Below are 56768 nucleotides of genomic sequence, written 5' to 3' on the forward strand. Positions count from 1 at the left end.
TCCGGGATGCGCGCACACTTGCGAGCGAACCCGGAATCCACAATCACTCACGAGATGTCCGCGTCATGGATTCCGGGCTCGCGCTTCGCGCGCCCCGGAATGACGGCGGAGAAATGACTGCGCCGGGCTTTGGGGACGTCGCGCCTACAGCAGCAGGTCCGTCAGATGCGCGATCAGCGGAATGTCCGCCGGCGGCATCGGATAGTCGCGCAGCTTGTTGGCGCGCACCCATGCGAGTTGCTGGCCTTCGTGCGGTGTCACCGTGCCTTCCCATTTCCTGCAAATGTACAGCGGCATCAGCAGATGGAAGGTCTCATAGCTGTGGCTGGCAAAGGTCAGCGGCGCGAGGCACGGCTCCTCGACCTTGATGCCGAGTTCTTCCGCGAGTTCGCGGATCAAGGCCGGCTCCGGCCGCTCGCCGGGCTCCAGCTTGCCGCCGGGAAATTCCCACAATCCCGCAAGCGTCTTGCCTTCGGGACGCTGCGCGATCAGGACGCGGTTGTCCGCATCGATCAGCGCGCAGGCAACGACGAGGACAAGTTTGATCACGAGCGGTAGTCGCCGTTGATGGCGACATATTCCTTGGTGAGGTCGCAGGTCAGCACGCGGTCGCGGCCCTTGCCGAGGCCAAGCCCGACCTTGATCTGGATCTTCGGCTGCTTCATCAGCGCGGAGACTTCCTTCTCGTCGTAAGACGGATCGCGCGCGCCCTTGCTGGCGACGCGGATGCCGTTGAACGAAATCGACAGCTTGTCGCGGTTGGCCGGTTCGCCGGCCTTGCCGACAGCCATCACCACGCGGCCCCAGTTGGCGTCCTCGCCGGCGATGGCGGTTTTCACCAGCGGCGAGTTGGCGATCGACATCGCGATTTTCCGCGCGGATGGTTTAGAGGTCGCGCCTTCGACCACGACCTCGACCAGCTTGCGCGCGCCTTCGCCATCGCGCGCCACCTGCTCGGCGAGATCGGCCAGGATAGCGTTGAAAGCCTTGGTGAACGCTTTCAGACGCGGATCGGACGCGCGCGTGATCTTCGGCGCGCCGTTCGCGGCGGCGGCGCCGGTGGCGAACGCCAGCAACGTGTCCGAGGTCGAGGTGTCGCCGTCGATGGTCACCGCGTTGAACGTATCCTCGACGCCGGTCTTGAGCAGCGATTGCAGCACGGCCGCCGACAGCGGCGCATCGGTGAAGACGAAGGCCAGCATCGTCGCCATGTCCGGCGCGATCATGCCGGCACCCTTCGCCATGCCGTTGATGGTGACCCTGGCCTTGCCGAGCTTGACGGTGGCGGTGGCGACCTTCGGAAACGTGTCCGTGGTCATGATCGCGCGCGCGGCGTTGTCCCATCCTTCGGGCGCGGCATTGGCCGCGAGATCATCAAGCACGCCGTTGAACTTGGTCGCGTCGAGCGGTTCGCCGATCACGCCGGTGGAGGCGAGAAAGACTTTGGCTGCGCTGGTGTCAGCGGCCTTGGCGGTGATTGACGCGGTCAGCGTGGCCGCCTGCTTGCCGGTCTTGCCGGTGAAGGCGTTGGCATTGCCGGAATTGACCACCAGCGCGCGCGCCTCGCCGCCCTTGAGCTTGGCGCGGCACCAGTCCACCGCGGCGCTCGGGCACTTCGATTTCGTAAAGACGCCCGCGACCGTGGTGCCCTTGTCGAACAGCGCCAGCAGCACATCGGTGCGGTTCTTGTAGCGGATGCCGGCGGCGGCCGTCGCAAGGCGCACGCCGTCGATGTTCGGCATGTCGGGGACGTTGGTGGGGGCGAGCGGGGAGACGGCGGTGGACATGAGATCAGGGGCCCTGGGATCGAGGAGTATCGGTCGTCGTGGCCGGATTTTTTCCGGCCATTCACGTCTTACGCCTTTAACTGTGAAGGCCCCAAGACGTAAATGCCCGGGGCAAGCCCCGGGCATGACGTCAGGTTACTGAAGGTTCGGTGCGAAGTCGATTTACTTCTTCGCAGGCGCAGCCGGAGCAGCCTTTGCATCAGGCTTCGCCGCCGGCGCAGCAGCGTCCGCCGGCTTGTCCGTGCGTTCGACCTTGGCCTCCGTGCGCAGCTTGGTGACGTAATCGGCCTGTGCCTTGCGCACCACGAAGTTCTGGATCTGGCCCTTGACCTGCTCGAAGTCTGGCGGCTTGCGGTCGCGCTTTTCCTCGACCTTGATGACGTGCCAGCCGAACTGCGACTTCACAGGATCGGAAATCTTGCCGGGCTCGAGCGCGAAGGCGACGGCGGAGAATTCCGGCACCATCTGCTCCTTGGTGAAGAAGCCAAGGTCGCCGCCGTCCGCGGCGCCGGGGTCCTTGGATTTTTCCTTGGCGAGCTTGGCGAAATCGGCGCCCTTCTCGAGTTCGGCCTTGATCGCCTTCGCCTCTTCTTCGGTCGGGACCAGAATGTGCCGGGCGCGGACTTCCTTCTCGCCCGAGACCTGCTTGGTGGCATCCTCATAGACTTTCTTCATGGCCTCGTCGGTCACGGCGGCCTTGCCCTCGGTCGCGAGCAGGCTGTCCATCAGCAGGCGGTCGCGCGCGAAGGCGAGTTTCTGCTTGAACTCCGCCGAGTCGCCGACCTTCTTGGCTTCGGCGGCCTTGGCGACGATTTTCATATCGATCAGGAATGCGATCAGATTGTCGCGGCGGGTCGCGGGGTCCATCTGCTGGAGGCTCGGTCCCAGCTCTTCCTCGGCGACCGTCAGGTCGCTCTGACGGATCTCGGCCCCGTTAACCTTTGCGATCACGGCATTGGCATCCTGCGCGCGGAGCGGCTGGCCGGCGCTCAGAACGACCGTGAGACAAATTGCAGCGGCCGATGTGAGCAGTCCTAGTCGCGCGCCCAGTCCGGTATGGGAGGCTGTGCGGTTCGGAGAAACGGTCATGGAAAATCCTTATGGGTCAAAGCTGATGTCTCGTGTCCGGTATGCGCTTATGTCAGAACCGGATCACTGGGTCGTTCGGGAGGCGGGACACTCGCCCAACCTCCGCCCGGAAGCAACGCGAAAAAGCCGCCAAAATCATGAAATCCTTGAGAGGTTCGCGCGTTGACAAGGCTTTGGACGGCCCATATCTCTCCCGGCAGGCTCTCCTGGCTGCTGCGGGGCTTTGCCGCGCTCAAGCGGGTGAACCTTTAGAATTCGCTCCCGCACTCATCCTCGAGGATTCGCGCAAGGGTTTGCTCCATCAGCAATTCTGCGGACGTTTCATCCCGGTTACAGGGCTGCGGTGACTTCAGCCGCAACGCCAACTGCAAGACAGGAATTTTTCATGCTCGGCGCGCTCGCCCGCAAGTTTTTCGGCTCCGCCAACGACCGGCGGATCAAGGGATACCAGGCCCGTGTCGATGCGATTAACGCGCTGGAACCCGAGATCGCGGCTCTGTCCGACGAGGCGCTGAAGGCGCGGACCGGGGAGTTCCGCAAGCAGATCGCGGAAGGCAAGACCCTCGACGACCTTTTAGTCCCCGCCTTCGCCACCGTTCGCGAGGCCGCCAAGCGGACCCTCGGCCAGCGCCACTTCGATGTGCAGCTGATCGGCGGCATGGTGCTGCATGAAGGCGACATCGCCGAGATGAAAACCGGCGAAGGCAAGACGCTGGTGGCGACGCTGGCGGTCTATCTCAACGCGCTGGCCGGCAACGGCGTCCATGTCGTCACCGTCAACGACTACCTCGCCAAGCGCGACGCCGGGTGGATGGGAGAAATCTATTCGTTCCTCGGCATGACCACGGGCGTGATCGTTCATGGCCTGGATGACGCGGAGCGTCAGGCGGCCTACGCCTGCGACATCACCTACGGCACCAACAACGAATACGGCTTCGACTATCTGCGCGACAACATGAAGTACCGCCTCGAGGACATGGTCCAGCGCGGTCACTTCTTCGCCATCGTCGACGAAGTCGACTCGATCCTGATCGACGAAGCCCGCACGCCGCTCATCATTTCCGGCCCGCTCGACGATCGTTCGGAATTCTACAACACCATCGACACCTACATTCCGAAGCTGGAAAAGGTGACGGACTTTGAGGTCGACGAGAAGCAGCGCACCGTCACCCTGACCGAAGCCGGCATGGAGAAGATCGAGAACCTGTTGCAGGCCGCTGGCCAGCTCAAGGGCGACTCGCTCTACGACGTCGAGAACGTCTCCGTCGTCCACCACATCAATCAGGCGCTGCGCGCGCATTCGCTGTTCCAGCGCGACAAGGACTACATCGTCCGCGACGGCGAAGTGGTCATCATCGACGAATTCACCGGCCGCATGATGCCGGGCCGCCGTTATTCGGAAGGCCTGCATCAGGCGCTGGAAGCCAAGGAACATCAGCCGGTCCAGCCGGAAAACCAGACGCTGGCCTCGATTACCTTCCAGAACTATTTCCGCATGTACGGCAAGCTCGCGGGCATGACCGGTACGGCGGCGACCGAAGCGGACGAACTGTTCGACATCTACAAGCTGGAGGTCATCGAGGTCCCGACCAACGTGCCGGTCGCGCGTCTCGACGAGGACGACGAGGTCTATCGCACGGCGGATGAAAAGCATCGCGCGATTCTCGCGGAGATCGAACAGGCCAACAAGCGCATGCAGCCGGTGCTGGTCGGTACCGCGTCGATCGAGAAGTCGGAAGTGCTGGGCGAGTATCTCGCCAAGAACGGCTACAAGCAGATCGACTTCGGCAATCCGAAGGCGCTGGAGAAGCTCTATGCCGCCGCGCGCGCGGGCAAGCCGGCCAAGCTGTTCGCGGTTCTGAACGCGCGTTTCCACGAACAGGAAGCCTACATCGTCGCCGAAGCGGGCGTGCCGGGCGCGATCACCATCGCGACCAACATGGCCGGCCGCGGTACCGACATCAAACTCGGCGGTTCGCTGGAAATGCGCAGCCAGATCGAGACCGCTGGCGTTGAGGACGAAGCCGAGAAGCGGCGGATCATCGACGGCATCAAGGCCGACATCGAGAAGTTCAAGGAGATCGTGCTTAAGGCGGAGGAGACGGTCGATCTCAATCCGGACAAGCCCGGCACCAAGACGGTTCGCAAGCCGGGCGGCCTCTACATCATCGGCTCGGAACGGCACGAATCCCGGCGCATCGACAACCAGCTCCGCGGCCGCGCCGGCCGCCAGGGCGATCCCGGCCGCACCAAGTTCTATCTGTCGCTCGAAGACGATCTGATGCGCATCTTCGGATCGGACCGGCTCGACACCATGCTGACCCGCCTCGGCCTCAAGGAAGGCGAGGCGATCATCCATCCCTGGATCAACAAGGCACTGGAGAAGGCGCAGCAGAAGGTCGAGGCGCGCAACTTCGATATCCGCAAGAACCTGCTCAAGTTCGACGACGTGCAGAACGACCAGCGCAAGGCGATCTTCGACCAGCGTATCGATCTGATGCGCGACCAGAACGTGGCCGAGACCGTCTCCGACATGCGCCATGCGCTGGTGGACGATCTGGTCGCCAAGCACGTGCCCGAGCATGCCTATGCGGAGCAGTGGGATGTCGCCGGCCTCAAGGACGAATTGAAGCGCGTGCTCGATCTCGACCTGCCGGTCGATGAGTGGGCCAGGGAAGAAGGCATCGCCGACGAGGAGATGCTGGCGCGCATCGAGCAGCGCGTCGACGAACACATGGCGGCGAAGTCGGCCCAGTTCGGCCCCGACGTCATGCGCTATGTCGAGAAGTCGATCCTGCTTCAGACGCTGGATCATCTGTGGCGCGAGCATCTGGTGATGCTGGACCATCTGCGTCAGGTGATCGGTCTGCGCGGTTACGGCCAGCGCGATCCGTTGCAGGAGTACAAATCCGAGGCGTTCAATCTGTTCGAGGGCCTGATCTCGCATCTGCGCGAGGCTGTAACCGCGCAACTGGTGCGGGTCGAGATCGTGCCGCCGGACGAGCAGCCGGAACTGCCGCAGATGGAAGCGCACAAGCTCAATCCGAACACCGGCGAAGACGAGATGGCCTTTGCGCAGGCATCGCTTGCGCCGGTTTCACCCGCCGAGCGCGATCCGCAGAATCCCGCCACCTGGGGCAAGGTCGGCCGCAACGAGGATTGTCCGTGCGGCTCCGGCAAGAAGTTCAAGCATTGCCACGGCAAGTTCGCCTGAGCGGCACAACTCGTTGAATAAAAAACGCCGGTCATTCGACCGGCGTTTTTGTGAGCGCAATGCATGTTTCGCTTCACCTCTCCCGTGGGGAGAGGTTGGATCGCTGTTGCGATCCGGGTGAGGGCGTAAGCTCTCACGATAGATCGTCACCCCTGACCCCCAACCCTCACCCCACGGGAGAGGGAGTTCGATGGTGCGTGCAGCAAGGCAGGCGTTTCAAATGAGACCGATCAGCCCTAGCGGACTGTCGACCAGCGGCTGTCGAAGGAGTTTGCCTGCACCGCAGGCTGGGCTCCGGCCAGCGACTGCTGCGGTGCCGGAGCGGCGGGCGCTGCTGCGGCTGTTGTCGCAGGCGCGGCGGGTTTGGCAGGAGCCTGGGCCTGAGCCTGCTGCGGACGTTCGAGCGGGATGACGCGCGGAGGCGTGCTCCTGGCCGTCCTTACCGGCTCGGGTGATTTCGCCTTCGACTTCGTGGCCGTGGCAACGGGCTTCGCGGGTGCCGCGGGCTCGGGAGCAGAACCGCCCAGGCCGACCGAGCGGGTCAGCCTGCTGAAGAAGCTGCCCTCGGACGAGGCCGAGGAACTGGTGGACGCGGCAGGCGTCGTGCTTGTCACCGCCACCATCGGCTCGCTGTTGGACGAGGTGAAGCTGAACGACGGCGCGGCTTCCGGCGCCTTTGGAATCGTCGCATGTGCCGGAACAGTTCCGGGAGCAGGCCCGTTGGATGCGACCGCGTAATCGGTGACGTCCCGGTCGATCGCGGCTTCGCCTTCCGGCAGCTTGGAAGCGAACACCGGATGCATGCCGCCGTCGATGCCGGCGCGCGAACGCGCAGTCGCGGTGCCGCGCGAGACCAGTTGCGCGGTCTTCAATTCATCCTGACGCTGCTTGTCCTGAACGGCTTCGGCAATCTCGGGCGAAATCTGATAGGCCGGGCATTGCGCCGAGGCGTTGAAGGTCATCGGGCGGGTCGAGCCCGCGGGCTTCTCCGCGTCGAAGACATACTTCTTCTCGCAGAAATCGACCTTCGGCTCCTGCTTCGTGACCTCGAAGTGATCGTTGCCTTCCTTGATCATCTTCCAGAACGGCATGTTCGGATTGTTGCGGTGGCGCGCCATGTTCTGCGCGGTCATGCGGAACGGATAGGCCTGCACCTGAAACGCGTTCTGGCCGCCGAAGAAGGATTCGCGGCCAAGCGCGTAGATTTCCGATATCTGCTCGTCGGTCATCGCGTAGCAGCCGCGCGACGAGCAATCGCCGTGGACCATCAGCTGCGATCCGGTGCGGCCCCATGCCTTATCGTAGGCGTTCGGATAGCCCATGTTGAACGACAGGAAATACGCCGATGTCGGGTTCATCTGCGCGGGCGTGATCGAGTAGAAGCCTTCAGGCGCCTGACGGTCGCCTTCCTTGACCTTCGGTCCGAGGTCTCCCGACCAGCGGCAGATCGGATAGGTCTTCAGCAGCGCGAACTTGCCGTTGCGGTCCTGCTTCCAGACCTCTAACTCGGCTTCCTGCTTGAACAGGCGGACAAGCATCGGCGACGCCTTGTCCATGTTCTTTGTTTCGATGTCAGCGAGCAGCTTGTCGGGGATCGGGCGGTTGGCCTTCGAACTGGGCGAGAGCTGTTCGCCGTTGCATCCGGCAAGCACAAGTCCAGCCGCGAGCGCAGCCGACGTGACAAGCGCGCGAATGTGCGTGCGATCGATCAATGCAAGGCTCCGCGGCAGACCGGCAATCCCCATACTCCGGCTAGACCCAAGACCAGACCCCGGTAGCAGACCATCTTCCGGCAAAGTGGCGCGCAGGAGGCGGCCGGAAAACACTGTCCGATAAAACAGGCTGCACGTGTTTTCGTCGTAAAAGCAGCGTTCGCTTTTTGGCTAAAAACGTGCGTCAGCAATTGAGCAATTATTATCCTTAAATACCCCGTTGCCGCAAGCTGAACGGGCTTTCCCGCAGGGGCGGGAAGCGTTTTATGGTCAACGCTAAGTAAATCAAAACACAGGGGAAAAACGGCCCGACCGGGAGAGCGCCTGTCTCGAAAAAGCCACGATGTGACTTCGCAGCGCGGATCGTGCCGATCTGCGCTGAAAGACGCCCTAACCGAGCTTGCGTCCGATATCGAGAAATTTCTGCCGGCGCTGGTTGCGAACCGCCTTGGAATCCAGGCTTCGCATGTCGTTGAAAGCCTGCGCGATGGCATCGCCGGCGCGGGAGATCATGGCCGCCGGATCGCGGTGCGCGCCGCCCGGTGGCTCCTTCAGGATGGTGTCGATCACGCCGAAGCGGGCGAGATCCTGCGCGGTGATCTTCATGTTGATCGCCGCTTCCTGCGCCTTGGTCGAATCGCGCCACAGGATCGAGGCCGCGCCTTCCGGCGAGATCACGCTGTACACCGCATGCTCGAGCATCAGCACGCGGTTCGCGGTGGCAATCGCGATCGCGCCGCCAGAGCCGCCTTCGCCGATGATGACGGCGACGTTGGGCACGCCGAGATTGAGGCAGGCGTCGGTGGATCGCGCGATCGCTTCCGCCTGTCCGCGTTCCTCCGCACCGATACCGGGATAGGCGCCGGCGGTGTCAACCAGCGACAGCACGGGAATACCGAAGCGATCCGCCATTTCCATCAGCCGGACGGCCTTGCGATAGCCCTCGGGCTTGGCCATGCCGAAATTATGCTTGAGCCGGGTTTCTGTGGTCGCGCCCTTCTCCTGGCCGATCACGCAAATGCTCTCGCCTCTGAAACGGCCGAAGCCGCCGACCAGCGCTTCGTCGTCACCGAACTTGCGGTCGCCCGCGAGCGGCGTGAATTCGGTGATGAGCTGCTTGACGTAATCCAAGCAATGCGGCCGCAGCGGATGACGCGCGACCTGGGTTTTCTGCCAGGGCGTCAGATCGGAATACAGCTCGGTGAGCGCCTGCGCGGCTTTCTCTTCGATGCGCGCGACCTCTTCGCTGATGTCGCTGCCGCTGGCGGCAAGCGCGCGCAACTCGTCAACCTTGGCGTCGAGTTCGGCGACGGGCTTTTCAAAATCCAGATAACTGCGCATCAGGTCCGGCATGTGACAAATTTAAGGGGCAGGCGCGTTTTTCGGCGAGTACTTGGTTTTTCGGCGAGTACTTGGGCGAAGGGCGCGCGAATCGGTCTCTTGGCCGTTCTTTGGCCGAGGGTTGAAGTCTTTCGTGGGGTCTTTCAAGTCAAGAAGCGCTCCCAAGTCAAGCGCCGCGGTGAAAAGTGCTGATATTGCTGGATTGCGGGGCTTTCAACGGGTCATTTGTCGGCCAGCGGATGCAGGTCGCGCACCAGGCTCTTCAGTCTCTCCTCAACGATATGGGTGTAAATCTGGGTCGTGGAAATATCGGTATGGCCGAGCAGCGTCTGGACGATCCGCAAATCAGCACCGTTGTGCAGGAGATGAGATGCGAATGCGTGACGCAAGACATGTGGGCTGATCAGGCGCGGCGCAATACCCGCCGCCATCGCCAGCTCCTTGAGGTCGCGGGCGAAATGCTGCCGTGTCAGATGGCCGCTTTCGCCGGATGACGGAAACAGCCACTTCGAAGTCGCCGATGGTTTCTTCTGAGTGCTCCGCGTTTCTTCCAGTGCGGCGAGATAGTCGGCCATCGCCTGCTTCGACGTCTCGTTGAGCGGGACCAGACGTTCCTTGTTGCCCTTGCCGCGCACCACGATCATGCGCGCGTCGCGCCGCGCCGCCGACAGCGGCAGCGCCACCAGCTCCGAAACGCGAAGTCCCGTTGCGTAGAGAATTTCGAGAAGGCAGGACAGCCGCAGCGCGCGCAGGTGTTGCAGCGGCGATTGTTCGGGCGCGACCGACAGCGCCTTGGCCTGCGTCAGCAGACGATCGACATCGGCGATGGACAACACCTTCGGCAGCGCGCGTCCGCGTTTCGGGCCCGACAGGATCGCAGCCGGGTCGTCCGCGCGTACACGCTCGCTCAAAAGGAAACGAAACAGATGGCGCGTCGACGACAGCTTGCGCGCCACACTCGATGATTTGAACCCGCGGGTGTCGAGATCGGCAAGATAGTCGCGCAGCATCTGGGTGTCTGCGTTCAGGAAGGCCGATTTGCGCCGCGCGAGAAATCCGGAGAGGTCTTCAAGATCGCCGCGATAGGCGCCGAGCGTATTGTCGCCGGCGCCCTGCTCCGCCGCGAGCATGTCGAGGAACAGGCCAGTGAGCCGCGCGTCGGAGGATTTGCCGGACATGACGTTACGTTCCTCCAGCGCCTACCTCTTGAGGAATCTGTCGGGCGGAACGCTGACCGTCATTTCGCGCGGCTTGGGATTGACGAAGTTGGCGAGTGCAAAGATGCCGCCGTAGATCAGCCCGCCGATCACCGCCACGACAGTCAGGAAGCGAAACAGGCTGGGCATCTACGAGTGTCCCGTATCCGGCGTTTGGTTCATCTTGCAGCGCGTCCCTGGCAAAATCACCAGCCTCGAAATTAACCTTTGGATGCGGGCGTGTTAACCGCCGGAACACCGCGGTTCGGGCCGCCTGAACTACCAACATGTTCGCGCCGTTTCGGCAAGAGTCTCTGGCAACGGGATCGGCAGGAGTAGTATAGGTGACACATGAGCTTAGCCGCATTTGCGGCCAACCGGACCGGAGATGACCGAAACCGCAGCCAGACACCAGGACGGCATGACCCACGAGGCCGACATCGTCGCGGCTCTGGGCGGCCGCTCGGTCGTGCTTGTCGGGATGATGGGGTCGGGGAAATCGACCATCGGGCGCCGGCTCGGCGCGCGGCTTCACATCCCGTTTCTCGATGCCGATCATGAAATCGAGATCGCGCATGCGGGCATGACGGTCAGCGAAATCTTCGCGCAGCATGGCGAGCCATATTTCCGCGACGGCGAAGCGCGGGTGATCGCGCGGCTGCTGGAAACCGGTCCCTGCGTGATCGCCACCGGCGGCGGCGCGTTCCTGCGCGAGGAGACGCGCAGGCGAATTCATGACAAGGCCGTTTCGATCTGGCTTCAGGCGGACGGCGATATCATTCTCAGGCGGGTCAAGCGCCGCGCCGACCGGCCGCTGCTGCAAACCGCCGACCCCGCCGCGACCATCGCGCGTCTGATCGGTGAGCGAAGTCCGTTCTATCAGCTCGCCGATCTGGCGATCGCCTCGCGCGATGTGCCGCACGAGAAGATCGTCGATGAATGCATCGACGCGTTGTCCGCCCATCTGTTGTCAGGCGGCGCGGCGTCCTCTTCCTCAAGCGAAACACAATGACCGCTCCCATCAAGACCAATAACCCGGTGACCGTCGGCGTCGCCCTCGGCGATCGCGCCTATGACATCATCATCGGCCGCGATGTGCTGCCGTCGCTCGGCCATCGCATCGCCGCGCTGCGGCCCGGCGCGCGGGTGGCCATCGTGACCGATCGCACCGTCGCCAAACACTGGCTCGGCAAGACCGAAGCCGCGCTGGCGGATGCCGGCATCGCATCGTCGCGGATCGTGGTGGGCGAGGGTGAGGTGTCGAAAAGCTACGCTGTGTTGCAGGAGGTTTCCGAAGGACTGATCGCGGCGAAGATCGAGCGCAACGATCTGGTGATTGCACTGGGCGGCGGCGTGATCGGCGATCTCGCGGGCTTCGCGGCGTCGATTGTCCGGCGCGGCGTCGATTTCGTGCAGGTGCCGACATCGCTGCTGGCGCAAGTCGATTCATCGGTGGGTGGCAAGACCGGAATCAACTCGCCGCACGGCAAGAATCTCGTCGGTGCATTTCATCAGCCGGTGCTGGTGATCGCGGATACGGCGGTGCTCGATACCCTGTCGCCGCGCCAGTTCCGCGCGGGCTACGCGGAAGTCGCCAAATACGGCGTGCTGGGCGACGCGGAGCTGTTCGACTGGCTGGAGGCTCATCATGGCGAGATATTCTCCGGCGGGGCCGCGCGTGAACAGGCCATCGCGGCCAGTTGCCGCGCCAAGGCGGCGATCGTGGCACGCGACGAACGCGAAACCGGCGACCGCGCCTTGCTCAATCTCGGGCATACGTTCGGCCACGCCCTTGAAGCCGCGACCGGCTTCTCCGATCGCCTGTTCCACGGCGAAGGGGTCGCGGTCGGCATGGTGCTGGCCGCCGAATTCTCGGCGCGTCTGAATATGATCCCGGCGGCGGACGCGGCGCGCGTGCAGCGTCATCTCGCGTCGGTCGGCCTGCCGACAAAATTGCAGGATATCGCCGGCTTTCAGCAGGAGGGTCTCGCGGACGCCGACACGCTGATGGCGCTGATGGCGCAGGACAAGAAAGTGAAGCGCGGGCGGCTGACGTTCATCCTGCTGGAGCAGATCGGCAAGGCGGTGATCGTCAACGACGTCGATCAGTCGGCGGTGCGCGCGTTCCTTCAAGAGAAACTGTCAGGGTGAGGGCGATGCTGTCTCGGCGCGGGATGTCAGGACGTGCCGCCGGCACACCGCATAAGGACGAGGCAGTCGCGGGACAAACATGAATTCAGCGGCCGTCAATCTGCTCATCGCCATCCTTCTGCTCGCCGCCAACGCATTCTATGTGGCGGCCGAATTCGCGCTGGTGAAGAGCCGCGGATTTCGCGTCAGGGCCATGGCCGAGCAGAATCGCTTCGGCGCTCGCCTGCTGATGAGAATGATGGGCGATATCGAAGCCTATCTGGCATGCTGCCAGCTCGGCATCACCATGGCCTCGCTCGGTCTCGGCTGGGTCGGCGAGCCGACCGTCGCCGCACTGCTCCGGCCTGTTCTTGAGCCGCTCGGAATGCCGGAGTCCGCGCTGCACTTCACGGCGTTCCTGACCGGCTTTCTGGTGTTCTCCTCGCTGCATATCGTGATCGGCGAGCAGGTGCCGAAAACGCTCGCGATCAGGCAGCCGGTGCCGGTCTCGCAATGGATCGCGTATCCGCTTTACGTCTCCTATCTCGTTCTCTACCCGCTGAACTGGCTGCTCAACGGCGCGTCGCGGGCGATCCTGCGGATGCTCGGCGTCAAGGAATCCTCGCAAAGCGAAATCCTGACCGATTCCGAAATCGAAGGGCTCGTGGAGGAATCGGCTGAACACGGCAAGATGGAGAGCGGCGAAGCCGAGTACATCCAGAATGTCTTCCGGTTTGGCGATCTTGCCGTGTCCGACGTGATGGTCCATCGCACCAAGATGATCAGCGTCAACGCGGACGGGCCGCCCGACGCGGTGATCCGCGGAATCCTCGAATCGGAATACACCCGCATCCCGCTCTGGCGCGAGAAGCCCGAGAACATCATCGGCGTCCTGCACGCAAAGGATCTGCTTCGCGCCATCCGCACCACAGACGGTGACCTCTCCAAGGTCGATGTCGCCGCGCTCGCCTTGCCGCCGTGGTTCGTGCCGGAGATGCGGCCGCTGTCGGAACAGCTCAAGGCGTTCCGCCGCCGCAAGACTCACTTCGCGCTGGTGGTCGACGAATACGGCGAGGTCGAAGGCCTCGTGACGCTGGAAGACATTCTTGAAGAGATCGTTGGCGACATTTCCGACGAGCACGATGTCGCGGTCGCGGGCGTCCGTGCCCAGCCGGACGGCTCGGTCGTGGTCGATGGCTCGGTGCCGATCCGCGATCTCAACCGCGCGATGGACTGGCATCTGCCGGACGAGGAGGCGACCACCATCGCCGGCCTTGTCATTCATGAAGCGCGTTCGATCCCCGACCGGGGCCAGAGCTTCACGTTCCACGGTTTCCGTTTCAGGGTGCTGCGGCGCGAGCGCAACCGCATCACCGCGCTGCGGATCGTGCCGCTGCCGCGCGAGAGCGACACGCCCGAGAAGAAGCCGAAGGCGGGGACAGCGTTTTGAGTCCGGCCTTCGCGCGAGCAATCTTCCGTCCTCCTGCCGCGATGCGCCCGGCAATCTCGAGGGCGTTCTGAACGCGGTTCAGAGTGCGTTATCCCCCTCCCCCCTTGCGGGGAGGGGTCGGGGTGGGGGTCTCAGACCGTCGGCGCACGGCAGCTAAATTTGCGGCGGCTGATCGTCAACGCCAATCAGAACATCAGTGCTTGCACGCCTTCGCGGGGGCGGGCCGCCGGGCGTCCTCGCCGGGGGCATAGGTGTGAATCGCGAGCGCATGGACGGAGCCTGCGAGTTCCGGCGCCAGCAGCGAATTTATCATGCGATGGCGCTCGATCCGGCTCTTCCCTTCGAATGCCTTCGACACGATATATATCCTGAAATGCGTCTCGCCGCCCGGCCTGTGGCCCGCGTGGCCTTCGTGCAGATGGGATTCATCGGCGACATCGAGGCTTTCGGGCGCGAAAGCTTCGCTCAACTTCTTTGTGATGTGATCTTTTGCGGTCATGATCTGCGCAATATCGTGCGTTATTCGCTCACGTCAATGACCGTTTCAATTGCGGTTCACCATCGCGGCGATGTATACTCCGCGACCGTAAAAAATCGCGTCAAAACCTGAAGCTTCCAGCAAGGCGTTTTCGTAGCAGCCATGGCCATCGACTCATCCAAATTCTTCGACAGCATTCGCATCAAGCCCAACAAGCAGAGCGCGAAGCAGCAGGCTGCTGCGCGCGAGGAAGCTGTGATGTGCGAGGCGCCCGGCTGCAAGAACAAGGGCGGACACCGCGCGCCGAAGGGCCGTGGACATGAGAAGGACTACTGGCATTTCTGCCTGAACCACGTCCGCGAATACAATCAGGGCTACAACTTCTTCCAGGGCATGAGTGATGAGGCCGTCGCCACCTACCAGAAGGATGCGCAGACGGGGCACCGTCCGACCTGGAAGATGGGTCAGAACGGAGCGAAGGGCAAAGGCAAGTCCGGCACGGTCAACCTCGACGATGCCGTCGATCCGTTCAGCGTTTTCAGCGAGATGAATGGCCGAAGCCGCTGGCGTTCGAATGCCAAGGCGGAGGAGCCGAAGGCAGAGACGCGCAAGATCTTCAACGCCGAGAAGAAGGCGCTGCTGGTGATGGGCCTCGGCCCCGACGCCACCCTCGAGACGGTGAAGGCCAAATACAAGCTGCTGGTGAAGCAGCATCATCCCGACGCCAACGGCGGCGATCGCTCGACCGAAGACCGCCTGATCGAGATCATCAAGGCCTATAACTATCTCAAGACGGTCGTGCGCGCGTCCTGAGCTTCGGCGTAACGGGTGCGCGCTTCTTCCTTGAAGCCGCTGTTTTCGCCGAAACCGGCTTCCTGGCCGAAACTGACTTGCTTTTCGAAGCGCCCTTGTTTTGCGAGGCGCTTTTGCGCGCGTGATAGGTCAGCGCGAGCCCGATGCAATGGCGCAGCGCCTTCTCAGGAATTCTGGCTGCCGCGTCGAACAGGATGCTGCGGTTGCCGCCGTACTCCATCTGCGCCGGATACAGCTCGCGGAACGTGGCGACCAGATCGGTCTGGCAGTGGAAATACATCGCGACGCGGCCGTCGTCCGGCTTGACGCGGTCGAGCCGGATCGTGCTGCCGGCGCCGGACTGCGTGGTGAGATAGCTCGGCTGGCCCCATTTCAGGGTTTCCTCGAGCGGGCCGACGCCGTCGAGATCGGCGGCGGTCTCCAGGATCATCGCGCGCAGCGTCATGAGCTTTGCGCGAACGGTGTCGGGATAGCCGTCAAACACCTTTGCGACATTGCGGTCGGCAAAAGGTCTGCCGCGTTCGCTCGCTCGTTTCACCCAACCCTCCCGTTAGCCTTGCGCCGGCTGCGCCACTGATACACGCCCACAGCGATCGACCCGATGGCGATGATGCCGCCGGCCAGCGGCCATCCATAGTGTTCGATCTTGATGCCCCATCGGTCGGCAGCGGAGCCGGCCAGTGCTCCGGACAGCACATGCGCCAAAGCCCAGAACAGGATGGCGGCGGCGTTGACCGGATAAAAGCGCCGCGGCGGCATGCCGAGCGCGCCGGCCGTGATCGGAACGACAGCGCGAATCGGCGGAACGAAACGGGCAAAAAATACCGCCAGCGTTCCGTAGCGGTGAAAGAAGGCTTCGCTCTTCGCCACGGCCACAGGATGGTCCGACATCGGCCACGACGTCAGGACCTTGCGCTGGCTTTTACGGCCGATCCAGTAGGCCAGTCCGTCGCCCAGGAGCGCGCCGGTGACGGCTGACGCCAGCACCGGCTGGAGTTTGAGATCGCCTCCGGGGACCAGCGCGCTGAGCGCCAGAATGACCGTCGATCCCGGAACGAGCGAGCCCAGAACGGGGATGGCTTCGAGACATGCGGCAAGAAAAATTGCGCCATAGGCGAGTTCGGCGTGAAGCGAGACAAGGCCGATCAGCTGGTTGAGGGTACTCACCGGATATCCACTGCTGGCGCGATTCCTGCTCGGTAACATATACGGGGGAACCGCGATGAAGCGGCAATCCGGCGCCCGGAAATCCACCGGGTGTCCCCGCAATCGCAGGGCAGACCTACCAAACGCGCAAAAATGGCCTATCTCAATGAAAATACACTGGAACTTTCATTGTGTGGTGGGCTTCTGCCCTTTGCATCTGTCTGCTAGGTTGAATCACGCACCCCACCCGCAGCAAGCACGTCTGGTTTCGGGAGCATCCGGGACCACGGAGGATTGATGAGCGCCGCCACGACTCTCTCGCAGGAATCCACGAACCTTCCCGACATGAAAGTGTCGGTTCGTCAGGTCTTCGGCATCGACAGCGATCTTGAGGTTCCTGCCTATTCCAACAGCGATCCCCATGTGCCCGACGTCGACTCGGATTACCGTTTCGACCGCGCCACCACGCTTGCGATCCTCGCCGGTTTTTCCAAGAACCGCCGCGTCATGGTCACCGGCTTTCACGGCACCGGCAAATCGACCCATATCGAGCAGGTCGCGGCCCGCCTCAACTGGCCCTGCGTGCGCGTCAACCTCGACAGCCACATCAGCCGTATCGACCTCGTCGGCAAGGACTCCATCGTCGTCAAGGACGGCAAGCAGGTCACCGAATTCCGTGACGGCATCCTGCCGTGGGCGCTTCAGCACAATGTCGCGCTGGTGTTCGACGAATACGACGCCGGCCGCCCGGACGTGATGTTCGTGATCCAGCGCGTGCTGGAAGTCTCCGGCCGCCTCACGCTGCTCGACCAGAACAAGGTCATCAAGCCGCATCCGGCGTTCCGCCTGTTCTCGACCGCAAACACCATCGGTCTCGGCGATACGTCGGGCCTCTATCACGGCACCCAGCAGATCAACCAGGGCCAGATGGACCGCTGGTCGATCGTGACCACGCTGAACTATCTGCCGCATGACGAGGAAGTCGAGATCGTGCTGGCGAAAGCCAAGCATTATCGCACCGATGCCGGCCGCGACACCGTCAACAAGATGGTCCGCCTTGCGGACCTTACGCGCAACGCTTTCGCCAACGGCGACCTGTCGACGGTGATGTCGCCGCGCACGGTCATCACCTGGGCGGAAAACGCCGAGATCTTCGGCGATATCGGTTTCGCGTTCCGCGTCACCTTCCTGAATAAGTGCGACGAGCTTGAGCGACCGCTGGTGGCGGAGTTCTATCAGCGCTGCTTCAACGCGGAGCTGCCGGAGAGCGCCGTGAACGTGGCGTTGAGCTAACTTCTTTATTCACGAGAGTGACTGCGTGCGCTCGCTCAATCCCTCCCCCTTGCGGGGAGGGTCGGCCGAGCGAAGCGGAGGCCGGGGTGGGGGCATCAATCCCGGCTTTCGTTGACTGAAGAACCCCCACCCGACTGGCCCAAAAATAAAAAGATTTGGGCCAGCCACCCTCCCCGCAAGGGGGAGGGAGAAGAGTCTTTGAGGTTCACGCCGCAATGAGCACGACCAATGGCAAGTTCAGGACCGGGTCGAAGGAATCTCCGACGGAGCCGTTCAAGCGCGCGGTGACGTCGGCGTTGCGGGCCATCGCCAAACAGCCCGAACTTGACGTGACGTTCGCCGCCGAGCGTCCGGGCCTGTCGCCCGGCAAGGCGCGGCTGCCTGAACCGGCGCGCAAGCTGACCCGCAAGGACGCCGCCATCGTGCGCGGTCATGCGGATTCCATTGCGCTCAGAATCGCCTGTCACGATCCGAAGGTGCATCGCAAGCTGGTGCCCGGCAATCCGCAGGCGCGCGGCGTGTTCGACGCCGTCGAGCAGGCCCGTGTCGAGGCGATCGGCGCGCGCCGCATGAGCGGCGTCGCCAAGAATCTCACCGCGATGCTCGACGATCATTTTCATCGCGGCAAATTCGACGAGATCACCGACCGCGCCGATGCGCCGCTGGCCGATGCGCTGGCGATGATGGTGCGCGAACGGCTGACCGGCCTCGCGCCGCCGGTGGCCGCGCGCAAGATGGTCGATCTCTGGCGGCCTGTCCTCGAGGACAAGATCGGCGCGCGCCTCGATCGGCTGAAGGAATTCACCGAGGATCAAACACGCTTCGGCGATGTGGTTCACGACCTGCTGGAGGCGCTGGAACTCGGCGACGAGCGCGACGCGGATCAGGACGAGGACGACAATCAGGACGAGAACCGCGACGGCGAGAAGGACCAGTCCGGCGCAGACGGCTCTCCCGATACCGAGTCCGCGGAGGAGATGAGCGCCGATCAGTCGCAATCCTCCACCGAGGACATGTCGGAAAACGCCATGGAGAGCGCGCAGGCCTCCGCCAGCGACGCGTTCGACGACAGCGAGATGGGCGAGGACGAAACGCCGGGCGAGGCGCATCGCCCGCCCAGCCGCGGCGGCAACGAGCCGCGCGGGCCGGAATACCACGCCTTCGCGCCGAAGTTCGACGAGGTCGTCTCGGCGGAAGATCTCTGCGAGCACGACGAACTGGAACGGCTGCGCAGCTATCTCGACAAGCAGCTCGCGCATTTGCAACACATCGTGGCGCGGCTGGCCAATCGCCTTCAGCGCAAATTGATGGCGCAGCAGAATCGCGCCTGGGAATTCGATCTCGAGGAAGGCATGCTCGATCCGGCGCGGCTGTCGCGCGTGGTCACCGATCCATTCCATCCGTTGTCGTTCATGCATGAGAAGGAAGCCACCTTCCGCGACACGGTGGTGACGCTGCTGCTCGACAATTCCGGCTCGATGCGCGGGCGGCCTATCACTGTCGCCGCGACCTGCGCCGACATTCTGGCGCGGACGCTGGAGCGCTGCGGCGTCAAGGTCGAGATTCTCGGCTTCACCACGCGGGCGTGGAAAGGCGGTCAGTCGCGCGAGGCTTGGCTGGCGGCGGGCAAGCCCGCCAATCCGGGCCGTCTCAACGATCTGCGGCACATCGTCTACAAGTCGGCGGATGCGCCGTGGCGGCGCGCGCGCAAGAACCTTGGCCTGATGATGCGCGAGGGCCTGCTCAAGGAAAACATCGACGGTGAAGCGCTCGACTGGGCGCACAAGCGCCTGCTCGGGCGCTCCGAGCAGCGCAAGATCCTGATGATGATTTCGGACGGCGCGCCGGTCGATGACTCGACGCTGTCGGTCAATCCCGGCAATTATCTCGAGCGGCACCTTCGCCACATCATCGAAGAGATCGAGACCCGCTCGCCGGTGGAGCTGATCGCCATCGGCATCGGTCACGATGTCACGCGCTATTATCGCCGTGCCGTCACCATTGTCGACGCGGAAGAACTCGGCGGCGCCATCACCGAGAAGCTGGCGGAGCTTTTCAGCGAGACGCATGTTGAGACTGCATCGCCTTCGCGCCGGCGCAGACTTCATTCCTAGTGTCCCGTATCCGACGTTCGCTTTGCTCGGCAGCGGCTCTCGAGCGAACGTCGGATACGAAAGGACACTAGCAGACTATAATTCGAGTGATCCTTTGGTTCTGACATTCGTAAAAGTGCCTGCGAAAGATTCGATACGAATGTCAGAACCGGATCACTCGACATGACCACCGATCTCAACCGCCGGTCGTTTCTGCGGAACGCCATGGCGGCGCTTCCGGCCGGCATGATCGGGTTTGGGGCAGGGTCCGCGCACGCGCAAACGTCGCAGGTTGAAGTCAATGCCCGCAGGATCGAGTCGTTCGATCCACGCGATGCGTCTCACATCCGCTATGGCGCGCTGGAATTCCGCAGCGGGCTGGTGCTCACTTCGTCGTTTCGCGGCTTCGGCGGATTGTCGGGACTGCGGCTCGACAAGAAGGGCGAACAGTTCATCGCGCTCAGCGACAAGGGCAACTGGTTCACCGGACGGATCGCCTATCGCGGCAAGCTCATGATCGGACTCGCCGACGTGCAATCGGCGCCGATACTGGACAGCGACGGCAGGAAGATCACGGCGCGCGGCTGGTTCGATAGCGAGTCGCTCGCCCTCGATGGTTCAACCGTCTATGTGGGCCTTGAGCGCGTCAATCAGATCCTGCGGTTCGATTTCAGCAAGGGCGGCGTGCGCTCGCGCGGCGAGGTTGTGCCGGTGCCGCCCGAAATCGGCAAGCTGCCGTTCAACAAGGGGCTGGAAACGCTGGTGTTCGTCCCGAAAGGACAGCCGCTCGCCGGAACCCTGATCGCCATCTCGGAGCGCGGGCTCGATGCGTCGGGAAACATCCAGGGCTTCCTGCTGGGCGGTCCATCGCCGGGGCAGTTCACTGTCAAGCTGACGAAAAACTTCGATATCAGCGACGCCACGCTGCTGCCGTCCGGCGATCTTTTGCTGCTCGAACGGAAATTCTCGATGCTGGAAGGTGTCGGCATCCGGATTCGCAGGGTGCCGCTCGCATCGCTCGTGCCGGGCGCGGTGATCGATGGGCCGACCATTTTCGAGGTCGATCTCGGCTATGAGATCGACAACATGGAAGGCATCGACACCCATGTCACGGCGGACGGCGATACGGTCGTAACCATGGTGTCCGACGATAATTTCTCGATGATCCAGCGCACGCTGCTGTTGCAGTTCACGCTGGTGGGGGAGTGAGCGCCGTCATCCTGAGGTGCGAACTCTTGTGAGCCTCGAAGGATGATGCGGGATGCTTCATTCTTGCAGCTCATCCTTCGAGGCTCGCCGCAAACGCGGCTCGCACCTCAGGATGACGACAGAGCAGGGAAGGCAAAGAACGAGGGCCAAACAAAAAAGCCGGGCTCTCGCCCGGCCTTTTCAAAACGTGGTGCGGATCGAACGATCAGCTCGCCGCGGCGAGCTTCTTCTTTTCGATCTGGCGCTTCAGTTCGACCGCCTTCGGCGACAGGTCGCCGCTGTTGGCCTTGAGCAGGAACGCGTCGAGGCCGCCGTTGTGGTCGACCGACTTCAATGCGTTGGTCGAAACGCGCAGGCGCACATTGCGGCCCAGCGTCTCCGAAATCAGGGTGACGTTGCACAGGTTCGGCAGGAACCGGCGCTTGGTCTTGTGGTTCGAGTGGCTGACCTTGTGGCCAACCTGAGGGCCCTTGGCCGTCAATTCGCAGCGCCGAGACATCGTGTAATCCTTTGGCGAAATCTTGTGTCGCCCCGGACCACCGCAGAGGGGTCGCGTGGGGAGTGAAACCGTCCATTTCAGGAACGGCGGAGCTATAAGGGGCTCGCCGCCCATCGTCAAGGTTTGTGGCCGATTTCAGCGGTTTATCCAGATGCCCGCAGACCGGGCGTCGTTGCCGGAAATGACGATTTTCCCCGTCAAACCAGTGATTTCCTAACATATAATCGACGTAATCCGTGACCAGACAGGTATCACAGGCTATCGATACGACTTTCGCGGCCTATTCGGGAATTAAGTCCCGCAGACGCTGCGCCCGGTGGCTCCGGTCAATCGCTGGTCAGCAGGATTTCGTCGGCAATGCCCCGGTTCCCAAAGGTTTTTTGGACGTTGTCTTGGACACTCCCCCGGATCGCCGGAATCCAGCTTTGGCTGGGTGTGATGGCCGCCGGGGTTCCCGTGGCCATGTCCGCCAGCCCGGCTGGCGCCCAGGGCCGTCTGGACGCGAAGTATGAAGCCTCGCTCGCGGGCCTGCCGATCGGCAAGGGGGCCTGGGTCGTCGATGTTTCCGAGGATCAGTATTCGGCGGCCGTCAGCGGCGCCACCACGGGCCTGATGAAATCCATCGGCGGCGGCAATGGCACCGGCACCTCGCAGGGACGTATCACCGCCGGCCAGTTCGCTCCGCTGAGCTATATTTCGACGGTCAATTACGGGAAGAAGGCGGAGGTCATCCGCATCACGCTCGGCGGCGGCAACGTCAAGGACTCGTCCATCGAGCCGAAGCCGGATGAAAACCCGGATCGAATTCCGGTCACCGACGCGCATCGCCGCAACGTCCTCGATCCGATGACGGGCTCGCTGCTGAAGGTCGCGGGCAATGGCGATCCGGTCGGTCCCGAGGCTTGCCGCAAGACGCTGTCGGTGTTCGACGGCAGGATGCGCTACGATCTGCGTCTGGACTACAAGCGGATGGAAACGGTCAAGGCCGAGAAGGGCTACCACGGCCCGGTCGTGGTCTGCGCCGTCTACTTCACGCCGATCGCGGGATATGTTCCGGATCGTGTCTCGATCAAGTACGTGGCCGCTCAGCGCAACATGGAAATATGGTTCGCACCGATCGCCGGAACGCGCGTGCTGGCGCCGTTCAGGATCACAATTCCGACCCCCCTCGGCACCGGCATGATCGAGGCGACGGAATTCATCTCGGCGCAGAAGACCGCGAAGACGAACTGATCTGACAACCTCGGCCGGCACTGACCGTTGCGAGGATGATTCAGGAGCGAATCTCACCATGAATCGTGTTGACTCTCCGGCCAATCCGATTCGACTTCCGATTTAACACTTTCATTCGAATCTCGCCGCGCGCGGAGCATCTTCAAACTTCATGTAGTATCGCCATCTATCCGATTGTGCGACATGTTGAGGCGATCAAGGCCATCACGCCGCGAGTCAGCGATTCGGGCTTCTTTCGTTCCTCAACCGTTCCAAACCTTAAGCGGCGGCGCGAAATGCGTCGCATTGTGAGACACTTCCTTTAAACTTGCTGCGGCGTCCGCGTCGTGTGCGTCATGCGGACCTTGTGATTATGCCCCTGTCGTCTTCCGCCCCGCTGTTTTCCAATGAACGCGCTCCCGGCGCCGGTGTCACCGCAGTGCTCGGTCCGACCAACACCGGAAAAACGCATCTGGCGATGGAGCGGATGCTGGCGCATTCGTCCGGAATCATCGGCCTGCCGCTGCGGCTTCTGGCGCGCGAGGTCTATAACAAGATCGCCGCGCGGGCCGGGGCCGATGCCGTTGCGCTGATCACCGGCGAGGAAAAGATCAAGCCGCCTCACGCGCGTTACTGGGTCTCCACCGTCGAGGCGATGCCGCGCGATCTCGACGTGTCGTTTCTGGCCGTCGACGAAATCCAGATCGCGGCGGATCTCGAGCGCGGTCACGTTTTCACCGACAGGATTCTGAACCGGCGCGGGCGGGACGAAACCCTGCTGCTGGGGGCTGCCACGATGCGGCCGATCATCGAGCGGCTGCTGCCCGGTGCGAACATCGTCACCCGGCCGCGGTTGTCGCAACTCGAATTCGCCGGCGACCGCAAGATCACGCGGCAGCCGCGGCGCACGGCCATCGTCGCGTTCTCGGCGGATGAAGTTTACGCCATCGCCGAACTGATCCGGCGGCAGCACGGCGGCGCAGCCGTGGTGCTGGGCTCGCTCTCGCCGCGCACCCGCAACGCGCAGGTGGACATGTTCCAGTCCGGCGATGTCGATTATCTCGTCGCCACCGACGCGGTCGGCATGGGCCTCAATCTCGATGTCGATCATGTGGCTTTCGCGTCGGACCGCAAATACGACGGTTATCAGTTCCGCCGCCTGACCCCGGCCGAGTTTGCCCAGATCGCGGGCCGCGCCGGCCGTGCGACGCGCGACGGCACGTTCGGCACCACGGGCCGCTGTGCGCCGTTCGAGCCGGAACTGGTCAATGCGTTGCAGAATCACACTTTCGACAGCGTGAAGATGTTGCAGTGGCGGAACACGCGGCTGGATTTCTCCTCGCTGGGCGCGCTTCAGGTGTCGCTCGCGCTGGTCCCGAACCACGAGGCGCTAACGCGCGCGCCGATCGCCGAGGACATCCGTGTACTCGATCATGCCGCGCGCGACGAGGACGTTCGCGACATGGCCAAGGGCGCGGCCGCCGTGGAACGGCTCTGGGAAGCCTGCCAGATTCCCGACTACCGCAAGCTGTCGCCAGCCGCCCACGCCGAGCTTGTCACCACGCTGTATGGGTTCCTGATGCGAAAGGGCCGGATTCCGGACAACTGGTTTGAGGCCCAGATCGCGCAAACCGACCGCACCGACGGCGATATCGACACATTATCGGCCCGGATCGCCCAGATCAGGACCTGGACATTCGCGGCAAATCGTCCCGATTGGCTGGTGGACCCCGAGCGGTGGCAGGGAATTGCCCGCGCCGTGGAGGATAAATTGTCGGATGCCCTGCATGAACGGCTAACTGAGCGTTTCGTTGATCGCCGGACCAGTGTATTGATGCGGCGCTTGCGGGAAAACACGATGCTGAATACTGAGATTGGGAAGACGGGTGAAGTGATCGTAGAGGGCCATATGATTGGCCGTCTCGATGGATTCATGTTCGCGCCGGAGTCGGCTGAGGCGGGCTCCGATGCGAAGGCCTTGCAGGCTGCGGCGCTGAAAGCGCTGGCCGGTGAAATTGATGCGCGCGCCGAAAAGCTGTCGAAAGCGCCGGACGATCAGTTCGTGCTGGCGTCCGACGGAATGTTGCGCTGGACCGGCGACGCGGTCGCCAAGCTCATGGCGGCTGACGATGCGCTGCATCCGCGCATTCGCATTATCGCCGACGAACGGCTGACCGGCCCGTCACGCGAGGCTGTGCAGACGCGGCTCGATTTGTGGCTGAAGACGCATATTGAAAAGATTCTCGGGCCGATGTTCGAACTGTCGAAGGCCGAGGATGTCACGGGCATCGCGCGCGGCATCGCCTTCCAGTTGATCGAGGCGCTCGGTGTGCTGGAGCGGCCGAAGATCGCCGCCGAGATGAAGGATCTCGACCAGCCGTCGCGCGCGAGCCTGCGCAAGTACGGCGTGCGGTTCGGCGCCTATCATATTTTCCTTCCCGCGCTGCTGAAGCCGGCCGCGCGCGGCCTGGCGTCGCTGCTGTGGGGCCTGAAGCGCGACAATGTTGACTGGTCGGCGCTGACCGGCGCGCAGCATCTGGCGGCAAGCGGACGCACCTCGTTCCCGGCGGACAAGGCGCTGGATCAGGAGGCCTACCGCACGCTCGGCTACAAGCTGTGCGGCGACCGCGCGGTGCGTGTCGATATTCTGGAGCGTCTGGCGGATCTCATTCGCCCCGCGCTGTCGTGGCGTCCGGGATCGCCCGGTGACAAGCCGGCTGGCGCGTTCGATGGCCGCTCGTTCACGGCAACGCAGGCGATGACGTCGCTGACGGGATCTGCGGGCGAGGACTTTGCCTCGATCCTGAAGGCGCTCGGCTATCGCATGGAGAAGCGGCCGCCGCTGCCGGAGGTCGTCGCACCGCCTGCCGCAGCCGTTGCGGAAGTAGTAACCGATGCGGCTGCTGAAGCTGCCGACGCCGTTTCGGCATCCGAAGCGGTGGTCACTGAGCCCGAAGTTGCAGCGGCAACGGACTCGATCGCGGATGCTGCCAACGAGGCCGCGGCACCCGATGCGCCGGTGGCTGTGGATGCGTCCGCGTCGCGCTTGCCAGAAGTCAATTTCGCTCCGCCATCGGAAGCCTCCGAACCTGTTGCGGAAGCTGCGGTCGCCGAGACGCCTGCTGAAACTGTTGCGCCGGAAGCCGCCGAGTCAGCGGCAGTTGAAGTGCTTGCCGGCGAGGCTGCGCCGGATCAGGTTTCGGCTGAGGCGGCGGCTCCCGCTGAACCTGTGCTGGTCGAAGTCTGGCGGCCGGGCGGGCGTTCCGACGAACGCCGTCCGCGTCATGATCGCAGCCGCTACAAGGGTCCGGATAAATCCGCGGCTCTCGCAGCCGAAGGTGAAGCGGCTGTCGGCGACGACAAGCGCGAGCGTCATGGCCGCCATCGCCGCGACCGTAACAACGAACATCGCCGGCCACGCAGCGACGCTCCGGCGGTTGCAGCGGAAGGCACGGATGCCGCGCAGGCGCGTCCTCCGCGTGACGACAAGGGCGGCCGCCCGCCGCGTGAAGGCTTCAAGGGCAAGGACCGCAATCGCGAAGGCGGCAAGGGCAAGTTCGACAAGCGCGGCCGCGACGGGCGCAAGGATGACCGTGACCGCAGCGGCGGCTCGCACCGCACCTATGCGACCAGCGCCGCCCCGCGTGAGCGCGATCGTCCCGCCGATCCGAACTCGCCATTTGCAAAGCTGGCGGCGCTCAAGGAGCAGCTTGCGGGCAACCGCAAGGACTGATTTGGATCGTCAGCGCCTCGACAAGTGGCTGTGGCACGCGAGGATCGTCAAGACCCGGGTCGATGCCGCGGCTCTGGTCGCAAAAGGGCGCGTTCGCATCAATGGTATGCGCCAGACGTCACCGGGACATGCGGTGAAGGCGGGCGACGTTCTCACCATCGCGCTCGACAGCCGGGTTCGTGTACTCAAGATCACGGGATTTGCGGACCGGCGCGGGGATGCCGCCGCGGGACGCGCGATCTACGCCGATTTGCAAACACCCCCCGGGTAACCAATTGCCTCTGATTACGGGCAGAACTTCCCTTGCGGCGATGCACATCCTGCGCTACGCCAAACTGAAATTTTAGACCCTTCCGGAGCTTTGGATGACGTACGTCGTCACTGAAAACTGCATCAAGTGCAAGTACATGGACTGCGTGGAAGTTTGCCCCGTGGATTGCTTCTACGAGGGCGAGAACATGCTGGTGATCCATCCGGACGAGTGCATCGACTGCGGCGTGTGCGAACCTGAGTGCCCGGCGGACGCGATCAAGCCCGACACCGAGCCCAGCCTTGAAAAGTGGCTGGAGGTGAACGCGGAATACGCCAAGTCCTGGCCGAACATCACCCAGAAAAAAGACGCGCCGGACGACGCCAAGGAATTTGACGGCGTCGAAGGCAAGTTCGACAAATATTTTTCCAAAGAACCCGGCTCGGGCGATTGATCTGGCCTGTCTGCGCCGCCTAGCGCGGATAACTTTTAACCCTACCCAGCGATGACAGCCTGCCGGACGCCGTCCGCCGGGCGCCGCAGGGCATAAATCATTGATTTTTGCGGGAAATGTGCTATTTTGGGCACATTCAAGAGCCGAACCCCATTTTTGTGTCCCGGTTAGGACTCGTCGGGTTCCCCGAGAAACCATTGAACAGGGGCGTGGCGGTTCCACGCATAGGCGCTGTGTCAGACAAATTGCGTCACAAAAAGAACTCCAAAATAAAAGACAAGGGTTCCAAGGATAAGGGCACCAAGAAGGCGTCTGCGATTCGCAGCGCGCCGAAAAAGGATGCTCGCGCATCCGCCCCAACCTCAAAAAACAAAAGAAGCACAATGCCCAGCAAAAAAACTGCAAAGCCGTCTGCGAAGGCCCCCGCAAAGTCCGCTGCGAAGCCTGCGAAGACGGTGACGAAGGCCCCTGTCGCCAAGGCTCCCGTGAAGACCGTTGCCGGCAAACCCGCCGCGAAGCCGGCCGCGGCCGCGCCGCGCGTGGAGGAGCCGAAGAAGCCGCTGACCCAGCGTCAGGGATTCAAGACCAACGAATTCGTGGTGTATCCGGCGCACGGCGTCGGCCAGATTCTTGCGATCGAAGAGCAGGAGATCGCGGGCGCACGGCTTGAGCTTTTTGTCATCAACTTCATCAAGGACAAGATGACGCTGCGGGTGCCGACGGCGAAGGTCGCCAATGTGGGCATGCGCAAGCTGTCGGATCCGTCGCTGGTGAAGCGGGCGCTGGAAACCCTGAAGGGCCGTGCGCGCATCAAGCGCACCATGTGGTCGCGCCGCGCGCAGGAATACGAAGCAAAGATCAATTCGGGTGACATCGTCGCGATCGCCGAAGTGGTGCGCGATCTGTTCCGCTCGGAGTCCCAGCCTGAGCAGTCCTACAGTGAACGTCAGCTTTATGAAGCGGCGCTCGACCGCCTGTCGCGCGAAATCGCCGTGGTTCAGCATGTGACTGAAACCGAGGCGGTCAAGGAGATCGAGGCGAACCTTGCCAAGAGTCCGCGCCGCGGCGCCGCCAAGGCTGATGCCGATGCTGGCGCCGACGCGGCTGCTGACGACGCCGATGATGGCGACGATGGCGATGACTCGGTATCGGCCGACGAAGCGGCCTGATCGCATCGGCAACAATTGAATGGAAAAAGCCCGGCCTTGGAGCCGGGCTTTTTATTTGGAGTCTGAAGAATCCGGTTGAGCAGGAGATGAGGATTCCAGAACATGGAATCAAAGCGGGATATCACTCTCTCCCGAACCCCTCCCCACGGCGGAGGGGGCCTCTCGCATCAGCATCGGGGTAATCGGTTCAATTTCAAATGATCAGACGTAATGGTCAGACGTGAAGATCAATCCACCACGATCTTCACGCGCTCGCGCGGCTTCACCGCTGAACGGCTGTCGAACCCGTTCAGGACGCGAAACCGGTCCATTGGGCGATCGACGCCCTGCATCCGCGACGCCAGCGATTCCATCGTGTCGCCGGGCTGCACGGTGATGACCTTGATCCGCAGCGGCCGCGCGGCCTGAATCTCGGCCAGTGTCAGCCGCCGGAATGAACTCACCGTATCGCGGAAACCGCGATCGGTTTCGGGTGTCTTCTTCTTCGCCGCGAAAATGAAGCGGTAGACATCGCTGCCGAAGCGCAGGGCGTAGATCCTGAATTGCCATTGATCGCCGCTGGCTGTGGCGGTGGCGGACGGAAAGCCGTTGATGGTTGTGTCCTCGGTCGAGGCCTTGTCGACATTCTCCATCCAGCCGGAATTGAGATAATCGCCAAGCGACTGCTCCGCCGGGACGCGCACCACGTCGAAGCGCATTGCCTGCGTGCCGCCTTCGCGAACGCCGACAACAGCCTGCGCGGTGTTTTCCAGCACGAAGCCGTCCGGGACCTGGAACGTGAAGCCAAGCTTGGGATGCAGGAAGCGCCGTCCGCGCACGAACCCTTCGCTGGGATCTTCGCCATAAACGAGGCTGTCGATGGCGGACAGATAGGCATCGCGGTCGCGCTCACCGCCTTCGGGCGACGAATACTGACGCGCATTGGCCTGCGCGTTCTGCACGCGCTCAGGCGTCGCCGGATGCGAGGACAGGAAGTCCAGCGAGCGCGGATCGGCAGGGGCGCGGCTGGCTTTCAGCGCGGCGTTGCGTTCCATCGCGGTCAGGAAGCGGGAAGCTCCGAACGGATCGAACTTGGCGCGCGCCGAGATACCGACACCGATTCCGTCGGCCTCGAATTCCTGTGTGCGTGAGAAGCTCGCCATCGTGAGCTTGGTCTTGGCCAGCGCCAGCGCATTCATGTCGGCGTCATTGCCCATGTCGGCGACGACGCGGGTGACGACGGCGGCCTGTTTGGCCTGATCTTCACGGATCGCCGCGTGCTTGGCGAGCACATGCGCCATCTCGTGGGCGAGTACCGAGGACAGTTCGGAGGTATCGCTGGCGAGTGCGATCAGGCCGCGCGTGACATAGAGCTGCCCGGTCGGAAGCGCGAAGGCATTGACCGCGCCGGAATTGAGGATCGTCACCTTGTAGGTGAGGTCAGGCCGCTCGGAGGCTGCGACGAGGCGGTCGACGGTTTTGGTGATCAGGGCCTCCAGTCGCGGATCGTCATAGGATCCGCCATAGGATGAGAGGATGCGGCTGTGTTCGCGTTCGGTGGCCGGGGTCTGCGCCGCGGGCTTGTTCGGTTTGACCGGGGCAAAGCCCGGGCTCGATGCGGTCTGGAACCGGCCGAGGTCGCCGCAGGCGCCCAGAGCCAGTGACGCGCACAGCGAAGCCGCCGCGAAAACGCGGCTGAGGTTCCTGGTCTTGCGTTGGTTCGCAGGTGTCGCCACGCCGCTATTTGCCCTCGTCCCTCGGCATCGTGTCCTTCGCGGCCACATCAGCCGCAGCAATTAACTCGATCTGCCCCGCGTGAGTGACCTCGATCCTTGGCCCGCCGCGCTTCTCGATCCAACCCCGAACCCGAACTCTCTTGTTTTTCAGAGACTTAAGTTCGATGCCGGCGCCCTCCAGCGATGGCATCATGCGCCTTGAAATAGTTACGGCAAAGTCCCGTGTCCATCGCCGCCCGAAATTGACGTAAAATACCGCACCGGCCAAACGGGCCGACGAAACCGTCCCCTCCACCACGGCAAAACGTCCAATTCCAGCCAAAATATCGTCGGTGCTTTCCGCGTTTTTTAAGGCAGCGGAACTGGCCCAAATGCCGCGCCTCGCGGTGCGCGCGGTGGTCTCGGATGCCAGCAGCGCAGCGGAACATGTTTTGTCTGCCACAGGCGACGCCATCGCTTCGCCTCGCGCCAGAAGTTCGGACTGGATCGGGATATCCGCACCTTTCAGAAAGACGAAGGCAGGCTGACGTCCGTAACGATCCGGCCTGTCGTCGGGGCCGCGCAATATGACATCGCGGCCCTCAATCAGCGAGGCGAGAACTTCCTTGCCGCGCGCGGCTGTTTCTGCCGCGGGCTCGATGCCGGCGAGATGCACGTCGCGCCCGTCGCCGAGACGAAGCGTGCGCATATCGAGTACGCCGCTGACGCGGCCTTCACCCTGAGATGCGAATTCGCATGCGGCGTGAAGCGTGCCGCCGCTGCTGGCGGTCAGCAGCACCGCGCAGCAGAAGGTCAGAGAGATGCGGCGGCTGATCACCACGCTGTCAGGCCTCGAAGACACGCCGAAGCGGACTCGGCACGAAACCAGTTTCGACCTGCGGAATGTGTTGCGGCTTGCTGATGTGAGTCAAGTGCGCGCATGTTGACCGGCGGCATTTGCATAGCCGGTTGCTTGCTGCCAAGTCATGGTTGCGCCATGATGAAAACAATCAAAGATGCCGCCAGCGAAGGCGCGCCATCGATAACGGAGACTACATTGAAGAAAATCCTCGCAACTTTTATTTCATCTGCTCTCTTGCTCGGCTCAAACGCCGCAATGGCACAAGGCAAGCCGCCTCTGAAACTCGGTGCAATCCTCGACATGTCCGGCCTCTATGCCGACATCACCGGCGCCGGCAGCGAGACCGCGGCGAAAATGGCGGCGGAAGACTTTGGCGGCGAAGTGCTGGGCCGCAAGATCGAGATCATCGCGGCGGATCATCTCAACAAGGCCGATCTGTCGTCGAGCATTGCGCGCGACATGTTCGACAATCAGGGCGTTGAGGCGATCGTCGATGTCGCGGCGTCCGCGACCGCGCTGGCGGCCAACGAGATCGCCAAGGCGCGCAACAAGATCATCATGTTCAACGGCCCGGGATCGGTTCGTCTGACGAACGAGGCCTGCGGTCCCTACACCGTCCACTATGTCTTCGACACGTTCGGACAGGCGAATTCCACCGGCCTCGCGGCCGTGAAGACGGGACTGGATACCTGGTTCTTCCTTCAGGCGGACTACGCATTCGGACAGGATCTTGAGAAAGACACCTCCGCCGTCGTCACCAAGATGGGCGGCAAGGTACTCGGCACCGTCAAGCATCCGCTCAATACCTCCGACTTCTCGTCGTTCCTGCTGCAGGCGCAAAGTTCGAAGGCGAAGGTCATCGGTCTTGCGAATGCGGGCGGCGACACCATCAATGCGATCAAGCAGGGCGCGGAATTCGGCCTGATGAAGGGCGGGCAGAAGATGTCGCCGCTGCTGGCCTTCGTCACCGACATCGACAGCATCGGGCTCGAGACTGCGCAGGGCCTTGTTCTGGCCGAAGCCTGGTACTGGGATCTGAATGACGAGACGCGCGCTTTCTCGAAGCGCTTCATGGAGAAGGTCAAGCGCGTGCCGACCTCGGCGCAGGCTGGCGTTTATTCGTCCGTTACGCATTACCTCAAGGCGGTGAAGGAAGCGGGCACCACCGATTCAGCGGCGGTGATGAAGGTCATGAAGTCGGCGCCGATCAACGACATGTTCGCCAAGGGCGGCAAGATCCGCGAGGATGGACGCATGGTTCACGACATGTATCTGTTCGAGGTGAAGAAGCCGTCGGAATCGAAGGCGCGATGGGACGACTACAAGCTGCTGGCGACCATCCCCGGCGATCAGGCCTTCCAGCCGCTCGACGCCTCGCGCTGCCCTCTGATCAAGAAGTAGATCGATCGGCGGCGCCGGCTCCTGCCGGCGCTGCTTGTCGTCCAACACAGGAAATCGCCATGTCCGGTACGATTCTGCAAAGCCTCGATCGCGGTCTCTTGACCATCACCATGAATCGGCCCGAGCGGCGCAACGCGATCAACGCCGAAATGTCGGCGGACCTGATCGAGGCGGCGCGGCGGGCGGCGGACGACACCGAGGTCCGGGCGGTACTCTTGCGCGGCGCCAACGGCACCTTCTGCGTCGGCGGCGACGTCAAGTCGATGGCGGAAAACAAGTCGACGCTGACATATGAGATGAAGCGCGCCAATTTGCGCAAGGGTATGGAAATCTCGCGGCTGCTGCATGAACTGCCGAAGCCGGTGGTGGCGCAGATCGACGGTGCGGCGGCGGGGGCAGGTCTCTCCATCGCGCTGTCCTGCGATCTGCGCGTTGCGGGCGCATCGGCGAAGATCACGACGGCGTTCGCCAAGGTCGGCTTTTCCGGCGATTACGGCGGGACGTATTTCCTGACCCAGATGCTCGGCAGCGCCAAGGCGCGCGAGTTGTACCTGATGTCGCCGGTCCTCACCGCGCAGGAAGCGCTTGCGCTCGGGATGGTGACCAAGGTCGTTCCGGATGCCGATGTGGCCGATGCCGCGACGGAGCTCGCAATGTCGCTGGCGCAGGGGCCGACCGTGACGCTCGGCTACATCAAGCGCAACATCAACAATGCCGAACACCTGTCGCTCGAAGCCTGCTTCGACGCCGAGGCGGCGCATCACACCCGCTGCGGCGAGACCGCGGACCATCTGGAAGCCGCCAAGGCGTTCATGGAAAAGCGCGCCGCGGTGTTCAAGGGGCACTAGGGCAACCGGTTTCTGGACGGAACCGAGCCTCACCAAAAATAAAGCGCCGGACAACTGAAGCGGATGCAAAAATGATGGACGCGACGAGGCTGCGGCAGATCTGTCTCGTTGCGCCCCATCTTGAGCCGGTGGCGAGCGACATCGCCGCGATCATGGGGCTGACTGTCTGTTATCGCGACCCCAACGTGGCGCGCTACGGCCTGGAGAACGCACTGCTTCCGGTCGACACCATTTTGCTTGAAGTGGTGGCGCCGTTTCAGGAGGGCACCGCTGCCGGCCGTTTCATCGAGAAGACCGGCGGCCATGGCGGTTACATGGCGATCTTCTCCTGTGCCGATCCGCGCGAGCGGCAGAAGAACGCCGAACAGATCGGCGTCCGGACCTCTCATGTCATCGACCGTCCGCCGTATCTCGGCGTCCAGCTTCATCCGCGCGACTGCCGCGCCGCCTTCATTGAATTCAATCACACCACCGGCAGCGACAACATTGGCGGCGCCTATCCGCCGGCTGGTCCCGACTGGCATACGGCGATCCGCGACGATGTGACCATGGCGCTGACCGAGGTCGTGCTGACGAGTCCGGATCCGAAGGGACTCGCGGATCACTGGGGCCGCATCATCGGAGTATCCGCTGCCGGAACGGACATCGCGCTGGCCAATTGCAGGATACGTTTTGTCGAAGGCTCCGGCGAGATCATGAGTGCGCTGACGCTTCGCGTCCGCGATCCCGCCGCCGTGCTTGATGCCGCGCAGACAAGAGGACACGCTGTCGCTGGAAATTCGTTTCGCCTTGGCGGCGTCGATTTCCACGTCACCACCTGAGGCAAGACGTGCCAAAGCACCCGCTGGATACGTTTTTCGCGCCGGACAGCATCGCGATCATCGGCGCGTCGCGGGATGACAAGAAAATTCCCGGACTGTTGTTGACGTTCCTGCGCCGGAATGGATTTTCCGGCGAGATATTTCCGGTCAATCCCGCCTATGACAGCATCGGCGACCTGACCTGTTATCCGTCGGTCGGCGCGATTGGAAAACCCGTCGATCTCGCCATTGTCATCATTCCGGCGCGGACGGTGCTCGGCGCGTTGCGGGAATGCGCGGCGACGGGCGCGAAGAATGCGATCGTCATTTCGTCGGGCTTCGCGGAAGAAGGTGGCGAGAGCGCCGGCATGCAGGCGGAAATCGCGCTGCTTGCGAAGCGCACGGGCATGCGCATCTCGGGCCCGAACGCCGAAGGTTTCTACAACGAGCCGCAGCGCATCGCCGCGACCTTCAGCCCGACCGTCGACGTCCGGCCCGACGCGCCGCGGCTGCTGGCGAGTCCGCGCCGGGTGGGTATCGTCGCCCAGAGCGGCGGCATCGGCTTTGCGATCTACAATCGCGCCAAGGCGATGGGCGTTGCCGTCAGCAAGGTCATCAGCACGGGTAACGAGTCCGATCTCGCTGCCGGTGAATTCCTCGACTATCTGGTTCAGGATGCTGCGACCGATGTCATCCTGATGTTCATCGAAGGCATCCGCGACCCGCAGATGTTCGTAGCCGCGGCGCGGCGCGCGGCGGAATCCGGCAAGCCGGTGATCGTCATCAAGGTCGGCCGCTCCGGCGCGGGCGAGCGGGCCGCGGCCTCGCACACCGCGAGCATGGCGGGGTGGACGGCGGCCTATGATGCGGTGTTCGCCAAATACGGCTTTGTGGTTTGCAATGATCTCGATGAGGCGGTGGCGATCGCTGCCGCATTCGCGACGGCGCCGTTGCCGCGCGGCGACCGCGTGGCGGTCGTTACTGTTTCGGGCGGTGCCGGAGCATGGGTGGCGGATACGCTTGCAGGCGAGGGATTGCAGATTCCCGAGCTCTCCGCGCCGATGCAGGAAAGAATTCGTGCGCTGATCCCGTCCTACGGGTCGCCGCGCAATCCGGTCGACATCACGGCGCAGGCGGTTCACAGCGGCGGATTGCAAAAGGTGATCGAACTGCTGGAGCGATCGGACGACGTCGATGCCATCGTCGTGGTCGTCTCGCTCGCCAGCGAAACGCGCATCCCGGTGAAGACCGGGGAGACCAAGCCGCTGATCGATGCGCAGCGCAAGCCGATCCTGTTTTTCACCTACACCCTGCCGTCGCAGTTTGCGCGGACAGAGCTGGCAGCCTCCGGGATCGTGGCTTTCTCCGGGATTGCTCCGCTGGGGCGGGCCGTGAGCCAGCTTGTCAATCGCAGCCGGTTCGCGCTCGCACCTCCGGTGGAATCCCCTCGGTCATGGCTGAAGCTGCCTGAACGCAATGTGCCCGAACGTCTGTCCGAGCATGAGAGCAAGGTGTTGCTGCGTGATGCCGGTATCGCCGTGCCGCGGGAGATTCTGGTGCGGGAGAAAGCCGCGCTCGCGGCCGCGCTTTCGGAAATGGATTATCCGGTGGCGATGAAAATCCAGTCGCGCGGCATTCCGCACAAGAGCGAAGCCGGCGGTGTGCGGGTACATATCCGCGATGCCGGCGAGGCTGCGGTGACCTTCGGCGAATTGATCGGAAGCGCGCGGCGGTTCAATCCCTCCGCCGAAATTCAGGGCGTGCTGGTTGGGCCGATGGCGCAACCGGGCGTCGAGATGATTGTCGGCACGGTCAACGATCTCACATTCGGTCCCATTGTCATGACCGGGCTCGGCGGTATCGCGACCGAACTTTTCAAGGATGTGGTCTATCGGCCCGCGCCGGTCGATGAGGCGGAAGCCGCTGCGATGATCGCCGAACTCAAATCGACCGCACTGCTCGACGGATTTCGCGGAGCTGTGAAAGCCGACAAGGCCGCCTTGGCGAAACTGATTGCCCGGATTTCGCTGCTTGCCGTCGAACTGAAGGACCGCGTTTCAGAGATCGAGATCAATCCGGTCCGGGTGCATGAGGAAGGAAAGGGCGTCACGATTGTCGACGCGCTGATTGCGGGGAGGACCGCGTCAGCGGGCTGATTTCGCCGGACTGTTCTCGCGCAAGCATCGCGCACCTGCCATTCCCGCTCCGGGTTGGCTGGAAAATCGCTGTTACAGGTGAGAATTGGCCGCTAGATTGCGCGCGCAATACAGTCTCGCAAGAAGGACAAGAGATGGCCAAGGATGGATTGACGGTGGTTGTAACGGGCTCGGCTTCGGGTCTTGGCGCGGCGTCCGCCGCGTTGCTGGCAAAGCAGGGCGCGCGCCTCGTCATCAATTATTCGTCGAGCCAGAAGGAAGCCGAGCAGACCGCGGATGTGTGCCGCAGCGCCGGCGCCGAGGTTGTGGTGGTGCAGGGCGATGTGTCGCGCGACGAGGATTGCAGGAAGATCGTGGCGGCGGCGGCGCCGTGGGGCCGGCTCGACGCGCTGATCAACAATGCCGGCATGACCAAGCATGTCGACCATGGCAATCTCGATGGGCTTTCAGCCGAAGACTTCCAGCGCATTTACGGGGTCAATACCATCGGACCGTTTCAGATGGTCCGTGCCGCGCGCGCGTTGCTGGAGGCGGGCGCCAGGCACGCGAATCGCAGCTCGTCGGTCGTGAATATTTCGTCGATCGCCGGCATCGCCGGCGTTGGCTCGTCGGTCGCTTACGTTGCGAGCAAGGGCGCGTTGAACAGCATCACGCTCTCTCTGTCACGCGCGCTTGCGCCAGTGATCCGCGTCAACGCGGTCTGTCCCGGCTATATCGATACGCCGTGGTTCACCAAGGGGCGCGGCGCCGAGCAGGCCGCGAAAGTCCGGCAGATGGTGACGGAGCAGGCGCCGCTCCAGATCGCGACAACGCCGGAAGACGTTGCCGAGCTCGTTTGTTTTCTTGCGAGCCCGGCGTCGCGCAGCATGACCGGAGAGATCGTGCGTATCGACGCCGGTGTGCATCTGGGGCCGGCGCTTCTGCCCAAGCGGACCTGAGCGCAGTACGGACTTTTCGCAGTTCAGACCTTGTTGCCGGGATCGGAGACGACGCCGCGCGCGACCAGCCGGTTCCAGATGAACAGCACCACCAGGGCTCCAATGGTGGCGGTGATGAATCCGGCGCCCTGACCCGGAGCGTAGTGGCCGATGGCCTGACCGATGAAGGTCGCCAGAAATGCGCCGGCAATGCCGAGAACAATCGTCAGGATGAAGCCTGTCGGATTATTCGGACCGGGCGACAAAAGCCGTGCAAGAAAACCCGCGACCAATCCGACGATAAGAACGTAAAACATTGCTGGTATCCTTCGTGCTTGAATTCAAGGAGCCGCTTGCCGGTCAGCGTGGAGCGAAAAAATCGCTCCACGTCCGGTCGTGACGCCGGTCAGATCCAGCGCGAAGCCTCATGCTCCGTCGGGAGCCGCCCGTTGGGTGTCAATTGATTGATGACGTCGGGCAACTGCCTTGCGAGGCCCGCGAGCAGTTCGTCACGCGACAGGCCAGTCTGCGAGGTCAGCGTGCTGATCTGGTCGGCACCGAGAGCGGAGGCAAGATCGCCGGGCGAGATCTGCTTGTTGGGACCGGGGCTGACCCACGAATTCGCGGTCTCGGTGTGGCCTTTGTCCTGAAACTGCTTGAGCAGATCGTTCAGTCCGCCGCTCAGGACGCTGCCAGCCGCGCCGCCTGCCAGCAATCCGCCGAGTGCGCCTCCGAGCGGACCTTTCATCAGATCGCCGAGTCCGCCGCCAAGACCACCACCAAGTCCGCCTGTGCTGGCGGTCGTGGTGCCGGGCAACGGGGTTGGCGTGGATGGCGCCGGCGCGCCGGGGCTTGTGCCCTGCGGGCTTCCGCCAAGATGCTTGACCGCCTTGTAGGCAAGAAGCGCAAGGATCGCCATGGTCATCGGCGACATCCCGCCGCTGCTTTCACCCGATGCGCCTGGTTCGCTTGGCCCGCGAGGTCCGTTTTGCATGCCGTTGAGAATATCGAGCAAACCCATCGTTATCTCCTGTCGAACGCCCGCCCTGCGAAAGACTAGTGTCCCGTCATGACGGTTACAAGGCAGGGTAGCGGTCGCGCGCGCGCTCTGATATGGAATTGCGAAAGTTTTAAGCGCTCTTGCCGTTCATCTTCGGCAAGAGATTCAGATCGGTCCCGTAGCTCAGCCGGATAGAGCGGCGGTTTCCTAAACCGCAGGTCGGAAGTTCGAGTCTTCCCGGGATCGCCAGTTTTTGAAACATGTTTGGCTCGATGCGACGAGCGGCGGGTTCGCATCGCTGCCGTAGCATGTCGCCAGCCCGGCATCCCGCCGGACTGGCCGCTGTTACAATTTCACCACGCTGCAAGCCGCACTTCGTGCGGGTCAGTCCAGTTTGACACCCGCCTCGGTGACGACCTTCTGCCAGCGCACCGTTTCCGCGGCCACCATGGTGCCGAACGCGGCGCCTGTGACATCGGGCACGTCGGAGCCGTTGCGCTCCCATGCGTCTTTGATCGTCGCCGTCTGCATCGCCTTCTGCAGTTCCCTGGTCATGCGTTCGACGACCGCCGGTGGTGTTTTCTTCGGCGCGAAGACCCCGTACCAGGTCGATACTTCGTAGCCAGGCACGCCTGCTTCGGCAGCAGTCGGGACATCGGGGAATGCAGTGACCCGTTTCGGGGCCGCCACCGCGAGGGCGCGCAACTGCCCGCTCCGGATTTGCGGCGCGGACGAGCCGAGCCCGTCGAACACCAGCGGCACGTGGCCAGCGACAAGATCCTGCATCGCGGGTCCTGCCCCGCGATAGGGCACATGCAGAATGCGCGTCTTGGTCAGGATCTTGAACAACTCGCCGGCGAGATGATGCGTGGTGCCGGCGCCGGCGGAGCCATAGTTCAGCTTGTCCGGATTGGCGCGAAGGTAAGCGACGAATTCGGGAAGGGTCTTGGCGGCAACCTTGTCGGGATTGACGACGATCACCTGCGGTGGCCGCGCGATCAGCGCCACCGGCACAAAATCCTTCTCGAGATTGTAATCGAGATTGGGGTAGATCGCCGGAGCGATGGCGTGATGCGCCGCGCCGACGAAGAAGGTGTAGCCGTCGGGCGCGGCCTTGGATGCTTGCGAGGCCCCCACGGTGCCGCCGGCGCCTGCGCGGTTTTCGATCAACACACGCGTTCCCAGTTGCGTGTCGAGTTGGGCGGCGAGCGGCCGCGCGAAGGCATCGGTGCCGCCGCCAGCCGCGAACGGCACGACGAAGATGATCGGTTTCTCCGGCCATGTTTGAGCCCCGGCCTGACCGGCCACGGCGAAAGAGCCCGCCACAAGTGCGAATAAAGCGTACCAGCCGAATTTCAGGTTCACGTCAGATCCTCCCGGGATTGTTGGATTGCGTCGTCTCGTGGCGACGCTTTGGTGTCATTGCGCGAGCAAAAGACCGCGCATGATCCTGCAACGGGTCTCGCCGGACAACGGGGCGTTTCGCCGCTGCCCATACCCTTCAAGGGCTTATTGTGCGGTTGCTCCGATGCAGGTTGCCGCCCAGTATATGAGGAATTATTGACAATGTCATACAGTGCATGCCAGCGTGCGACGCCGGTTCAGATATGAGATCGTCGCACGAATGTTCGGAATTCTGGGCCTTGGCTTTGTTCTCGGCATGCAGCATGCGCTCGAGGCCGACCACATCGCGGCGGTGTCCAGTGTCGCGGCCCGGCGGTCGAGCGTCGGTGACATCGTCAAGCACGGGCTGACCTGGGGGCTGGGTCACACCATTACGCTGTTCGTCTTCGCCGGCGCGGCGATCCTGCTCGGCCATGCGATCCCTGAACATCTGGTGCGTCCGCTGGAAACCGCCGTCGGCATCATGCTGGTCGGGCTCGGCATGCATGTGCTGTGGCGGCTGTGGCGCGACCGCGTGCATGTCCATCAGCATCGGCACGGCGATGGCACGGCGCATCTTCATCTTCACAGCCATGCGGCGGATTCCGCTCCGCATCAGCGCAGCACTCACGATCACCGGCACGGCTTCAGGTGGCGCTCGCTGCTGGTCGGGCTGATGCATGGCATGGCGGGGTCGGCCGCGCTGCTGATGCTGGTCGTCTCGCAATTCGCGAATCCGCTGTCCGGCCTGTTTTATGTTTTGCTGTTTGGAATTGGTTCGATGCTCGGAATGGGCGCGTTGTCCACCGTGATCGCGGTGCCGCTGGTTGTCTCCGCGCGTTGGCTGACATGGGCCAATCGCGGGCTTCAGGCCATTGTCGGCGTTGTCACCATCGGGATCGGCGCGATGACGGTCTATTCCACGGCGCTGGCGTAACGATCTTGCCGCCGCCACTGGCAGCTGCACATCAGGCGCTATGCCAGCAGTGACACCTCATCGATCTTTGCGGCAATTGCCTTGAACATGATCGCGGAGCCGGCTTTTGTCGGATGAAGCTCGTCTTGCCATAGCGGCTGGTTGGGCTCCGAACTGTAAGTGCGGGTGCCGATGGTGCCGAGTTGCTGCACAAAATGAGCGCGCCCGGAAAATTCACCGATCACGAGCTCGATACGGCGACAGAACCTGTCAAGCATGGTACCGGCGATTTCGCACCAGACCGAGCCGAATGGAATTCTTCGTTCATTCTCCAGGGGCCCGCCGATCCATTGTCCGCCGTTCGTTTGCGAGCGAACGTCGGGGTAATCGTAGCTATGCACAATGACGTGCGCGTGTGGCACGATCTGACCGATGTACTGGCGATAGTCATCCTCCACATCGTCAAGAAGCTTCTCAAAGCCCGGAAGGATATAGTCGGCGCCAGGTCGATCCGGATGGTGCGGAACAAAATGGTCCACATATGTCTCGATCTCGCCGAGGACCTCGTTGCCGCCGACGCTCAGAAGAACAATGTTGGGCTGTTCATCCCTGATGTTCCTGAACAGGCCGCTGCTTGTTCCATCACTATAGGTCTGTGTCTCTTGATTCTTGATGTCGATCCATTTGTCGCCGGCTCTGGCCAAACTGAGAACCGCGAACCTTTCACCCAGCCAGTCAATCATGTCCTTCGCGCAGGGATACTCAAACCAGGAGTCGCCTTCTGCAATGATTCTGGGACCCTTGTAGGTTGAATCGTTTTTCTTGTCTCTGTAGCGGCGAAGTTTGGCAGCGCGTTTGACGTCCAATATGGGTTTTGAGCTGATAATCTGATCGTGAGGTATATCGCGAAGCTGCTTTGGGGCGCCGCGCGGTACGAATATAAATCGTCCGCCTGCCAGCCGCCGTACTTCAACCAGGGCCGGCAACCTGTCGAGGGCTTCGATGTCACCCGCCTCAGCGCGCGACAGGATGTCCTTAAGCCGAGTTTCAATTCTCTCCACCGGGGTGGTTTTCATTCGTTTGATCCAATCGTTCTGAAAATATCAATAAGCAGAAATCGGTCGCGACGAAATTTGATTTTCTTCAATCTCGAAAACGATTGTTCCTTAACTCTTGTGAACTCGCAACCGGTATTTGGCGGCGGTACACACAGCGGTTGCGACAGTTGGCAATGGATCTGTCGTTCGCGCCTTGCCGCGATGACGGCCGGTGTGCAGAGTGTCGGCAAAACAACAGCCGACGAGGAGCGCCTTGGTCCATCATCACAAAATCTACGCCATCCGTTACGCGACGATGACGGGACGCCAGCCGCATCAGAATTATCTGACACCGGACGTTCACAACGCAGGCACCGATCTCGATTACTTCGTCTGGCTGATCCGCGCCAGCGATGGCGACATCCTGGTCGATACCGGCTTCAACGATGAGGCGGCGCGCGAGCGCTCGCGCAATCTCACCATCAATCCGGCCGACGCGCTGGAGCGGTTCGGCGTTTCGCCCGGCAGCATTCGCGACGTTGTCATTACGCATCTGCATTACGATCACGCGGGCAACCTCGATCGCTTTCCGAATGCGCGGTTTCATTTGCAGGACCGCGAGATGAGTTTCGCCACCGGCCGCTGCATGTGCCACGGCCTGCTGCGGCATCCGTTTTCCGTGGAGGACATCACGCTGATGGTGCGCCACGTGTTCAACGACCGCGTCGTGTTTCACGACGGGGACGACGAGATCGCCCCGGGCGTGACGCTGCATCATGTGGGTGGACACTCGGACGGTCTTCAGGTGGTGCGCGTCGAGACTGAACGTGGGCCTGTGGTGTTCGCCTCCGATGCCGCGCACTATTACGGCAACATGCATCGGTGCAATCCATTCCCGATCGTCTACAATCTCGGCGACATGATGGACGGCTGGAAGACTGTCGAACGCCTTGCCGGCCATCCTGACCGCGTCATCCCCGGTCACGATCCGATGGTGCGTGAGCTTTATCCGTCCGCAAGCGACAAGGCCGACGCCGTCGCGCTGCACAAGAACCCGAAACAGTCATTCGTGAATAGCCGCTGAAGACGAACGCTTGAGCTGGTTCGCGGAAGCGGTGTAAGACCTTTCGTCAATGAAGCTGGCGTAGGCTCGATGCACGGCAAAGACGGTCATACCGCAACAAGGACCGCTTTCGTTTTCGCAGGGGGCGGAAGCTTTGGCGCGATTCAGGTCGGGATGATGCAGGCGCTTGCGACTCATGGGATCACGGCCGATCTCGTGGTCGGATCGAGCGTGGGTGCGATGAATGGCGCTTACTATGCCGGCGCGCCGACACTGGATGGTGTCAAGAAACTTGCGGAGATCTGGCGGGGACTGACGCGGCACGATGTGTTTCCCGTATCGGCTTCCTCGTTCTTCGGCTTCCTGTGGCGGCGGGATTTTTTGATCTCGCATGACGGCGTCCGCAAGCTGATCGAGGATCATCTGCCGTATAAGAAACTGGAAGAGGCCACCGTTCCGGTTCACATCGTGACGACCGACATCGTGTCCGGCGAGACCGTGGTGCTGTCGGAGGGCTCCGCCGCCGAGGCAATTGTCGCCAGCACGGCCATTCCGGGCGCGTTCGCGCCGGTCAAATACAAGAGCCGTTTTCTGGCCGACGGAGCGATATCGAGCAACACGCCGATCCGGGTCGCCATCCAGAAGGGCGCGCAACGGCTCATCATCATGCCGACCGGATTTGCCTGCGCGGGGCAGGACCCGCCGGTCGGGGCGGTCGCAACCGCACTGCACGCGCTGACGCTGCTGATCTCTCGGCAGCTGACCACCGAGCTGGAGTATCTGGAATCGACGATCGAGTATTGCGTGGTGCCGCCGCTGTGCCCGCTGGTCGGATCGCCCTATGATTTCTCCCGTACCGACGACCATATCGCCCGCGCGATCAAGAATACCGAGATGTGGATTGCCGACGGCGGGCTTGAGAAGGGCGGCATCCCCGGCGAAATGCGTCCGCATCGGCACTGAGCGGGTACCCGGTGCGATAAGGGCCGCGCGCATATTGCTCTGCAATATGTTTTCAGACGGCAAGTCTTACGCGCGCGATATGACAGGAAGACGTCAAACTATCGGCGCGCCCGCTGCGCCGGATGTCGATGCTTCACGCTTTGGTGTATAGTTTCTGTCTATCGAAGCCGTTCTCGCTGCGCTATCGACCTGCGCAGCAAAACGCGCCAACATGTGGGCCGGCGTTGCGCCTTACGAATTTGTTGACGAGGTCTTTATGCAAAATCTCTCGCTGCTGCTCTCGCCTCGCTTCATCATTCTGACGCTCTGTATTTGCATTACGGTGCTTCTGATCGGCTGCGCGATCTACTTCGATTTCAAACATATTTTCCTGTTTGCCATCCCGATCACGATTTTTGGATCGCTGTCGGTGCTTGGCATTAACGACATGCTTCAGAAAAGCCACGCGGTCCTGCGTAACTATCCGATCTCGGCTCACATCCGCTTCCTGCTGGAGGAAATCCGGCCGGAGATGCGGCAGTATTTCTTCGAGAGCGAAAAGGACGGCAAGCCGTTCAGCCGCGACACCCGCGCGGTGGTTTATCAGCGCGCCAAGATGGTGCTCGACAAGCGTCCGTTCGGCACGCAGGAAGATGTCTACGCCGAGGGTTATGAATGGATGAATCATTCGGTGTCGCCGAAGCCGCTGGCCGACGAGAATTTCCGCGTCACGATTGGCGGGCCGGACTGCTCCAAGCCGTACTCGGCATCGGTGTTCAACATTTCTGCGATGAGCTTCGGCGCGCTCAGTCCGAATGCGGTGCGTGCGCTCAATGCCGGCGCCAGGAGAGGCAACTTCGCGCATGATACCGGCGAGGGAGGTGTCAGCCCCTATCATCGGGAGAACGGCGGCGACCTGATCTGGGAGATCGGCTCGGGATACTTCGGCTGCCGCAATCCCGACGGAACATTCAATCCCGAACTTTTCGCCAAGGTTGCAAGTGACGACCAGATCAAGATGATTGAACTGAAGGTCAGCCAGGGTGCAAAGCCCGGCCATGGCGGCGTGCTTCCCGCCGCGAAAGTGTCCGAGGAAATTTCACGCATTCGCGGCGTCCCGATGGGGCAGGACTGTATTTCGCCGGCTCACCACCGGGCGTTCTCGACCCCGATCGAGATGATGCAGTTCATCGGCGAGATGCGCCGGCTGTCGGGCGGCAAGCCGGTGGGCTTCAAGCTCTGCATCGGCCATCGCTGGGAATTCCTTGGAATCTGCAAGGCGATGCTCAAAACCGGCATTTATCCGGATTTCATCGTGGTCGACGGCAACGAAGGCGGTACCGGCGCGGCGCCTGCGGAATTCATGGACCACCTCGGCATGCCGATGCGCGAGGGAGTCAGCTTCGTCCATAACGCGCTGATCGGAATCAATGCGCGAGATCGCGTTCGTATCGGCGCCGCCGGCAAGATCGCCACCGGATTTGATCTTGCGCGCGCCATGGCGCTTGGCGCGGACTGGTGCAACTCCGCGCGGGGCTTCATGTTCGCCCTGGGTTGCATTCAGTCGCTGAGCTGTCACACCGATCGCTGTCCGACCGGCGTGACGACGCAGGATCCGACACGCAATCGCGCTCTGGTGGTGCCCGACAAGACCACGCGCGTTTACAATTATCATCGCGCCACCTTGCGCGCGCTGGCGGAGCTGATCGCGGCCTCGGGGCTCAGCCATCCGCAGGAAATCCGGCCGATCCACTTCTCGCATCGCATCTCGGGAACGGACGTGCTGTCGTTCGCGCGGCTTTATCCGCAGCTTCGTCCCGGGGAGTTGCTGGAGGGCAACATCGAGAGTCCGCGCTTCCATGCCTGGGCGTTCGCGCAGGCGGAATCTTTTGCGCCCGTCGCTGCGCCGCCTCCGCTGGCGGTCGTGCGCAGCGTTTAGAACTCGCCGTGCAACCGGCCTGAGAAAATCGAGACGGGTCCCCGGTCGGCGTTGTAGGCCGGGTTTGTGATCAGCTGGTAGTCGGCGGTAAACGTGAAGGCCTTGTTGAGCGCCAGCGCGTAGTAGGTCTCCAGAATGCGTTCCGTGCCGTAGTTCAACTGGCCGTCGCCAATCAGAAGACCCTTGCCGCCCGCGGCCAGGAAATCGCGGTGCGCGCTCGACAGTCCGTTGATGGCACCGCCCAGCCCGATCGTATCGGACGGCCGTCCCCAGTAACTGCCCTTGATCGAAACGCCGCCGGACACGCTGCGGTCGATGTCGGTGAACGAGAGAATTTCGTTCTGGCCGTCGTTCCAGCTTGCGCGCGCGAAGATGCCGATATCGGTCGCGACCTGCTGTTCGGCGTTGACGTAGAAGCCGTACTTCGCTCGCTCGCGGCGCACGCCGGGGACGATGTCGTTGATGTCGAGCCCGGGATTCGCCGCGCTGATGCCCAGCGCGTTGCGATAGCTGGCGGTGTTGCCGCGGTTGGCGAACACGCCGAGCCGCAGCTTGCCGGGCTGATTGAGGATGGTGTGGCGTTCCTCGAATTCGACCACCGCGCCGCCGGTCTTGAAGGTGAGGACGTCGCTGTTGGGTTGCGACGGGACCTGGAACAGGCCGGCCCGGATCGCCCAATCCTTGCGGTTGAGTTCAACAACGGCGCCGCGCGTGAAGCCGGGCAGATCGGCCGGGAAGTCATAAGCCGCGGACGCCCACATCGCCCAGTTCAGGAAATCGGCGCGCGGATCTTTCGCGTAGGAATTGCCGTCGAAAAAATCACCGACCGCAAACCGTCCGACCGTGACCGTGACACGGTCAATATCGCGCTTGCCCGGCAACTGGTTGGCTGCGTCGGCCACGTCTTCCTGCTCGCCGCCGAAACCGAATGTCTGTCGGAAGAAATAGCGCTGGGCACGGAACTTCGGATACTCCGCGCCGCCCTTCTGCGCTTCGCCATTAGAAAATCCGGCGAGGCCCAGCGTGTTGCCGATGCCGAAGCCCTGCGCGAGTTCGGGGTTGAAGTAAAACTCGCCGCCGTCCCACAGCCGCCAGCCGAGAAACGCGCCGACGGTCCATGTCTCGCGCGTGCGCCCGGCGCCAGGGAGACTGTTCACGCCTTGATACGGCGCGCGGAACGAGGGATAGCCCTGCGTGATCACCGTGGTCTGGCCGTGGACATTCCAGTCGGTTGAGACCGGAAGCGAAGGCGGTTTGATCGCGGAATTGTCCGCCACCCAGGGTGGCGTATCCCACAGCCTGTAGTTCAGTCCGAATTTGACAGCGTGAACCTGCGGATCGACCCGCACGTCAGGCAACGGCACATCGCCGAGCCCGTAACTGCGCGCGCCAAGATCGATATAGTTGTACTCGACCTTGCCGGACCAGTTGCCGCCCATCGCGAACTCAACGCCGGCGCCGGCAACCCAGCCGAGATGCACGCGCGATTTGTTGCCGACGACTTCGCCGTTTGCGTCATTGAGATCGACGCGGGTGCGTCCCCACGCAGCGCCGCCGGTTACATAAGGCAGCCACGTTCCGAATGCGTAGCCGATGCGTCCCCGCGCCGTGCCGAAGTAATCGAAGGTCGTGTTGAACGGCGCGGGCACCAGCTTCGGACGATCCAGCGGGCTCGTAAACGAGAGGTCTGCTTCGACGCCAAGCACCCACTTGTTCGCGAGTTGAAGATTGTAGCCCGCCTGATAACCGCCGATCAGGCCGGTGATGCTGTGCGGGAAGACGATGCCCTGCTGTGGCAACGGATTGGTGCCGGGTCCGAAGCTGCCGCCGCCATAGCCGACGTGACCGCCGATATAGAGTCCGCTCCAGTCGAACACCGGCGTAACGCGCGCGGCCTTGAGAGGCATGACGACGTCGGCCGCTCGCGCGACATCAAGCGACGCGGCTCCCAACGCGAGTCCGGCGACTGCGCCTTTCATAAGAGATGTGCGGCGTTTGATCGGTGTCATGACGGGCCGAATCGGTGGAAGCAAACATTGTTGGGCAGGGCACCAGAAAAGGCCCTTGCTTCCAAGTATCTACCCGTATCTACGAATGCTTCTCAAGTGCAAATCGGAGATGTGTCGTTGTTGATCCGAAGAACAGCGACAAAGACCCGTCGAGCAAGCCATGACACCGCCAGATGACAATCGCATGACGCGCGTTGAGCTGCGTGACGCTGACAACCGCCAGCAAAACAAAATGACCCGCCCGGGGGGACAACCGGGCGGGTCCTTGGGTCGGCGCGGCGTGGATGAGGCGTCGCGCCGAACTCAACTTTGATTCTGATCAGTAGCAGCTACGAACGCGGCCGATGTAGTTGCCGTAAGCGTCGAACTGGCGAACCCAGCCGCAGCGGCGATAGCCGTAATAGTCGTCGGCGTAAGCGTTGCTGGCAGCGGCGGCGAGGCCGACACCAATGCCGACACCATGGTGATGATGAAACTTGCCGGCGTGCGCTTCCTGGGTGGTGGCGGCGATGCCACCGGTCAGAGCGACAGCAGCGACTGCGAGGGCGGCAATCTTGGTCTTGATCGACATGAAACTCTCCATCCTTGTTTGGGGCGGGCCGTGTGGACCGCATGCCAATTGGTGGTGAGCTGCCGGAGTTCGGTTCGAACGCGAGCGTGAAAAATCGTAAGCTACAAAATATGTAATAATATCAGTATCTTATATCTATTTCGGATACCGGGGCTGGTTCGACAAGCGCGCCAGATCGAATTTCTCGACATCCTCCAGCAGTTCGACGAAGGCGCGCGCGCCGTGTTCGATGAGTGCAGCGCCTTTCTCCGCGGTCGCCATCGCGGCATCGCCGACCGCGCCCAGCGGATTGAGATCCTGCATCGCCCACGCAAACGGCGCAGGGCGTCCCGCGGAGAGCCAGCGGAATTCTTTCGTCATTTGTTTTTCAGCGGACTCGAAATTTGCCAGCCGGTCCTTGCGGACGTGATCGGGATATGCCGCGAGCATGATCGAGGTTTCCACCGCGCCGCCATGAATGCCGAAGCGCAACTCGTCGGCGGGGAATAATCCGTCCGGCGCGCCGAACCGGCTCCAGCTTGTGGTCACCGCCAGCATCTGATGCTTCGCGCGCAGATCCTGCGCGATCAGCGCCATCGCGGCGCTGTTGCCGCCGTGGCTGGTGACGATGATGAGCTTGCGGATGCCTACTTGCGCCACCGCATCGCAAAGCGCCATCCACTTGCTGAGCGCGACATCGGTCGGAAGTGTCTGCGTGCCGGGATAGTCCGTATGCTCGGTTGAAATTCCGACGGGCTCGATGGGCAGAAACGTGACCGGCATCCTGTCGGGCACCATCGCGTACACGCGCCCAAGATAGGCCTGCGCGATCAGGGTATCGGTCTCGAACGGCAGATGCGGCCCGTGCTGCTCGGTTGCCGCGAGCGGCAGCACGGCGATCCAGCGCGCGGCATCGGTCTTGTCAATGCCGGGCAGGTGAATTTCGGCCCAGTCATGCGGAGGATTCGAGGTCATCGTGTGCGGGTTTCTTCGAACAGGCGTTTCTTTGAATCAATTAGCAGAGTAGCTTTGCGATGCCCATCATGGGCAAAACGCTCAACGGAGTCCAATGATGCCACCCAGCCAATTGCTGCGCGCATTTATCGTCGGGATGGCGCTCGCCGCCGGACCCGCACATGCGCAAGTCCCCGGCGGGCTGGACAAGGTGTCGTTCGGCACCAACTGGGTGGCGCAGGCCGAACACGGCGGATTCTATCAGGCGGTGGCGGATGGCACCTACGCGCGTTACGGCCTCGATGTCACGATCGTTCCCGGCGGCCCCAACGTCAATAACCGTATCCAGCTGATCGCCGGCAAGCTCGATTTCTTCATGAGCGCGAACACGCTGCAATCATTCGACGCCGTCGCGAACAACGTGCCAGTTGTCGCCGTTGCCGCGATTTTTCAGAAAGATCCGCAGGTTTTCCTGGCCCATCCTCAATCGAAGGTTACCAAACTTGAGGACCTCAAGCCGCTGACGCTGTTCGTCTCCAAGGAGGGAATGCCGACCTATTTTCAGTGGCTGAAATCCGAATACGGATTTAGCGAGGAGAACGTGAAGCCCTACACCTTCAATGCGCAGCCATTTCTCGCCGACAAGAACAGTGCGATGCAGGGCTATGTGACGTCCGAACCGTTCGCCGTCGAAAAGCAGGCGAAGTTCAAACCGACAGTGATCCTGCTGGCCGACTACGGCTTCAATGCCTATTCGACGCTGATCGAGACGCGAGCCGCCTTCGCGGAGAAGAAGGCCGATCTGGTGCAGCGTTTTGTCGATGCGTCGGTGACCGGCTGGTACACCTATCTCTATGGCGATAACCGCCTTGGCAACGCGCTTATCAAGAAAGCCAATCCGGAAATGACCGACGACCTGCTCGCGTACTCCGTCGCGAAGATGAAGCAGTACGGCATCGTCGATTCGGGCGATACATTGAAAGACGGCATTGGCGCGATGAGCGATGCGCATATGGCCGAGTTTTTCGGCAAGATGGTTCGTGCGGGGGTGACGCGGCGCGACATCGACTATCGCAAGGCCTACACCTTGCGCTTCGTCAACAAGGCCGTGGGTCTCAACCTGCGGCCGAAGAACTGACGGCGGCGGATTCACCGGAATGTCCATTCTAGAGGCTGACGATACGCAGGGCAGGCCGCCGGGTGGCGCGGCAGTGTCGTTGCGCGGCGTCACCAAGGTTTACGACAACGGCGTTGCCGCGCTGGGTCCGCTCGATCTCACCGTTCGCGCGGGAGAGTTCGTGTCGTTGCTCGGGCCGTCCGGCTGCGGCAAGTCCACGGCGTTGCGCATCATGGCCGGCTTGAATGAGCCGACGTCCGGCACGGTGCAGGTTGCCGGGCGTCATGCGCCGGATCGTTCGCGTCACACGCTCGGTTTTGTCTTTCAGGAGCCGACCTTGATGCCGTGGGCGACGGTGCGCGGCAACGTCCAGCTTCCGCTCGATCTGGCGCATCTGTCCCGCGCCGATGCCGCCGCGCGCGTCAATCAGGCGCTGGCGCAAGTCGGACTCGCGGAATTCGCGGAGGTCTATCCGCGCGAACTGTCCGGCGGCATGAAGATGCGGGTCTCGCTGGCGCGCGCGCTGGTGACCGATCCGGATATTCTTTTGATGGATGAGCCGTTCGCGGCGCTCGATGAAATCACGCGCTTCAGACTGAACAATGACCTGCTCGCGCTCTGGCGCGCGCTCCGCAAGACAGTCGTGTTCGTGACCCACTCGGTCTTCGAGTCGGTGTATCTGTCGCAGCGCGTGCTGATCGTGACGTCGCGGCCCGGGCGCATCGCGCGCGAGTTTCGCATCGAGGCGGCTGAGCCGCGCGGCGAGGAATTCCGCACATCCGCGGAGTACGCGGCGTACTGCCGCGGCGTATCCGCGGCGCTGGCCGAGGCAGACCGTGCGGGAGCCGCTCCATGACGGCGCGCGGGTCATCGCCATCGCAGGTGCTGAAAATCCTTCTGCCGCTGATCGCTCTCGCAGTTGGTGTGGCGATCTGGGAGGCGGTGGTTCGCGTCAGCAACCTTCCGGTTTACATGCTGCCCGCGCCGAGCGTCGTTTTCTCGACCCTCATGCAGGACTGGCCGATCCTGTTCGGATCGTTGCTGACGACACTCTCGACCACGGTTCAGGGCTTTGTCGCGGCGGCGGTCGGCGGCATCGGGCTTGCCGTATTGTTCAGCCGTTCGAAATGGCTGGAATATGCGCTGCTGCCTTATGCGGTCATCCTTCAGGTGACGCCGGTCATCGCGATCGCGCCGCTGCTGCTGATTTATCTGCCGCAGCATGTGGCGGTCGTCGTCTGCGCCTGGATCGTGGCGTTCTTCCCGGTGCTGTCGAATACCACGCTTGGGCTCAGTTCCGTCGACCGCAATCTGCTCGGCCTGTTCGAACTGTACGGCGCCTCACGCGCGCAGACGTTGCGTTATCTGAAGCTGCCTTCGGCGCTGCCGCATATTCTCGGCGGCCTGCGGATCGCTGGAGGACTATCGCTGATCGGCGCTGTGGTCGCCGAAATCGCCGCAGGCTCGGCCGGGGCCGGGTCCGGGCTGGCCTACCGGATCGCCGAGGCCGGCTACCGGCTCAACATTCCTCGGATGTTCGCGGCGCTGCTGCTGCTCTCGATTGCCGGAATTGTCATCTATTTGGGCCTCTCGCTGGCCTCGTATCTTGTGCTACGACGCTGGCACGAAAGTGCGCTTGGAAAGGAAAACTAATGGCTGCGAATGGTTCTCAGGAAAAGGTCGATGTGCTGGTGTACGGTCCGTCAAAGCCGGTGATCGATAACGGTTTTCCCGCGAACTTCATCCTCCACAAATTCGAGCACCATCGCGACCTCGGCCGGCTGGCGCCGGAAATCGCCGGCCGGATTCGCGGCATTGCAGTCACCGGCCTGGTATCGACCGATGGCGCGACACTGTCGCGCTTTCCGAAGGTCGAGATCGTGTCCAGCTTCGGGGTCGGTTACGACCATGTCGATTCGAAGTACGCCGCCGAGCACAACATCATTGTCACCAACACGCCCGACGTGCTGACTGAGGAAGTCGCGGATACCGCGCTTGGTCTGCTGATCGCGACGGTGCGTGAATTCATCAAGGCGGATCGCTATCTGCGCGCGGGACACTGGACCACGCAGAACTTCCCGCTGAGCCCCGGTTCGTTGCGCGATCGCAAGGTCGGCATGGTCGGAATGGGCCGCATCGGTCAGGCCATCGCGCGTCGTCTCGATGCGTCGCTGGTGCCGGTGGTCTATCATTCGCGCAACCCGGCGAAGGGTGTGACCCACAAGCATTATCCGAACCTGATCGAGATGGCGAAGGATGTCGACACCATCATCGTCATTACGCCCGGCGGAGCATCGACCGCGAAGCTGATCAACGCCGATGTTCTCAAGGCGCTCGGGCCGCGCGGCGTTCTGATCAATGTCGCCCGCGGATCGGTGGTGGATGAAGACGCGCTAATCGCCGCGCTCAAGGACGGCACCATCATGGCGGCGGGCCTCGACGTGTTCGCGAACGAGCCGCAGGTGCCGGATGTGCTGAAGACAATGCAGAATGTGGTGCTGCTGCCGCATATCGCATCGGCTTCGGTGACCACGCGCAACGCGATGGATCAGCTCGTGGTCGACAATCTCAAGCTGTGGTTCTCCGGCAAGCCGCCGTTGACCCCGATCGCCGAAACGCCGGTGAAAGGCCGCTGATCGTGTCAGGCGCCGCGCTGTCCGGTTTCATGAGACATCTGCTGACCGCGCAGGCTTGCCTGCTCGCATTGGCGGCGGTTCTCATGATTGCACCGGATGCCGCGGCGCAGGACGTGCGTTCTCTCACCAAGGAGATGGTCGGAGAATGGGAACTGTCGACGGCGGGCCGCGACAAGACCTGCATTGTGACGTTGAAGAGCGATTCCTCGCCGCAGGGCCTGAAGCTGGAACTCGACAAGGGATGCGGCGCTGCGTTGCCTTTCACCAAGGGCATCGTGGCATGGAGCGTGAAAGGGCTCGACATTGTGCGGCTGCAAGATGCGGCGGGACAATCGGTCATCGATGTGACCGAAGTCGAGAGCGGGATCTTTGAAGGCCTGCGGCAAGGGGAGGGTGTGTATCTCTTGCAAAATCTCGCGGCCGCGCGCGCCCTGTCAAAATCCGCCGATCAACTGATCGGCGACTGGGCGATGGTGCGCGGCAGCGGCAAGTCGATCTGCGGGCTGACGCTGACCAATACCGAAGCGACGACACCGGAGAATTTCGCGGTGTATCTGAAGCCGCGCTGCGACCCGCTGGTGGCGGCTTTCGCACCGACCATATGGCGCATCGAGCGCGGCGAATTGCTGCTGCAATCGGCAAAGGGCGAGATCTGGCGCTTCGAGGCCGACGACAATGCGCAGTGGCGGCGCATTCCCGACAGCGCCGATCCGCTGCTGCTGACGCGGCAGTAGCTGCCGCGCCAAATATCCGGATTTCCCGTTCGTCACTGCCGTGCTTGACCCGGCGATTCATCTTTCTGAAGGACACTTAGATGGATGCGCGGGTCAAGCCCGTGCATGACGGTGAGCATGTCGCCGCTTTCGGCTAAATCAGCCGCATCCCCTTCAGGCTGGCGTGACCGTTCTTGCCGACGATGATGTGATCATGCACCGAGATTCCGAGCGGGCTCGAGATCGACATGATCGACTTCGTCATCTGGATATCGGCCGTCGACGGCGTTGGATCGCCGGAGGGATGATTGTGGACCAGAATGATCGCGGTGGCGGACAGTTCCAGCGCGCGCTTGACCACTTCGCGCGGATAGACCGGCGTGTGGTCGACAGTGCCGACCTGCTGCAACTCATCCGCGATCAGCTGATTGCGTTTGTCGAGAAACAGGATCCGGAACTGCTCCTTGTCGGCAAACGCCATGGCCGCGCGGCAGTATTCGATTACACTGGACCATGATGACAGCACGGTCTTCTCCTTGCTGATCTGGCCCTTCGCGACCCGGCTTGCGGTCGCGGCGATCAGCTTGATCTCGGTAATCGCCGAATCCCCGAGGCCGCTGACTTCTTTCAGGCGCAACTCCGGCGCGTGAACCACCTCGGCGAACGATCCGAATTTCGCGATCAGCGTCTTGGCCAGCGGTTTGACATCACGCCGCGGCAGCGCACGAAACAGCACCATCTCGAGCAGTTCGTAATCGCTCAGCGCATCGGCGCCCGCTTCGCGAAAGCGGTCGCGCAGCCGCTCGCGATGGCCATGATAGTGCGGCGCTTCGGAGAAGCCGGACGGCGCAGGCGGATCGTCGGGTTTCGCGGGCATGACGGAATGCGTACTCAAGTATGCTGCGAGCATCGCCGCGCCCGGCTGTATTTGCAACCGGCTTTATGCTGGTCTCAAGAGAAGAGCGCTCGCCAAATATCGGAGAGAGATATTCTGGCGATCAGCCCAGGACGTCATGTCTTGTAGGGCGGCTTGTCCAGCTTGCCGGGCGAGAGCGTGAAGATTTCCACGCCGTCCTGCGTCACGCCGACCGAATGCTCGAACTGCGCCGACAGCGAGCGGTCGCGGGTCACGGCGGTCCAGCCGTCGGACAGCACCTTCACATGCGGCTTGCCGAGATTGATCATCGGTTCGATGGTGAAGAACATGCCGGGCTTCAGCAGAACGCCCTCACCGGGGCGGCCGACGTGAATGATGTTCGGCTCGTCGTGAAACATCCGGCCCAGACCGTGGCCGCAGAAATCGCGCACCACGCTCATCTGCTGCGGCTCGACGAAGCTCTGGATCGCGTGGCCGATGTCGCCGGTGGTGGCGCCGGGCTTCACGGCGGCAATGCCGCGCATCATCGCCTCATAGGTCACGTCGATCAGCCGCTCGGCGCGGCGCGAAATCTCACCGACGGCATACATGCGGCTGGAATCGCCATACCATCCGTCGACGATCATCGTCACGTCCACGTTGACGATATCGCCTTCCTTGAGCGGCCGGTCGCCGGGCATGCCGTGGCAGACGACATGGTTGATCGAGGTGCAGGTCGAATAGCGGTAGCCGCGATACATCAGCGTCGCTGGATAGGCCTTGTGGTCGAAAGCGAACTTGCGGACGAAATCGTCGATCTGCGAGGTGAAAATACCCGGCCTGACGATGGCGACCAGTTCGTCGAGACATCGCGCGACCAGTGCGCCCGCCTTGCGCATGCCGGCAAACGCCTGGGGACCGTGCAGTTTGATCTGCCCGGTTTTTCGCAGTGAGGTTTCGGTGGCTTCGACGTAGTTCATGGGCGAATCTGGCTTGAAATCGAGGAAAGTTGAGGGTGCATCAGCCCAATTTAATGGATGCAGCCCCCAGTGCAAGCCGCAGCATCCGCCGGGCTGCCCGGCCTCGTTTTCAGGGCATTTATGCCTGTTTCAGGGCTCAATGGGAACGGGGTGCCCAAGCCTGATGTCGTGGCGGGTGAGATTGCACGTCCATGCCAGAGCCTCGACACCAGCCATGCGGGTCCTGTCGAAGGCGCGCGCATAGGCCGGATCGATGTCGCGAGCCAGCGCGAACGAGCGGGCCGAGCCGATCTGGATCACGAACAGCATCATGGCGCGGGCGCCAGAGGCCACCATCTCCGCGAGTTCATCGAGATGTTTCGCGCCGCGCGCGGTGACCGAATCCGGGAACTCGGCCATACCTTCGCGCCGCATCAGATGCACGTTCTTGACCTCGACATAGCAGGGCGGACGCGCGGGATCTTCCAGCAGGAAATCGACGCGTGAGCCCTTGCCGTTGATGGTGCGGCCGTATCTCACCTCGCGGCGGATGGTCGCGTAACCTGTCAACTCGGGAATCGCACCGGCTGCGAGCGCTTCGGCCACGATCGGATTGGGATGCATGGTGTTGACGCCGGTCAGCTCAAGGCCGCCGCCAAAGTCGGCCTCGATCAGTTCCCACGAGTAAGGCAGCTTGCGCGCAAGGCTCGGCGATTTCGACAGCCACACCCGCGCGCCTTCGGTCTGCAGCCCGGTCATGGCACCGGGATTGGCGACATGCGCGGTGATCAGCGTGCCGTCGGCCAGTTCGACGTCGGCGAGAAAACGCTTGTAGCGGCGGATCAGGGTCGCCGGCACCAGTTCGCTGGCAAAGCGCATGCGATATCAGCTTTGCACGTCGATGACGGTCTCGACCGGCAACGCACCGCCGCGGACGCGGATTTCACGCACCGGATACGGCACGCGGATGTTCTCGTTCTTGAAAGCGTTCCACAGCTTCAGCATCACGTCGCTGCGGACATTATCGGCGCCGACATCGAGATCGGCCACCCAGAACGTCAGCGAGAATTTCATGCCGGTTTCGGCGAATTCCGTGAGCAGGCAATTCGGCGCCTTGAAGGCCGCAACATTCGCGGTTTCGGCTGCGATACCGATGGCGAGCTTGCAGACGAGGTTTGGATCGGCGTCGTAATTGGTCGCGAAGTTGACCTTCACCAGCATGTTCTTGTTGGTGTAGGTCCAGTTGACCACGCGCTGGGTCACCAGATCTTCATTCGGGATCAGGATTTCGCGGCCGTCACCCGCCGCGACGGAAATATAGCGCGTATTCATCGCGCTGATTTTTCCCGAACTGTCGCCGATGGTGATGAGGTCGCCAGGCTTCACCGACTTGTCCGCCAGCAGGATCACGCCGCTGATGAAATTGGCGACGATCTTCTGCAAGCCGAAGCCGAGGCCGACGCCGATCGCGCCGGAAAACAGCGCAAAGGCGGACAGATCGATGCCCGCGGCGCTCATGACGACCGCAAATGCCGCCACCATCAGCAGCAGGCGGACCATCTTGACCAGCAGAACCTGAACCGACGGCGTCAGGTCGCGCGAGCGCGTGATCCGCGATTCGAGGAAATTGCCAAGGATGCCGACCAGCCACAGCGCGATGCCGAGTGACACCGCGACCTTCAGGACCAGCAAAGGCGTCACGCGCAGCGCGCCGAGCGGGATCGAGACCGAGTCCAGCGCCGCCGCCA

At 62.5% G+C, this 56768-nt stretch carries 53 protein-coding genes and 1 tRNA gene (1 of these 54 running past the window's edge); 29 read left to right on the forward strand and 25 right to left on the reverse strand.

Going from position 1 to position 56768, the window contains the following annotated elements; genetic code table 11:
- Positions 1–144: 144 nt before the first annotated feature.
- The 3 genes from AC1Q6J_RS14160 to AC1Q6J_RS14170 all read right to left on the reverse strand — a co-directional run bounded on the left by AC1Q6J_RS14160 (position 145) and on the right by AC1Q6J_RS14170 (position 2876).
- A complete protein-coding gene (locus AC1Q6J_RS14160) occupies positions 145–549 on the reverse strand; it encodes a (deoxy)nucleoside triphosphate pyrophosphohydrolase (protein ID WP_019199566.1) in 405 nt (134 codons plus the stop codon).
- On the reverse strand, positions 546–1787 hold the full coding sequence (gene argJ / locus AC1Q6J_RS14165; RefSeq protein ID WP_492279916.1) for a bifunctional glutamate N-acetyltransferase/amino-acid acetyltransferase ArgJ: 1242 nt from the start codon (positions 1785–1787) through the stop codon (positions 546–548). The genes AC1Q6J_RS14160 and argJ overlap by 4 nt, the downstream gene beginning before the upstream one ends.
- Before the next feature lie 162 nt (positions 1788–1949).
- Positions 1950–2876, reverse strand: a complete 927-nt coding sequence (locus AC1Q6J_RS14170; protein WP_492279917.1) for a peptidylprolyl isomerase — start codon at positions 2874–2876, stop codon at positions 1950–1952.
- 385 nt (positions 2877–3261) lie between these two features.
- On the opposite strand from AC1Q6J_RS14170, the gene secA reads away from it, so the two are divergent.
- Positions 3262–6090: a preprotein translocase subunit SecA gene (secA, locus tag AC1Q6J_RS14175; RefSeq protein ID WP_492279918.1), complete on the forward strand. Its 2829-nt coding sequence runs from the start codon at positions 3262–3264 to the stop codon at positions 6088–6090.
- Between the two features lie 236 nt (positions 6091–6326).
- Here the strand turns inward: secA and AC1Q6J_RS14180 are convergent, their stop codons facing one another.
- The 4 genes from AC1Q6J_RS14180 to AC1Q6J_RS14195 form a co-directional block, all read right to left on the reverse strand.
- Positions 6327–7802 (reverse strand): L,D-transpeptidase family protein, encoded by a 1476-nt coding sequence (locus AC1Q6J_RS14180; protein WP_492279919.1) that lies wholly within the window; start codon positions 7800–7802, stop codon positions 6327–6329.
- Between the two features lie 390 nt (positions 7803–8192).
- Complete coding sequence (locus AC1Q6J_RS14185) at positions 8193–9155, reverse strand: acetyl-CoA carboxylase carboxyltransferase subunit alpha (RefSeq protein ID WP_492279920.1); 963 nt, start codon at positions 9153–9155, stop codon at positions 8193–8195.
- Between the two features lie 209 nt (positions 9156–9364).
- Entirely contained in the window at positions 9365–10321 is a 957-nt protein-coding gene (gene xerD, locus AC1Q6J_RS14190; RefSeq protein WP_492279921.1) for a site-specific tyrosine recombinase XerD, read from the reverse strand.
- A gap of 21 nt (positions 10322–10342) precedes the next feature.
- Positions 10343–10489, reverse strand: coding sequence for a histidine kinase (locus AC1Q6J_RS14195; RefSeq protein WP_492279922.1), 147 nt, complete (start codon positions 10487–10489; stop codon positions 10343–10345).
- Positions 10490–10727: 238 nt separating this feature from the next.
- Here AC1Q6J_RS14195 and AC1Q6J_RS14200 point away from each other — a divergent pair, with 238 nt between their 5' ends.
- From AC1Q6J_RS14200 to AC1Q6J_RS14210, 3 genes are all read left to right on the forward strand, one after another.
- The gene (locus tag AC1Q6J_RS14200) at positions 10728–11351 is read left to right on the forward strand and encodes a shikimate kinase (RefSeq protein WP_492279923.1); all 624 of its coding nucleotides are present in this window, start codon (positions 10728–10730) and stop codon (positions 11349–11351) included.
- A complete protein-coding gene (aroB, locus tag AC1Q6J_RS14205) occupies positions 11348–12490 on the forward strand; it encodes a 3-dehydroquinate synthase (protein WP_492279924.1) in 1143 nt (380 codons plus the stop codon). The genes AC1Q6J_RS14200 and aroB overlap by 4 nt, the downstream gene beginning before the upstream one ends.
- A 79-nt stretch (positions 12491–12569) precedes the next feature.
- Entirely contained in the window at positions 12570–13919 is a 1350-nt protein-coding gene (locus AC1Q6J_RS14210; RefSeq protein WP_492279925.1) for a hemolysin family protein, read from the forward strand.
- Between the two features lie 193 nt (positions 13920–14112).
- Here the strand turns inward: AC1Q6J_RS14210 and AC1Q6J_RS14215 are convergent, their stop codons facing one another.
- On the reverse strand, positions 14113–14388 hold the full coding sequence (locus AC1Q6J_RS14215; protein ID WP_492280054.1) for a BolA family protein: 276 nt from the start codon (positions 14386–14388) through the stop codon (positions 14113–14115).
- Between AC1Q6J_RS14215 and AC1Q6J_RS14220 the strand changes: the two genes are divergently transcribed.
- Both AC1Q6J_RS14220 and AC1Q6J_RS14225 read left to right on the forward strand, forming a co-directional pair.
- Entirely contained in the window at positions 14293–14529 is a 237-nt protein-coding gene (locus AC1Q6J_RS14220; RefSeq protein WP_492280063.1) for a hypothetical protein, read from the forward strand. The genes AC1Q6J_RS14215 and AC1Q6J_RS14220 overlap by 96 nt on opposite strands.
- Before the next feature lie 30 nt (positions 14530–14559).
- Complete coding sequence (locus tag AC1Q6J_RS14225; RefSeq protein WP_492279926.1) at positions 14560–15210, forward strand: J domain-containing protein; 651 nt, start codon at positions 14560–14562, stop codon at positions 15208–15210.
- Here AC1Q6J_RS14225 and AC1Q6J_RS14230 read toward each other — a convergent pair.
- Both AC1Q6J_RS14230 and AC1Q6J_RS14235 read right to left on the reverse strand, forming a co-directional pair.
- Complete coding sequence (locus AC1Q6J_RS14230; protein ID WP_492279927.1) at positions 15185–15748, reverse strand: DUF1801 domain-containing protein; 564 nt, start codon at positions 15746–15748, stop codon at positions 15185–15187. The two genes, AC1Q6J_RS14225 and AC1Q6J_RS14230, sit on opposite strands and share 26 nt — an antisense overlap.
- Positions 15745–16416: a DedA family protein gene (locus AC1Q6J_RS14235; protein WP_492279928.1), complete on the reverse strand. Its 672-nt coding sequence runs from the start codon at positions 16414–16416 to the stop codon at positions 15745–15747. The genes AC1Q6J_RS14230 and AC1Q6J_RS14235 overlap by 4 nt, the downstream gene beginning before the upstream one ends.
- Before the next feature lie 237 nt (positions 16417–16653).
- On the opposite strand from AC1Q6J_RS14235, the gene cobS reads away from it, so the two are divergent.
- The 3 genes from cobS to AC1Q6J_RS14250 all read left to right on the forward strand — a co-directional run bounded on the left by cobS (position 16654) and on the right by AC1Q6J_RS14250 (position 20951).
- Positions 16654–17649 carry a cobaltochelatase subunit CobS gene (cobS, locus tag AC1Q6J_RS14240; protein ID WP_492279929.1) on the forward strand — a complete coding sequence of 332 codons (996 nt, stop codon included), beginning with the start codon at positions 16654–16656 and terminating at the stop codon, positions 17647–17649.
- Positions 17650–17864: 215 nt separating this feature from the next.
- A complete protein-coding gene (gene cobT / locus AC1Q6J_RS14245; RefSeq protein WP_492279930.1) occupies positions 17865–19763 on the forward strand; it encodes a cobaltochelatase subunit CobT in 1899 nt (632 codons plus the stop codon).
- A 162-nt stretch (positions 19764–19925) separates the two neighbouring features.
- Complete coding sequence (locus AC1Q6J_RS14250) at positions 19926–20951, forward strand: esterase-like activity of phytase family protein (protein WP_492279931.1); 1026 nt, start codon at positions 19926–19928, stop codon at positions 20949–20951.
- Positions 20952–21156: 205 nt separating this feature from the next.
- Here the strand turns inward: AC1Q6J_RS14250 and rpmB are convergent, their stop codons facing one another.
- Together rpmB and AC1Q6J_RS14260 are read right to left on the reverse strand one after the other, a co-directional pair.
- Positions 21157–21450, reverse strand: coding sequence for a 50S ribosomal protein L28 (gene rpmB / locus AC1Q6J_RS14255; RefSeq protein ID WP_006022419.1), 294 nt, complete (start codon positions 21448–21450; stop codon positions 21157–21159).
- A gap of 326 nt (positions 21451–21776) precedes the next feature.
- A complete protein-coding gene (locus tag AC1Q6J_RS14260; RefSeq protein WP_492279932.1) occupies positions 21777–21914 on the reverse strand; it encodes a hypothetical protein in 138 nt (45 codons plus the stop codon).
- On the opposite strand from AC1Q6J_RS14260, the gene AC1Q6J_RS14265 reads away from it, so the two are divergent.
- From AC1Q6J_RS14265 to AC1Q6J_RS14285, 5 genes are all read left to right on the forward strand, one after another.
- Positions 21913–22683 carry a DUF3108 domain-containing protein gene (locus AC1Q6J_RS14265; protein ID WP_492279933.1) on the forward strand — a complete coding sequence of 257 codons (771 nt, stop codon included), beginning with the start codon at positions 21913–21915 and terminating at the stop codon, positions 22681–22683. The two genes, AC1Q6J_RS14260 and AC1Q6J_RS14265, sit on opposite strands and share 2 nt — an antisense overlap.
- A 352-nt stretch (positions 22684–23035) precedes the next feature.
- Positions 23036–26395 (forward strand): helicase-related protein, encoded by a 3360-nt coding sequence (locus AC1Q6J_RS14270; protein WP_492279934.1) that lies wholly within the window; start codon positions 23036–23038, stop codon positions 26393–26395.
- A 1-nt stretch (position 26396) separates the two neighbouring features.
- Positions 26397–26666, forward strand: a complete 270-nt coding sequence (locus tag AC1Q6J_RS14275) for an RNA-binding S4 domain-containing protein (protein ID WP_492279935.1) — start codon at positions 26397–26399, stop codon at positions 26664–26666.
- Between the two features lie 94 nt (positions 26667–26760).
- Complete coding sequence (gene fdxA, locus AC1Q6J_RS14280) at positions 26761–27099, forward strand: ferredoxin FdxA (protein WP_002713643.1); 339 nt, start codon at positions 26761–26763, stop codon at positions 27097–27099.
- 383 nt (positions 27100–27482) lie between these two features.
- Positions 27483–28268 (forward strand): CarD family transcriptional regulator, encoded by a 786-nt coding sequence (locus AC1Q6J_RS14285; protein WP_492279936.1) that lies wholly within the window; start codon positions 27483–27485, stop codon positions 28266–28268.
- A gap of 227 nt (positions 28269–28495) precedes the next feature.
- On the opposite strand, the gene AC1Q6J_RS14290 is transcribed toward AC1Q6J_RS14285, so the two are convergent.
- Both AC1Q6J_RS14290 and AC1Q6J_RS14295 read right to left on the reverse strand, forming a co-directional pair.
- Positions 28496–29983: a M48 family metalloprotease gene (locus tag AC1Q6J_RS14290; RefSeq protein WP_492279937.1), complete on the reverse strand. Its 1488-nt coding sequence runs from the start codon at positions 29981–29983 to the stop codon at positions 28496–28498.
- A gap of 4 nt (positions 29984–29987) precedes the next feature.
- Positions 29988–30824 (reverse strand): thermonuclease family protein, encoded by an 837-nt coding sequence (locus tag AC1Q6J_RS14295; RefSeq protein ID WP_492279938.1) that lies wholly within the window; start codon positions 30822–30824, stop codon positions 29988–29990.
- A 255-nt stretch (positions 30825–31079) separates the two neighbouring features.
- Here AC1Q6J_RS14295 and AC1Q6J_RS14300 point away from each other — a divergent pair, with 255 nt between their 5' ends.
- The 5 genes from AC1Q6J_RS14300 (at position 31080) to AC1Q6J_RS14320 (ending at position 36967) form a co-directional block, all read left to right on the forward strand.
- Positions 31080–32225 carry an ABC transporter substrate-binding protein gene (locus AC1Q6J_RS14300; protein ID WP_492280055.1) on the forward strand — a complete coding sequence of 382 codons (1146 nt, stop codon included), beginning with the start codon at positions 31080–31082 and terminating at the stop codon, positions 32223–32225.
- Positions 32226–32284: 59 nt separating this feature from the next.
- Positions 32285–33073 (forward strand): enoyl-CoA hydratase, encoded by a 789-nt coding sequence (locus tag AC1Q6J_RS14305; RefSeq protein WP_492279939.1) that lies wholly within the window; start codon positions 32285–32287, stop codon positions 33071–33073.
- A gap of 71 nt (positions 33074–33144) precedes the next feature.
- On the forward strand, positions 33145–33894 hold the full coding sequence (locus AC1Q6J_RS14310) for a VOC family protein (RefSeq protein ID WP_492279940.1): 750 nt from the start codon (positions 33145–33147) through the stop codon (positions 33892–33894).
- 8 nt (positions 33895–33902) lie between these two features.
- Complete coding sequence (locus tag AC1Q6J_RS14315) at positions 33903–36029, forward strand: acetate--CoA ligase family protein (RefSeq protein WP_492279941.1); 2127 nt, start codon at positions 33903–33905, stop codon at positions 36027–36029.
- A gap of 134 nt (positions 36030–36163) precedes the next feature.
- Positions 36164–36967: an SDR family NAD(P)-dependent oxidoreductase gene (locus AC1Q6J_RS14320; RefSeq protein ID WP_492279942.1), complete on the forward strand. Its 804-nt coding sequence runs from the start codon at positions 36164–36166 to the stop codon at positions 36965–36967.
- A gap of 23 nt (positions 36968–36990) precedes the next feature.
- Here AC1Q6J_RS14320 and AC1Q6J_RS14325 read toward each other — a convergent pair whose 3' ends face one another.
- Together AC1Q6J_RS14325 and AC1Q6J_RS14330 are read right to left on the reverse strand one after the other, a co-directional pair.
- Positions 36991–37263, reverse strand: coding sequence for a GlsB/YeaQ/YmgE family stress response membrane protein (locus AC1Q6J_RS14325; RefSeq protein ID WP_492279943.1), 273 nt, complete (start codon positions 37261–37263; stop codon positions 36991–36993).
- An 89-nt stretch (positions 37264–37352) separates the two neighbouring features.
- Positions 37353–37967, reverse strand: coding sequence for a YidB family protein (locus tag AC1Q6J_RS14330; RefSeq protein ID WP_492279944.1), 615 nt, complete (start codon positions 37965–37967; stop codon positions 37353–37355).
- A gap of 151 nt (positions 37968–38118) precedes the next feature.
- Between AC1Q6J_RS14330 and AC1Q6J_RS14335 the strand changes: the two genes are divergently transcribed.
- A tRNA-Arg gene (locus tag AC1Q6J_RS14335) sits at positions 38119–38195 on the forward strand.
- 135 nt (positions 38196–38330) lie between these two features.
- On the opposite strand, the gene AC1Q6J_RS14340 is transcribed toward AC1Q6J_RS14335, so the two are convergent.
- A complete protein-coding gene (locus AC1Q6J_RS14340) occupies positions 38331–39311 on the reverse strand; it encodes a Bug family tripartite tricarboxylate transporter substrate binding protein (protein ID WP_492279945.1) in 981 nt (326 codons plus the stop codon).
- Positions 39312–39570: 259 nt separating this feature from the next.
- Here AC1Q6J_RS14340 and AC1Q6J_RS14345 point away from each other — a divergent pair, with 259 nt between their 5' ends.
- On the forward strand, positions 39571–40266 hold the full coding sequence (locus AC1Q6J_RS14345) for a sulfite exporter TauE/SafE family protein (RefSeq protein ID WP_492279946.1): 696 nt from the start codon (positions 39571–39573) through the stop codon (positions 40264–40266).
- 38 nt (positions 40267–40304) lie between these two features.
- Here AC1Q6J_RS14345 and AC1Q6J_RS14350 read toward each other — a convergent pair whose 3' ends face one another.
- A complete protein-coding gene (locus AC1Q6J_RS14350; protein ID WP_492279947.1) occupies positions 40305–41321 on the reverse strand; it encodes an SGNH/GDSL hydrolase family protein in 1017 nt (338 codons plus the stop codon).
- Positions 41322–41598: 277 nt separating this feature from the next.
- Here AC1Q6J_RS14350 and AC1Q6J_RS14355 point away from each other — a divergent pair, with 277 nt between their 5' ends.
- From AC1Q6J_RS14355 to AC1Q6J_RS14365, 3 genes are all read left to right on the forward strand, one after another.
- Positions 41599–42366, forward strand: a complete 768-nt coding sequence (locus AC1Q6J_RS14355; RefSeq protein WP_492280056.1) for an N-acyl homoserine lactonase family protein — start codon at positions 41599–41601, stop codon at positions 42364–42366.
- A 69-nt stretch (positions 42367–42435) separates the two neighbouring features.
- On the forward strand, positions 42436–43308 hold the full coding sequence (locus AC1Q6J_RS14360; RefSeq protein ID WP_492279948.1) for a patatin-like phospholipase family protein: 873 nt from the start codon (positions 42436–42438) through the stop codon (positions 43306–43308).
- Between the two features lie 256 nt (positions 43309–43564).
- A complete protein-coding gene (locus tag AC1Q6J_RS14365; protein ID WP_492279949.1) occupies positions 43565–45226 on the forward strand; it encodes an FMN-binding glutamate synthase family protein in 1662 nt (553 codons plus the stop codon).
- Here AC1Q6J_RS14365 and AC1Q6J_RS14370 read toward each other — a convergent pair.
- The 3 genes from AC1Q6J_RS14370 to AC1Q6J_RS14380 form a co-directional block, all read right to left on the reverse strand.
- On the reverse strand, positions 45223–47235 hold the full coding sequence (locus AC1Q6J_RS14370) for a carbohydrate porin (RefSeq protein ID WP_492279950.1): 2013 nt from the start codon (positions 47233–47235) through the stop codon (positions 45223–45225). The two genes, AC1Q6J_RS14365 and AC1Q6J_RS14370, sit on opposite strands and share 4 nt — an antisense overlap.
- 319 nt (positions 47236–47554) lie before the next feature.
- The gene (locus tag AC1Q6J_RS14375; RefSeq protein ID WP_492279951.1) at positions 47555–47806 is read right to left on the reverse strand and encodes a hypothetical protein; all 252 of its coding nucleotides are present in this window, start codon (positions 47804–47806) and stop codon (positions 47555–47557) included.
- 135 nt (positions 47807–47941) lie between these two features.
- A complete protein-coding gene (locus tag AC1Q6J_RS14380) occupies positions 47942–48760 on the reverse strand; it encodes a creatininase family protein (protein ID WP_492279952.1) in 819 nt (272 codons plus the stop codon).
- 97 nt (positions 48761–48857) lie between these two features.
- Here AC1Q6J_RS14380 and AC1Q6J_RS14385 point away from each other — a divergent pair, with 97 nt between their 5' ends.
- The 5 genes from AC1Q6J_RS14385 to AC1Q6J_RS14405 are packed head-to-tail and all read left to right on the forward strand — an operon-like array spanning position 48858 to position 53226.
- On the forward strand, positions 48858–49877 hold the full coding sequence (locus AC1Q6J_RS14385; RefSeq protein ID WP_492279953.1) for an ABC transporter substrate-binding protein: 1020 nt from the start codon (positions 48858–48860) through the stop codon (positions 49875–49877).
- A 19-nt stretch (positions 49878–49896) separates the two neighbouring features.
- Positions 49897–50712, forward strand: a complete 816-nt coding sequence (locus tag AC1Q6J_RS14390) for an ABC transporter ATP-binding protein (protein ID WP_492279954.1) — start codon at positions 49897–49899, stop codon at positions 50710–50712.
- Entirely contained in the window at positions 50709–51509 is an 801-nt protein-coding gene (locus AC1Q6J_RS14395; RefSeq protein ID WP_492279955.1) for an ABC transporter permease, read from the forward strand. Before AC1Q6J_RS14390 ends, AC1Q6J_RS14395 begins: the two co-directional genes overlap by 4 nt.
- A complete protein-coding gene (locus tag AC1Q6J_RS14400) occupies positions 51509–52492 on the forward strand; it encodes a 2-hydroxyacid dehydrogenase (protein ID WP_492279956.1) in 984 nt (327 codons plus the stop codon). Before AC1Q6J_RS14395 ends, AC1Q6J_RS14400 begins: the two co-directional genes overlap by 1 nt.
- 2 nt (positions 52493–52494) lie before the next feature.
- On the forward strand, positions 52495–53226 hold the full coding sequence (locus AC1Q6J_RS14405; RefSeq protein ID WP_492279957.1) for an AprI/Inh family metalloprotease inhibitor: 732 nt from the start codon (positions 52495–52497) through the stop codon (positions 53224–53226).
- Positions 53227–53359: 133 nt separating this feature from the next.
- Here the strand turns inward: AC1Q6J_RS14405 and radC are convergent, their stop codons facing one another.
- The 4 genes from radC to AC1Q6J_RS14425 all read right to left on the reverse strand — a co-directional run.
- On the reverse strand, positions 53360–54082 hold the full coding sequence (gene radC / locus AC1Q6J_RS14410) for a RadC family protein (RefSeq protein WP_492279958.1): 723 nt from the start codon (positions 54080–54082) through the stop codon (positions 53360–53362).
- A 134-nt stretch (positions 54083–54216) separates the two neighbouring features.
- Positions 54217–55041, reverse strand: coding sequence for a type I methionyl aminopeptidase (map, locus tag AC1Q6J_RS14415; protein WP_492279959.1), 825 nt, complete (start codon positions 55039–55041; stop codon positions 54217–54219).
- Between the two features lie 129 nt (positions 55042–55170).
- Positions 55171–55899 (reverse strand): DNA/RNA nuclease SfsA, encoded by a 729-nt coding sequence (gene sfsA / locus AC1Q6J_RS14420; RefSeq protein ID WP_492279960.1) that lies wholly within the window; start codon positions 55897–55899, stop codon positions 55171–55173.
- Between the two features lie 6 nt (positions 55900–55905).
- Positions 55906–56768, reverse strand: partial view of a mechanosensitive ion channel family protein gene (locus AC1Q6J_RS14425; protein ID WP_492279961.1) — the 3' portion only. It continues 451 nt past the right edge of the window; only the last 863 of its 1314 coding nucleotides appear in the window; its start codon lies off the right edge, out of view; it ends in the stop codon at positions 55906–55908.

The organism is Afipia sp. MLSD5-FHT05B12 (genome assembly GCF_058793355.1).

Excerpts from the sequence above, each read along its gene's own strand:
- argJ (WP_492279916.1), bottom strand. The coding sequence starts at position 1,787 with ATGTCCACCGCCGTCTCCCCGCTCGCCCCCACCAACGTCCCCGACATG.
- AC1Q6J_RS14170 (WP_492279917.1), bottom strand. The coding sequence starts at position 2,876 with ATGACCGTTTCTCCGAACCGCACAGCCTCCCATACCGGACTGGGCGCG.
- secA (WP_492279918.1), top strand. The coding sequence starts at position 3,262 with ATGCTCGGCGCGCTCGCCCGCAAGTTTTTCGGCTCCGCCAACGACCGG.
- AC1Q6J_RS14185 (WP_492279920.1), bottom strand. The coding sequence starts at position 9,155 with ATGCCGGACCTGATGCGCAGTTATCTGGATTTTGAAAAGCCCGTCGCC.
- xerD (WP_492279921.1), bottom strand. The coding sequence starts at position 10,321 with ATGTCCGGCAAATCCTCCGACGCGCGGCTCACTGGCCTGTTCCTCGAC.
- AC1Q6J_RS14195 (WP_492279922.1), bottom strand. The coding sequence starts at position 10,489 with ATGCCCAGCCTGTTTCGCTTCCTGACTGTCGTGGCGGTGATCGGCGGG.
- AC1Q6J_RS14200 (WP_492279923.1), top strand. The coding sequence starts at position 10,728 with ATGACCGAAACCGCAGCCAGACACCAGGACGGCATGACCCACGAGGCC.
- aroB (WP_492279924.1), top strand. The coding sequence starts at position 11,348 with ATGACCGCTCCCATCAAGACCAATAACCCGGTGACCGTCGGCGTCGCC.
- AC1Q6J_RS14210 (WP_492279925.1), top strand. The coding sequence starts at position 12,570 with ATGAATTCAGCGGCCGTCAATCTGCTCATCGCCATCCTTCTGCTCGCC.
- AC1Q6J_RS14220 (WP_492280063.1), top strand. The coding sequence starts at position 14,293 with ATGCGTCTCGCCGCCCGGCCTGTGGCCCGCGTGGCCTTCGTGCAGATG.
- AC1Q6J_RS14225 (WP_492279926.1), top strand. The coding sequence starts at position 14,560 with ATGGCCATCGACTCATCCAAATTCTTCGACAGCATTCGCATCAAGCCC.
- AC1Q6J_RS14235 (WP_492279928.1), bottom strand. The coding sequence starts at position 16,416 with ATGTTACCGAGCAGGAATCGCGCCAGCAGTGGATATCCGGTGAGTACC.
- cobS (WP_492279929.1), top strand. The coding sequence starts at position 16,654 with ATGAGCGCCGCCACGACTCTCTCGCAGGAATCCACGAACCTTCCCGAC.
- cobT (WP_492279930.1), top strand. The coding sequence starts at position 17,865 with ATGAGCACGACCAATGGCAAGTTCAGGACCGGGTCGAAGGAATCTCCG.
- AC1Q6J_RS14250 (WP_492279931.1), top strand. The coding sequence starts at position 19,926 with ATGACCACCGATCTCAACCGCCGGTCGTTTCTGCGGAACGCCATGGCG.
- rpmB (WP_006022419.1), bottom strand. The coding sequence starts at position 21,450 with ATGTCTCGGCGCTGCGAATTGACGGCCAAGGGCCCTCAGGTTGGCCAC.
- AC1Q6J_RS14265 (WP_492279933.1), top strand. The coding sequence starts at position 21,913 with ATGTCCGCCAGCCCGGCTGGCGCCCAGGGCCGTCTGGACGCGAAGTAT.
- AC1Q6J_RS14260 (WP_492279932.1), bottom strand. The coding sequence starts at position 21,914 with ATGGCCACGGGAACCCCGGCGGCCATCACACCCAGCCAAAGCTGGATT.
- AC1Q6J_RS14270 (WP_492279934.1), top strand. The coding sequence starts at position 23,036 with ATGCCCCTGTCGTCTTCCGCCCCGCTGTTTTCCAATGAACGCGCTCCC.
- fdxA (WP_002713643.1), top strand. The coding sequence starts at position 26,761 with ATGACGTACGTCGTCACTGAAAACTGCATCAAGTGCAAGTACATGGAC.
- AC1Q6J_RS14285 (WP_492279936.1), top strand. The coding sequence starts at position 27,483 with ATGCCCAGCAAAAAAACTGCAAAGCCGTCTGCGAAGGCCCCCGCAAAG.
- AC1Q6J_RS14300 (WP_492280055.1), top strand. The coding sequence starts at position 31,080 with ATGGCACAAGGCAAGCCGCCTCTGAAACTCGGTGCAATCCTCGACATG.
- AC1Q6J_RS14305 (WP_492279939.1), top strand. The coding sequence starts at position 32,285 with ATGTCCGGTACGATTCTGCAAAGCCTCGATCGCGGTCTCTTGACCATC.
- AC1Q6J_RS14310 (WP_492279940.1), top strand. The coding sequence starts at position 33,145 with ATGATGGACGCGACGAGGCTGCGGCAGATCTGTCTCGTTGCGCCCCAT.
- AC1Q6J_RS14320 (WP_492279942.1), top strand. The coding sequence starts at position 36,164 with ATGGCCAAGGATGGATTGACGGTGGTTGTAACGGGCTCGGCTTCGGGT.
- AC1Q6J_RS14325 (WP_492279943.1), bottom strand. The coding sequence starts at position 37,263 with ATGTTTTACGTTCTTATCGTCGGATTGGTCGCGGGTTTTCTTGCACGG.
- AC1Q6J_RS14330 (WP_492279944.1), bottom strand. The coding sequence starts at position 37,967 with ATGGGTTTGCTCGATATTCTCAACGGCATGCAAAACGGACCTCGCGGG.
- AC1Q6J_RS14345 (WP_492279946.1), top strand. The coding sequence starts at position 39,571 with ATGTTCGGAATTCTGGGCCTTGGCTTTGTTCTCGGCATGCAGCATGCG.
- AC1Q6J_RS14350 (WP_492279947.1), bottom strand. The coding sequence starts at position 41,321 with ATGAAAACCACCCCGGTGGAGAGAATTGAAACTCGGCTTAAGGACATC.
- AC1Q6J_RS14355 (WP_492280056.1), top strand. The coding sequence starts at position 41,599 with ATGACGGGACGCCAGCCGCATCAGAATTATCTGACACCGGACGTTCAC.
- AC1Q6J_RS14360 (WP_492279948.1), top strand. The coding sequence starts at position 42,436 with ATGCACGGCAAAGACGGTCATACCGCAACAAGGACCGCTTTCGTTTTC.
- AC1Q6J_RS14365 (WP_492279949.1), top strand. The coding sequence starts at position 43,565 with ATGCAAAATCTCTCGCTGCTGCTCTCGCCTCGCTTCATCATTCTGACG.
- AC1Q6J_RS14370 (WP_492279950.1), bottom strand. The coding sequence starts at position 47,235 with ATGACACCGATCAAACGCCGCACATCTCTTATGAAAGGCGCAGTCGCC.
- AC1Q6J_RS14375 (WP_492279951.1), bottom strand. The coding sequence starts at position 47,806 with ATGTCGATCAAGACCAAGATTGCCGCCCTCGCAGTCGCTGCTGTCGCT.
- AC1Q6J_RS14380 (WP_492279952.1), bottom strand. The coding sequence starts at position 48,760 with ATGACCTCGAATCCTCCGCATGACTGGGCCGAAATTCACCTGCCCGGC.
- AC1Q6J_RS14385 (WP_492279953.1), top strand. The coding sequence starts at position 48,858 with ATGCCACCCAGCCAATTGCTGCGCGCATTTATCGTCGGGATGGCGCTC.
- AC1Q6J_RS14390 (WP_492279954.1), top strand. The coding sequence starts at position 49,897 with ATGTCCATTCTAGAGGCTGACGATACGCAGGGCAGGCCGCCGGGTGGC.
- AC1Q6J_RS14395 (WP_492279955.1), top strand. The coding sequence starts at position 50,709 with ATGACGGCGCGCGGGTCATCGCCATCGCAGGTGCTGAAAATCCTTCTG.
- AC1Q6J_RS14400 (WP_492279956.1), top strand. The coding sequence starts at position 51,509 with ATGGCTGCGAATGGTTCTCAGGAAAAGGTCGATGTGCTGGTGTACGGT.
- radC (WP_492279958.1), bottom strand. The coding sequence starts at position 54,082 with ATGCCCGCGAAACCCGACGATCCGCCTGCGCCGTCCGGCTTCTCCGAA.
- map (WP_492279959.1), bottom strand. The coding sequence starts at position 55,041 with ATGAACTACGTCGAAGCCACCGAAACCTCACTGCGAAAAACCGGGCAG.
- sfsA (WP_492279960.1), bottom strand. The coding sequence starts at position 55,899 with ATGCGCTTTGCCAGCGAACTGGTGCCGGCGACCCTGATCCGCCGCTAC.